This window comes from Streptomyces kebangsaanensis (assembly GCF_001906585.1).
Taxonomy (GTDB): domain Bacteria; phylum Actinomycetota; class Actinomycetes; order Streptomycetales; family Streptomycetaceae; genus Streptomyces; species Streptomyces kebangsaanensis.
The window spans coordinates 37910-80855 of sequence record NZ_JUJA01000137.1 but is presented as its reverse complement, the minus strand read 5'-3'; the positions used below and the strand labels follow the sequence as shown (position 1 = coordinate 80855).

The 42946-nt window shown below is 69.5% G+C and carries 32 protein-coding genes and 5 pseudogenes; 29 read left to right on the top strand and 8 right to left on the bottom strand.

Features of this window, described 5'->3' with window-relative positions; all coding sequences use genetic code 11:
• From RH94_RS20180 to RH94_RS20085, 21 genes and pseudogenes are all read left to right on the top strand, one after another.
• Nucleotides 1–1768 (top strand): acetyl/propionyl/methylcrotonyl-CoA carboxylase subunit alpha (locus RH94_RS20180; protein ID WP_073948926.1); only part of this gene is annotated, 1768 nt, incomplete at its 5' end.
• A gap of 93 nt (nucleotides 1769–1861) precedes the next feature.
• Nucleotides 1862–2791 (top strand): MBL fold metallo-hydrolase, encoded by a 930-nt coding sequence (locus RH94_RS20175; protein ID WP_073948919.1) that lies wholly within the window; start codon nucleotides 1862–1864, stop codon nucleotides 2789–2791.
• 46 nt (nucleotides 2792–2837) lie between these two features.
• Nucleotides 2838–3959, top strand: a complete 1122-nt coding sequence (locus tag RH94_RS20170; protein WP_073948918.1) for an acyl-CoA dehydrogenase family protein — start codon at nucleotides 2838–2840, stop codon at nucleotides 3957–3959.
• 94 nt (nucleotides 3960–4053) lie between these two features.
• Entirely contained in the window at nucleotides 4054–5118 is a 1065-nt protein-coding gene (locus RH94_RS20165; protein WP_073948917.1) for an LLM class flavin-dependent oxidoreductase, read from the top strand.
• A gap of 19 nt (nucleotides 5119–5137) precedes the next feature.
• Nucleotides 5138–6091, top strand: coding sequence for a 3-hydroxyacyl-CoA dehydrogenase NAD-binding domain-containing protein (locus tag RH94_RS20160; protein WP_073948916.1), 954 nt, complete (start codon nucleotides 5138–5140; stop codon nucleotides 6089–6091).
• Nucleotides 6088–6828 (top strand): SDR family NAD(P)-dependent oxidoreductase, encoded by a 741-nt coding sequence (locus RH94_RS20155; RefSeq protein ID WP_073948915.1) that lies wholly within the window; start codon nucleotides 6088–6090, stop codon nucleotides 6826–6828. The genes RH94_RS20160 and RH94_RS20155 overlap by 4 nt, the downstream gene beginning before the upstream one ends.
• Before the next feature lie 103 nt (nucleotides 6829–6931).
• Complete coding sequence (locus RH94_RS20150; RefSeq protein ID WP_073948914.1) at nucleotides 6932–7561, top strand: hypothetical protein; 630 nt, start codon at nucleotides 6932–6934, stop codon at nucleotides 7559–7561.
• A gap of 55 nt (nucleotides 7562–7616) precedes the next feature.
• The gene (locus tag RH94_RS20145) at nucleotides 7617–8081 is read left to right on the top strand and encodes a nuclear transport factor 2 family protein (RefSeq protein WP_073948913.1); all 465 of its coding nucleotides are present in this window, start codon (nucleotides 7617–7619) and stop codon (nucleotides 8079–8081) included.
• A gap of 178 nt (nucleotides 8082–8259) precedes the next feature.
• Nucleotides 8260–9171, top strand: a complete 912-nt coding sequence (locus RH94_RS20140; RefSeq protein WP_073948912.1) for an NADP-dependent oxidoreductase — start codon at nucleotides 8260–8262, stop codon at nucleotides 9169–9171.
• Nucleotides 9172–9385: 214 nt separating this feature from the next.
• A complete protein-coding gene (locus RH94_RS20135) occupies nucleotides 9386–10678 on the top strand; it encodes an MFS transporter (RefSeq protein WP_079189116.1) in 1293 nt (430 codons plus the stop codon).
• Between the two features lie 519 nt (nucleotides 10679–11197).
• A complete protein-coding gene (locus RH94_RS20130) occupies nucleotides 11198–12469 on the top strand; it encodes a beta-ketoacyl-[acyl-carrier-protein] synthase family protein (RefSeq protein ID WP_073948911.1) in 1272 nt (423 codons plus the stop codon).
• The gene (locus RH94_RS20125) at nucleotides 12466–13680 is read left to right on the top strand and encodes a ketosynthase chain-length factor (protein ID WP_073948910.1); all 1215 of its coding nucleotides are present in this window, start codon (nucleotides 12466–12468) and stop codon (nucleotides 13678–13680) included. The genes RH94_RS20130 and RH94_RS20125 overlap by 4 nt, the downstream gene beginning before the upstream one ends.
• A gap of 39 nt (nucleotides 13681–13719) precedes the next feature.
• The gene (gene fabG / locus RH94_RS20120) at nucleotides 13720–14499 is read left to right on the top strand and encodes a 3-oxoacyl-ACP reductase FabG (RefSeq protein WP_073948909.1); all 780 of its coding nucleotides are present in this window, start codon (nucleotides 13720–13722) and stop codon (nucleotides 14497–14499) included.
• 29 nt (nucleotides 14500–14528) lie between these two features.
• Nucleotides 14529–15473: an aromatase/cyclase gene (locus RH94_RS20115; RefSeq protein ID WP_073948908.1), complete on the top strand. Its 945-nt coding sequence runs from the start codon at nucleotides 14529–14531 to the stop codon at nucleotides 15471–15473.
• 97 nt (nucleotides 15474–15570) lie between these two features.
• Nucleotides 15571–16155, top strand: coding sequence for an NADPH-dependent FMN reductase (locus tag RH94_RS20110; protein WP_073948907.1), 585 nt, complete (start codon nucleotides 15571–15573; stop codon nucleotides 16153–16155).
• Nucleotides 16156–16208: 53 nt separating this feature from the next.
• Entirely contained in the window at nucleotides 16209–16475 is a 267-nt protein-coding gene (locus RH94_RS20105) for an acyl carrier protein (protein WP_073948906.1), read from the top strand.
• A gap of 224 nt (nucleotides 16476–16699) precedes the next feature.
• Entirely contained in the window at nucleotides 16700–18274 is a 1575-nt protein-coding gene (locus tag RH94_RS20100) for an acyl-CoA carboxylase subunit beta (protein WP_073948905.1), read from the top strand.
• 66 nt (nucleotides 18275–18340) lie between these two features.
• The gene (locus RH94_RS40805; protein WP_158073074.1) at nucleotides 18341–18481 is read left to right on the top strand and encodes a hypothetical protein; all 141 of its coding nucleotides are present in this window, start codon (nucleotides 18341–18343) and stop codon (nucleotides 18479–18481) included.
• Nucleotides 18482–18629: 148 nt separating this feature from the next.
• The gene (locus RH94_RS20095) at nucleotides 18630–19529 is read left to right on the top strand and encodes an alpha/beta hydrolase (RefSeq protein WP_079189115.1); all 900 of its coding nucleotides are present in this window, start codon (nucleotides 18630–18632) and stop codon (nucleotides 19527–19529) included.
• A gap of 23 nt (nucleotides 19530–19552) precedes the next feature.
• Nucleotides 19553–19804, top strand: a pseudogene (locus tag RH94_RS43980) (MFS transporter); the annotation flags it as partial.
• A 133-nt stretch (nucleotides 19805–19937) separates the two neighbouring features.
• Nucleotides 19938–20372, top strand: a complete 435-nt coding sequence (locus RH94_RS20085) for a transposase (protein WP_107428772.1) — start codon at nucleotides 19938–19940, stop codon at nucleotides 20370–20372.
• Nucleotides 20373–20711: 339 nt separating this feature from the next.
• On the opposite strand, the gene RH94_RS20080 is transcribed toward RH94_RS20085, so the two are convergent.
• Nucleotides 20712–21617: a response regulator transcription factor gene (locus tag RH94_RS20080; RefSeq protein WP_324614293.1), complete on the bottom strand. Its 906-nt coding sequence runs from the start codon at nucleotides 21615–21617 to the stop codon at nucleotides 20712–20714.
• 194 nt (nucleotides 21618–21811) lie between these two features.
• Nucleotides 21812–21982: pseudogene (locus RH94_RS46725) on the bottom strand (IS3 family transposase); the annotation flags it as partial.
• A 14-nt stretch (nucleotides 21983–21996) separates the two neighbouring features.
• Here RH94_RS46725 and RH94_RS20070 point away from each other — a divergent pair.
• From RH94_RS20070 to RH94_RS20060, 3 genes and pseudogenes are all read left to right on the top strand, one after another.
• The gene (locus RH94_RS20070) at nucleotides 21997–22767 is read left to right on the top strand and encodes a transposase (RefSeq protein WP_073948902.1); all 771 of its coding nucleotides are present in this window, start codon (nucleotides 21997–21999) and stop codon (nucleotides 22765–22767) included.
• Between the two features lie 6 nt (nucleotides 22768–22773).
• A pseudogene (locus tag RH94_RS43975) lies at nucleotides 22774–22970 on the top strand (IS30 family transposase); the annotation flags it as partial.
• Nucleotides 22971–23254: 284 nt separating this feature from the next.
• Nucleotides 23255–23536 (top strand): annotated as a pseudogene (locus RH94_RS20060) (IS630 family transposase); the annotation flags it as partial.
• On the opposite strand, the gene RH94_RS20055 reads toward RH94_RS20060, so the two are convergent.
• Nucleotides 23536–24966 carry an eCIS core domain-containing protein gene (locus tag RH94_RS20055; RefSeq protein ID WP_234425900.1) on the bottom strand — a complete coding sequence of 477 codons (1431 nt, stop codon included), beginning with the start codon at nucleotides 24964–24966 and terminating at the stop codon, nucleotides 23536–23538. The pseudogene RH94_RS20060 and the gene RH94_RS20055 overlap by 1 nt on opposite strands.
• Before the next feature lie 1572 nt (nucleotides 24967–26538).
• Between RH94_RS20055 and RH94_RS20050 the strand changes: the two genes are divergently transcribed.
• Nucleotides 26539–27939: an alkaline phosphatase PhoX gene (locus RH94_RS20050; protein WP_073948900.1), complete on the top strand. Its 1401-nt coding sequence runs from the start codon at nucleotides 26539–26541 to the stop codon at nucleotides 27937–27939.
• 253 nt (nucleotides 27940–28192) lie between these two features.
• On the opposite strand, the gene RH94_RS20045 is transcribed toward RH94_RS20050, so the two are convergent.
• The 3 genes from RH94_RS20045 to RH94_RS20035 form a co-directional block, all read right to left on the bottom strand.
• The gene (locus tag RH94_RS20045) at nucleotides 28193–31201 is read right to left on the bottom strand and encodes a family 16 glycoside hydrolase (RefSeq protein WP_073948899.1); all 3009 of its coding nucleotides are present in this window, start codon (nucleotides 31199–31201) and stop codon (nucleotides 28193–28195) included.
• Between the two features lie 363 nt (nucleotides 31202–31564).
• Nucleotides 31565–33211 carry a hypothetical protein gene (locus RH94_RS20040; protein WP_073948898.1) on the bottom strand — a complete coding sequence of 549 codons (1647 nt, stop codon included), beginning with the start codon at nucleotides 33209–33211 and terminating at the stop codon, nucleotides 31565–31567.
• 52 nt (nucleotides 33212–33263) lie between these two features.
• Nucleotides 33264–38801: a hypothetical protein gene (locus RH94_RS20035; RefSeq protein WP_073948897.1), complete on the bottom strand. Its 5538-nt coding sequence runs from the start codon at nucleotides 38799–38801 to the stop codon at nucleotides 33264–33266.
• Nucleotides 38802–39015: 214 nt separating this feature from the next.
• Between RH94_RS20035 and RH94_RS20030 the strand changes: the two are divergent.
• The 4 genes and pseudogenes from RH94_RS20030 to RH94_RS20015 all read left to right on the top strand — a co-directional run.
• Nucleotides 39016–39372: pseudogene (locus RH94_RS20030) on the top strand (TetR/AcrR family transcriptional regulator C-terminal domain-containing protein); the annotation flags it as partial.
• 467 nt (nucleotides 39373–39839) lie between these two features.
• The gene (locus RH94_RS20025) at nucleotides 39840–40643 is read left to right on the top strand and encodes an alpha/beta fold hydrolase (RefSeq protein ID WP_073948923.1); all 804 of its coding nucleotides are present in this window, start codon (nucleotides 39840–39842) and stop codon (nucleotides 40641–40643) included.
• On the top strand, nucleotides 40643–41974 hold the full coding sequence (locus RH94_RS20020) for a PP2C family protein-serine/threonine phosphatase (RefSeq protein ID WP_073948896.1): 1332 nt from the start codon (nucleotides 40643–40645) through the stop codon (nucleotides 41972–41974). Before RH94_RS20025 ends, RH94_RS20020 begins: the two co-directional genes overlap by 1 nt.
• Nucleotides 41971–42306: an STAS domain-containing protein gene (locus RH94_RS20015; protein WP_073948895.1), complete on the top strand. Its 336-nt coding sequence runs from the start codon at nucleotides 41971–41973 to the stop codon at nucleotides 42304–42306. Before RH94_RS20020 ends, RH94_RS20015 begins: the two co-directional genes overlap by 4 nt.
• 37 nt (nucleotides 42307–42343) lie before the next feature.
• Here the strand turns inward: RH94_RS20015 and RH94_RS20010 are convergent, their stop codons facing one another.
• A complete protein-coding gene (locus RH94_RS20010; protein ID WP_073948894.1) occupies nucleotides 42344–42640 on the bottom strand; it encodes an antibiotic biosynthesis monooxygenase in 297 nt (98 codons plus the stop codon).
• A gap of 48 nt (nucleotides 42641–42688) precedes the next feature.
• Nucleotides 42689–42922, bottom strand: coding sequence for a hypothetical protein (locus RH94_RS20005; RefSeq protein ID WP_073948893.1), 234 nt, complete (start codon nucleotides 42920–42922; stop codon nucleotides 42689–42691).
• Nucleotides 42923–42946: the final 24 nt, after the last annotated feature.

Sequence of the window (42946 nt, the reverse complement as noted above, 5' to 3'; positions counted from 1 at the left end):
CAAGGTGCTCATCGCCAACCGTGGCGAAATCGCTGTCCGCGTGGCCCGGGCCTGCCGGGACGCCGGGATCGCGAGCGTGGCCGTCTACGCCGACCCGGACCGGGACGCTCTGCATGTCCGCGCCGCGGATGAGGCGTTCGCCCTGGGCGGTGACACCCCGGCCACCAGCTACCTGGACATCGACAAGGTCCTGAAGGCCGCCAAGGAATCCGGCGCGGACGCCATCCACCCCGGCTACGGCTTCCTCTCGGAGAACGCCGACTTCGCCCAGGCCGTCCTCGACGCCGGCCTGACCTGGATCGGCCCGCCCCCGCAGGCCATCCGCGACCTGGGCGACAAGGTCGCCGCCCGGCACATCGCCCAGCGCGCCGGCGCCCCCCTGGTCGCCGGCACCCCCGACCCCGTCGCCGGCGCCGACGAGGTCGTCGCCTTCGCCAAGCAGCACGGCCTGCCCATCGCCATCAAGGCCGCCTTCGGCGGCGGCGGCCGCGGCCTGAAGGTCGCCCGCACCCTGGAGGAGGTCCCCGAGCTGTACGACTCCGCCGTCCGCGAGGCCACCGCCGCCTTCGGCCGCGGCGAGTGCTTCGTCGAGCGCTACCTCGACCGCCCCCGCCACGTCGAGACCCAGTGCCTGGCCGACACCCACGGCAACGTCGTCGTCGTCTCCACCCGCGACTGCTCCCTGCAGCGCCGCCACCAAAAACTCGTCGAGGAGGCCCCCGCCCCCTTCCTCACCGACGAGCAGACCGCCGAGCTCTACCGCGCCTCCAAGGCCATCATGAAGGAGGCCGGCTACGTCGGCGCCGGCACCGTGGAATTCCTCGTCGGCCAGGACGGCACCATCTCCTTCCTCGAGGTCAACACCCGCCTGCAGGTCGAACACCCGGTCACCGAGGAGGTCGCCGGCCTCGACCTGGTCCGCGAGATGTTCCGCATCGCCGACGGCGAGCCGCTCGGCTACGACGACCCGCCGCTGCGCGGCCACTCCTTCGAGTTCCGCATCAACGGCGAGGACCCCGGCCGAGGCTTCCTGCCCGCCCCCGGCACCGTCACCCGCTTCGACGCGCCCACCGGCCCCGGCGTGCGCCTGGACGCCGGCGTGGAGTCCGGCTCCGTCATCGGCCCCGCCTGGGACTCCCTGCTCGCCAAGCTCATCGTCACCGGCCGCACCCGCGCCGAGGCCCTCCAGCGCGCCGCCCGCGCCCTGGACGAATTCCAGGTCGAGGGCATGGCCACCGCCCTGCCCTTCCACCGCGCGGTGGTGACCGACCCCGCCTTCGCCCCCGAACTCACCGGCAGCACCGAGCCGTTCACCGTCCACACCCGCTGGATCGAGACCGAGTTCACCAACGACATCAAGCCGTTCGCCGCCGCCGTGGACGGCGAGGCCGAGGAGGAGAGCAACCGCGAGACCGTCGTCGTCGAGGTCGGCGGCAAGCGCCTGGAGGTCTCCCTGCCCGCCTCCCTGGGCATGTCCCTGGCCCGCACCGGCCTGGCCGCCGGCGCCAAGCCCAAGCGCCGCGCCGCGAAGAAGACCGGCCCCGCCGCCTCCGGCGACACCCTCGCCTCCCCCATGCAGGGCACCATCGTCAAGGTCGCCGTCGAGGAGGGCCAGCAGGTCACCGAGGGCGACCTCGTCGTCGTCCTGGAGGCCATGAAGATGGAACAGCCCCTCAACGCCCACAGGAGCGGCACCGTCAAGGGCCTCACCGCCCAGGTCGGCGCCTCCCTCACCTCCGGCGCCCCCATCTGCGACATCAAGGACTGACACGCATGTTCCTTCACCGGTGAGCCACCGGCCCTGGACTCCCCTGCCCGCGACCTCGAACGGCCGACGACGGAATGAATCAGGAGTGCGCACATGAGAACAGCATGCGAGAGCCCCCACGCGCCGGTCTTTCACGTCCAAGAGGTCGCGGAACACGTTTTCGCCTACGTCCAGCCCGACGGCGGATGGTGCCTGAACAACGCGGGGATCATCGCCCCCTCGGGCCACACAGCCCTCATCGACACCGCCGCCACCCAGGTTCGGGCGCGCGCGCTCAAGGAGGCGGTGAGCCGGATCAGCCGGACGCCTCCTCGGTACCTCGTCAACACCCACCCGCACGGTGACCACACCTTCGGCAACAGCCAGTTCACGGACACCGCCGTAGCCATCGCCCATGAGCGCACCCGCGCCGAGATGGACGTGGCCGGACTTCACCTCACTGGGCTGTGGCCGGACGTCCACTGGGGCGAGATCGCGGTGGAGCTCCCCGCCCTGACGTTCCGCGACCGGATGACGCTGCATGTCGGTGACGTCCGGGCCGAACTCATGCACCTGGGTGTCGCCCACACCACCAACGACACCCTGATCTGGCTTCCGGAACAGAGGGTCCTGTTCACCGGGGATGTCGTCATGTCGGGCGTGACTCCCTTCTGTCTGACTGGCTCGGTCTCCGGCTCCATAGAGGTGATCGAGGAACTGCGGACGCTGGGGGCCGAGACGGTGGTGTCCGGGCACGGCCCCGTCGCCGGACCGGAAATCCTCGATGAGACGTACGGATATCTGCGTCTGGTGCAGCAAATCGCGGCCGATGGCCTCTCCGCCGGCCTGAGCCCTCTGGACGCCGCGCGTGAAGCCGACCTGGGGCCCTACGGCGATCTGCTCGACGCGGAGCGGCTGGTGCCGAATCTGCACCGCGCCTACGCGGAGGCGCGGGGGGAGGCCCCTGGCAGCCGACTCGACGTCGAGCAGCTCTTCGCGTCGATGGTCGAGTACCACGGGCGTTTGCCGAAGTGCGCGGCCTGAACAGCCGCCGCCCGTTGCCCATTCCCGCAGTGACAGGAAGGAACCCATGGCATCCCAGCAGATGTCCAGTGCCCACCAGCTACACGTTCTGGCGGAGAAGGCTGCTGAGACGGCGCTGCTCCACGCTGCCGGGGCGGACTTCGCGCGCGCACTGCCGTCACCCGTCGTCGACGCGATCCTGGAAGCGGGCTTCGCACGTCACTTCGTTCCCACGGAGTGGGGCGGTACCGCCGGAACCGTCACGGATCTGCTGCGCGCCGCCGCGACGCTCGGTGCGGGCTGCGCCTCTGCTGCCTGGTGCGCTTCCGTCATCGCCGGGGCCGCCCGGATGGGGGCCTACATGCCTGCGGCGGGACAGCGGGAGATATGGGCGGACGGACCCGACACCGTGATCGTTGGTGCTCTCATGCCCCGCGGGACGGCGACTTGGCACGGCGACGGCTGGAGGGTGTCCGGACAGTGGGACTTCACCAGTGCCGTGGGCATCTCCGACTGGGCGCTGGTCTGTGCCCAGGTTCCAGGAGAGGACGGGGCAGAGCCGTGGTTCTTCGCGTTACCGCGCGCGGACTACCTGATCGCCGACACCTGGCACCCCGTGGGCATGCGTGGGACCGGCAGCAACACCCTCATAGCTGAGGAAGCGTACGTTCCCCGCCACCGGGGCTTCCCGCGCGAGACCATGCTCAAGGGCGCCGGCACGACCTCGGCAGCACGATGCCACACCGTCCCGCTGCGCGTGCTCAGCGGACTGTTGTTCGCCGGGCCTGCCCTGGGAGCGGCTCGCGCAGCGCTGGAGGCCTGGTGCGCCCGTGTGAGCGGCCGCGCGGCCCAGGACCCCGGCGCGCGACTCGTTGCCGCGCGGGCGACGGCCGGCATCGACATGGCTGAACTGCTGCTTCGCCGTGCGGCCCGGGTGGCGGACGCGGCCTCGGTGAGCACCACCGAAGAACTGCGCAACCCGGCCGACTGCGCCCTGGCGTTGGAACTGCTGGTGGATGAGGTGGAGCGGCTCTACCGCACGGTCGGCAGCGCGGGCCAGCTGCCGCCCGATCCGCTCCAGCGGATCTGGCGTGATGTGCACGGCATCGCCGGCCATGTCGCCCTCCGATTCGATCCCGCGGGCTCCGCCTACGGGGGACACCTCCTCAACAGCGCGTCCCGCGCGTGACCACTCTTGTCCCGCCCGCCGACGTGACACCCCGGCCTGCTTCCCGCCCGCAGGCCCGTACGAGCACACCTTCACGACACGACAAGGAGCCAGGATGAAGTTCGGCATCGTTTTCTTTCCCACCGTGGGGCCAGGGGACAAGTCCGCCGAGCAGTACTTCGACGAGTGCTTGCGCCTCGTCGACCTCGCGGAAGAGCTGGAACTGCTCCACGTGAAGATGGTGGAACACTACTTCTTCGCTTACGGCGGCTACAGCCCCGACCCCACCACCTTCCTGGCCGCTGCGGCCGGCCGTACCAAGAACCTGCGGGTGGGAACCAGCGCCACCATTCCCGCCTTCCAGCACCCGGTGAAGCTGGCCGGCAAGCTCGCCATGCTCGACAACATCTCCAAGGGACGGCTCGACGCCGCTCTGGGCCGGGCCTTCCTGCCCGACGAGTTCAAGGCGTTCGGCGTGCCGATGGACGAGAGCCAGGACCGCTTCAGGGAGGGTGTCCAGGCCATCAAGAGGCTGTGGACCGAGGAGGATGTCGTCTTCGAGGGGCGGTTCCACCGGTTCGGTCCCGTCACCTTGCTCCCGCGCCCCGTACAGCAGCCGCACCCTCCGGTGTTCGTCACCACGGCCCGCAGCTCCGAGTCCTGCGCAGCGGCCGGACGGGACGGTCACCACCTCCAGACCGTGCCCAACGTCATGTCCACCGAGGAACTGCAGAACAGGCTGGACGTCTTCCGCTCCGAGCGGGTCGCGGCCGGATACGCCCCGGGCAGCGAGCAGATCCACTTCAGCTACCCGTGTGTCGTCGCCGACGACGGTGAGACGGCACGCCGCATGGGGCGCTACGACGACGACCGCAACACGGCGGCCATCCACGAGGCCGTAGCAGCCTGGGGAACCACCACCAGCTCGGCCTATCCGGGCTACGAGAAGCTCTTCGAGGCCACTCGACAGTCGCACTTCGAGGAGAAGCTGGCCGCGCGAAAGCTCCTCATCGGCTCCCCCGACCAGGTGCGCGCCGACCTGGAGCAGATCGCCGAGTGGTTCGGCGACGACATCGTCATCAGCCTCGGTGTCCACTCCGGCCATCTCTCCTTCGAGGAAGCCGCCACCACCATGCGGCTGATGGCCGAGGAGGTCATCCCCAAGCTCTTCCACCGCTGACCCCGCAACAGGGAGCACCATGACACAGCAGCGACGTACCGTGACCGTCATCGGCGCGGGCACCATCGGACTGGGCTGGATCACCCTCTTCCTCGGCCACGGGATGCGGGTCCGGGTCAACAGCCGGCGTCCCGAAGCGCCCTCGGCCGTCCGCCGGGGCATCGAACTGTTCGCCCCCCACCTGCCTGAGGGCACTGGCGACCCCGACACCTTCGACTCCCTCCTCTCCTTCGAACCGGACCTGGAACGAGCGGTGGCCGGTGCCGACGTCATCGTGGAGAACATCCCGGAGAGCCTGGAACTCAAACGTGAACTCTTCGCCCGGATCGGCAAGGCGGCCCCGGCCGACGCACTGATCCTCTCCTCGACCTCCACCTTCGGCCCCGACGACCTCGGAACGCTCATGGCGGACCCTTCCCGTCTCGTGGTGGGTCACCCTTTCAACCCGCCCCACGTGGTGCCGCTGGTCGAGATCGTCGCAGGCGAGGCGACCGCCCCCGCCGCCGTCGAGGAGGCGGTCGCGTTCTACCGCGAGGCGGGCAGGGCTCCCGTCGTGCTGCGCCGGCCGATCATCGCCTTCGCTGCCAACCGCCTGCAGTCGGCCCTCCTCAGGGAGAGCATCCACCTGGTACGGGAGGGCGTGGTCACCGTCCAGGAGCTGGACGAGGTGGTGACCAAGTCCATCGGGCTGCGCTGGGCCACGACCGGCCCGTTCCTCGCCTTCCACCTGGGCGGCGGTGAAGGAGGCCTGCGCCAGTGGCTGAGCACGCTGGGCTCCGGGCTGGAACAGGGCTGGGAACTGCTTGGCCGACCTCCCATGGACGAGGAGACCATCGCGACTCTCATCGCCCAGGCCGATGACGCCTACGGCAACCGGTCCTACGCCGAACTGGTCCGTGCCCGGGACACCCGGCAGAACGCCGTGCTCCGGACCCTGACAGCGGTGAACTCCGGACAGGAGCAGGCCGTATGACGAGGCTCAGCGGCAAGACCGCCGTCGTCACGGGGGGCACCCGAGGACTCGGCTCACGCATCGCCCAGCTGTTTCTGCGGGAAGGCGCCGATGTCGTCGTGGCTTCCCGGGACCGGGGCGACTGGTGTCCGGGACCGGGGGTGGACGGCGCCCGTGTCGCCTTCCATCCGGTCGACGTTCGTGACCCCGTCTCCACCCGGGACCTCATGAGCGCCGCCGCCGACCGCTTCGGCACGGTCGACATCGTGGTGGCGAACGCCGGCGTGAGCCGCCCCGGAGCAGTGGAGAAAATCGCCCCCGCGCACTGGGCGGAGGTGGTCGACACCAATGTCACCGGTGTCTTCAACTGTGCTCAGGCCGCCATCCCGCATCTCCGGCTGAGCAGGGCGGGCCGGCTGATCACCGTCTCTTCGGTGCTGGGCAGCCGGTTCGCACCCGGCGCCGCCGCATACGGCGCCAGCAAGGCGGCGGTGGAGGCGTTCACCAAGGTCGTCGCGGTCGAGCTCGCGGCGGACGGCATCACCGCCAACTGCCTCTCGCCGGGCTTCATCGACGAGGGCATGGGCGTACAGCTGAGGCAGAACGAGGCGATCTGGGAGAAGTACCGGACCAAACTCGCCTCCGGCCGCATGGGCCGGGGCGACGAGGTGGCGTCGGCGGCGGTGTTCCTCGCCGGTGACGACAGCTCGTATGTGAACGGCCACGTCCTCGAGGTCAACGGCGGCCTCTTCTGGTGACCGCTGGCGGCGGTTTGCGGCCTTTCCGCAACGCCCCGGCCCGTACCCATGGGCCATCGATCCGCACATCCCGTCCTCAACCACCACCCAGAGGAGTACAAGCATGAAGAAGACCACCCGCTGGAAGGCCCGCACGACGGTCGCCGCGCTCTGCGCCCTCGTGGCCTCCCCGGTGCTGGCAGCCCCGGCGTCCGCGGCCGAGTCCCCCGTCGGCTATCTCTGCCAGGCATACCGGGAAGGTGCCTGGCTTTCCTACAGCAGCACCCGGATCTGGGACGTCAAGGCCCCGGCCAGAGTCCCTTCCGGTGCGCAGTTCGACATCTCCTACAGCCTGTCGCCGTTCACCCTCAACCCCGACTATCAGCAGGAGGTCCGCGAGGTCATGATTGCTGTCACCCTCCCCGAGGGCAGCGAGCCGGTGGACGTCGAACTCTCCGGCGGCAGCAACCTCGGAGGCTCGGAACAGACCGTCGAGGTGGAGGACGGCACGCTGTACCTCACCGCCAGTGGGCCCTTCTTCGGCGGCCAGACCTTCCAGCTCCCGGAGATCACGGCCACGGTGAAGGCGACCGGCTCGGGCGTGCTGACCACCGAGGCCGCCGGTACGGGCTTCGAAGATCCCGGCCTGGCCCTGCGGTCGCTAGACCCCAGTACCTCTGAGTTCAACTCCACCCAGTGCTATCCGGACCCCGCCGCGCCGGTGGTGCTGTCGAAGACGATCGTCCGGCCTTGAACAGTCTCCGGAAGGTTTTGTACCGATCTCGTATCAGCAGAGAGGTGAGATGTCGATGAGCGTTTCCACCGAACCCGCCGTACCGGCGGCAGGCGGTTTCGTGACAGCGGAGCTGTACACACAGATGCAGCAGTTCTACGCATGGCAGATGGGACTGATCGACGACCGCAAGGCAGAGGAGTGGGCCGCCACCTTCGCCGAGGACGCGGTGTTCGAGGAGGCCAGCCGGATGGAACCCCTGCGGGGCCGGGCGGCCATCGCTGCCTCCTGCCGGCAGCGGGCCGACCGGTTGGAGGCGGAGCAGACCGACTTCCGGCACTGGCTCGGAATGCTCGATGTGCACCTCCAGCCGGACGGCACCCTGCGCACACGCACCTACGCCCTGGCGATGCGCACTCGGCTCGGCGGACCGCTGGAAATCTTCGCCAGTGTCGTCTGCCGCGATCATCTGGTACCCGAGGGCAAGGGGTGGCTGGTGCAGCACCGCAGCCTCCAGCACGACGGATCCGGGCTGCGGTAGCGCCCACTAAGGCTCCTGGCATCCCGTGCCGACGTCGGGACGCGGGCCGGGGGGAGCGGCCACGCTCCCCCCGGCCCTACTCGCTCCTTGACCTCAACTGCGCTTGAGGTAACAGAGTTGATTTGAGCCCCCGTCGCCGGACCTGACGACGGGGAACGCGACGAAAGGGTTGTCAGCCATGCGAGCAGCGGCGTTTTCCTCCTTCGGGGGCCCCGAAGCGCTGGAGACGGTCTCCGTTCCGGCACCGCAGGCCGGACCGGGGGAGGTCAGGGTCAGGGTCCGGGCCGCGGGGGTTCAGCCCATCGACTGCGCGGTCCGCTCGGGCCGCCGTGCTCCCGGCTTCACGATTGAGTTCCCGCACATCACAGGGGGAGAGTTCGCAGGGGTCGTCGACCAGGCTGGTGACGGAGTGGTGGGTGTCGACGTGGGTGCCGAGGTGCTGGGCTTCCGTACGCAGCGCACCTACGCCGAGTACGTGGTGGTGCCGACCGAGCAGGTGGTCGCCAAGCCTGCCTCCATGCCCTGGGAGGTCGCGGGAGGACTCTCCGGAGCCGGGCAGGCGGCACACACGGCGGTAGAGGTCCTGCGGGTCGGTGAGGGCGACACCTTCCTCGTCAACGGCGCCGCCGGCGGGGTGGGCACAGTCGCGGTGCAGCTCGCCCGCTCCCTGGGCGCCACCGTCATCGGCACGGCGAGCGAGGCGAATCACGATTACCTGCGCGAGTTGGGCGCGATCCCCGTCACGTACGGGGAAGGACTGGTCGACCGGGTCCGGGAGCTGGCGCCGCAGGGGGTGGACGCGGCGCTGGACGCGGCGAGCGCGGACGGCCTGCGGGCCGCGGTGGAACTGGTCAAGGACAAAGACCGGGTCGGCACGATCACCTCCGTCGAGGCGTACGAACAGCTCGGCGCACGCTGGATCGGAAGTCAGCGCTCCGCGAAGCGGCTGGACGCCCTGGTGTCCCTCTACGTGCAGGGGACGCTGCGGATCCATGTGCGGGCCACCTACCCACTGGAGCAGGCGGCGCAGGCGCACCGCGACGTCGAGTCGGGTCACGGCAGGGGCAAGGTCGTCCTGTTGGTCGGCTGAGCACGTCAACCGCCCTGGACGCGCGGCGCCCGGCATCTCGCCCTCCTTGAGCGCGCCCCTCCGCCGGGAAGCATCTCCCGGCGGAGTCCCGCCCGCCTGGCCCACCGTGCCGGCATCCGTCGGAAAACGAGGTACTCCGCATGGACCATCCGCCCCGTCACCCATCACCCGGCCTCCCCGCTCGCCGGAGTCGGCCCGCTCGCCACGCCGCGTCATGACCGGCCGGACCACGCCACCCGACGGCGGAACGGCGGCCACGTCCGCGTCAGGGCCGTCGGCCCCGGACACTCGGCGACCGGAGGAGCCGGGCCGTACCGGCGCGCTGGTCACCCTGCTGCTGGCCTCCACGCTGGGGGTCATGGCGGGCTCCGTCATCTCGCCCGTGGTGGAGGTGATGCGTGGGGCACTCGGGGTCAGCGGCACTGCGGCCGGCCTCGTCGTGACCGCCCACGCGCTGGCCGTAGCCGTCGTCAGCCCGTTGGCGGGGCGGCTGATCGACCGCCGGGGAGTGCGGACACCGCTGGCCTGCGGTCTCGTCCTCTACGGACTGGGCGGGGCCACGGGCCTGTTCGCCACTTCCTACCCTGTCCTGATAGTCGGCAGGCTGGTCTTCGGTGTCGGGGCAGCCGCCGTCTTCACCGGCACCACTGTCGCGTTGCTGCAGTTGTTCCAGGGACGCCGACGAGACCGTGTCATGGGCTGGCGTTCGGCTGCCAACAGCGTCGGCGGTGTCACCTGGCCGCTGCTGGGCGGCGCGCTCGGCGGAATCTCCTGGCACGGCCCCTTCGCGGTGTACCTGGTCGGGCTGCCACTCGGGCTGCTGGCCGTGCTGGTGCTGCCCCAGGGCCGGAACAACCACGGAACCAGTGAGGGCGGGCTCGTCACCCTGGTGCGGCGCAGTCCCGCACTCCTCGGCTTCTACGCTCTCCAGGCCGCCTCGTCGGTCTTCCTGTACGCCATGGTGATCTTCCTGCCGCAGCGGCTTGCCGCACTGGACATCCACGAACCGCTCATGGTGTCGCTGTACTCCGTGGTGATCACCAGCGCTGTCGGCAGTCTGGTGGGGCTGGTCTACGCGCAGCTGCGCGCCCGGCTGAGCTATCCGGCTCTGCTGCGCATCGCTGCCCTCGCCTGGGCAGGTGCCTTCACCGTCCTCGGTGTGGCGAACCAGCCGGCACTGCTACTGGCCGGCCCCGCACTGCTCGGCGTCGGCCAGGGGCTGTCGCTGCCCTCGCTCACCATACTGATCAACGAGAACGCGCCCGGTGCTCTACGGGGCCGTGCGGCCTCGCTGGCCGGAACCGTCATATTCGGCGGCCAGTTCCTCTCTCCTCTGCTGCTGGGGCCGTTGATCGGGGCCACGTCGAGCACGACGGGGTTCCTGGTGGCGGCGAGCCTGGCCGCACTCATCGGACTGGTCCTGCTCGCTGTCAGGATGCCCTCCCCGGGAGACGGAACAACGCCCCCGGCCGGCGCCCCGGCGACACCGGACAGCACACGGGCCTGAGCTCGCGCTCCCGGTTTCCTGCCGGAAACTCATCCAACGGAAACCGAACAAAAAACTCTGCGGCTGGAAGAAAACGAGGGTTTTCTTCCAGCCGCAGAGTTTTTTGTGTGCTGTCACAACTTCATGACAATCCGTGACTCAAGTTAACCAAGCTCTGCACTTTCTCGCATTGAAGTGGGAAGCGTACGCGCGCAAGAATGTTCGCAGATCACGGTCATGGACACGCTCCGCGTAAGGATGAATGCAAGGGCTGTTTCGTAACTCGACGAGGAGGTCGGCGGAGCCTCACTGCCGGATCGGATTGTCTGGTTCTGAGGTGACCCACAGTAACGGCGGCAAGTCGCCGAACCGCCCCGAACCGATTGCCGCTCGGATCGCTCCAGAGTTACGGGACAGTCTTTAGGTGAGTTCAGTTGTGAAGGAAGAAGGACGTATGCGCATTCCTTGGTCCATGGAGAGCGGGGGCGGAAGGCTGCGTCGCCGTCCGGGTGACCGCTCCGTCCGCCCGGAGGTGACCGCATGAGTGGCCGACGCGTGGTCATCACGGGCATGGAAGTGCTGGCACCCGGAGGAGTCGGCGTCGAGAACTTCTGGAACCTCATCAGCGAAGGCCGCACCGCGACACGCGGTATCACCTTCTTCGACCCCAAGCCCTTCCGTTCGAAAGTGGCGGCCGAGGTCGACTTCGACCCGTGGAAGCATGGCCTTGGGCCCCAGGAGATCCGGCGGATGGACCGGGCCGCGCAGTTCGCCGTGGTCGCGGCACGGGGCGCCGTCGCCGACAGCGGGATCGCCCTGGGCGACCTCGACCCCCACCGCGTCGGCGTCACGGTGGGCAGTGCGGTGGGCGCCACCATGGGCCTGGACGAAGAGTACCGGGTGGTCAGCGACGGAGGCCGGCTCGAACTCGTGGACCACGCCTACGCGGCCCCCCACCTGTACGGCTACATGGTGCCCAGCTCCTTCGTCGCCGAAGTGGCCTGGGCGGTGGGCGCGGAAGGGCCCAGCACCATGGTGTCCACCGGCTGCACTTCCGGGATCGATTCCGTGGGACACGCCGCCGAACTGATCCGGGAGGGTTCCGCCGACGTCATGGTCGCGGGCTCTTCGGACGCTCCGATCTCTCCCATCACCATGGCTTGTTTCGACGCGATCAAGGCGACCACCCCGCGCAGTGACGAGCCTGAAAGCGCTTCCCGGCCGTTCGACGGAACCCGCAACGGATTCGTGCTCGGAGAAGGGTCCGCCGTGTTTGTCCTGGAGGAATTGGAAAACGCCAGGCACAGAGGAGCGCACATTTACGCGGAGATCGCCGGTTATGCCACACGCAGTAACGCGTATCACATGACCGGGCTCCGTCCGGACGGAGCGGAAATGGCCGAGGCCGTCCGGGTGGCGCTGGACGAGGCCCGGATGCCGGCCGAGGCCATCGACTACATCAACGCCCATGGCTCGGGAACCAAGCAGAACGATCGGCACGAGACGGCGGCGTTCAAGAAGAGCCTGGGAGACCACGCGTACCGGACCCCGGTGAGTTCGATCAAGTCGATGGTCGGGCACTCGCTCGGCGCGATCGGCTCCATCGAGATCGCGGCCTCGGCCCTGGCGATGGAGCACAACGTCGTGCCACCGACCGCGAATCTCCGTACTCCGGACCCCGAATGTGATCTCGACTACGTACCGCTTGAGGCCCGGGATCAGATCACGGACGCCGTTCTGACGGTCGGCAGTGGCTTCGGCGGCTTCCAGAGCGCGATGGTTCTCGCCCGACCCGAGAGGAGGTCCGTATGACGGCCACGGTGTTGGTGACCGGACTGGGGGTCGCGGCACCCAACGGACTCGGCACGCAGGACTACTGGGAAGCCGTCTGCGGCGGCAAGAGCGGCATAGGGCGAATCACCCGGTTCGATCCGGCTCCCTACCCGTCCCGTCTGGCCGGTGAGGTGCCGGGCTTCGTGGCTGAGGACCACCTGCCCGGCCGGCTGCTTCCGCAGACCGACCGGATGACCCGGCTGGCCCTGGCCGCCGCCGACTGGGCGCTGGCCGACGCCGGAATACGCCCGCAGGAGCAGCCCGCCTTCGACATGGGTGTGGTCACGGCGAGTTCCTCGGGCGGATTCGAGTTCGGGCAGAACGAGTTGCGCAAGCTTTGGGCTCAGGGAAGCAGGTATGTGAGCGCTTACCAGTCCTTCGCCTGGTTCTACGCCGTCAACAGCGGCCAGATCTCCATCCGCAACGGCATGAAGGGCCCCAGCGGTGTCGTCGTCAGCGATCAGGCAGGCGGCCTCGACGCGGTGGCACAGGCCCGGCGGCAGATACGCAAGGGCACGCCGCTGGTCGTCTCCGGAGCCATCGACGCCTCGCTCTGCCCGTGGGGCTGGGTGGCCCAGCTCGCCGGCGGACGGCTGAGCCGCAGCGAGGAACCCGCCCGCGCCTATCTGCCCTTCGACGCCGAGGCGGCGGGACACGTCCCTGGGGAGGGCGGCGCGATCCTGGTCCTGGAGGACGCCGCAGCAGCGCGGGAACGCGGTGCGAAAGCGTACGGACGCGTCGCCGGCTACGGGGCGACCATGGATCCGAAGCCGGGGAGCGGACGCGCACCGGGACTGGGCAAGGCCATTGAGCTGGCTCTCGCGGACGCGGGTATGTCCCCCTCCGAGGTGGATGTGGTTTTTGCCGACGCGGCGGCCGTACCAGAGCACGACCAGACGGAGGCGGCAGCGATCAACACCGTCTTCGGCTTTCGGGGGGTTCCGGTCACAGCGCCGAAGACGATGACCGGACGCCTCTCCTCCGGTGCCGCTCCCCTGGACCTGGCATCGGCGTTCCTCGCGATCGGCAACGGCCTGATACCGCCCACCATCAATGTCGAACCGATGACCGCCTACGGCCTCGACCTGGTCACCGACCGACCGCGCGCCGTCGATGTGCGCACTGCTCTCGTCCTGGCCCGCGGACACGGAGGGTTCAACTCCGCGATGGTCGTCACCGCCGCCGACTGAACGACGCCGGCTCACCACCACTCACGAGAACGGACACACATGCCTGCCCAGAGTCTTGTACTGATCACCGGGGCGACCAGCGGCATCGGTCTCGCCGTCGCCCGGCTCTTCGCCACCCGGGGAGATCAGGTGTTCATCGGCGCCCGCAGCCAGGAAGGGGTGGCCGGGACGGTCAAGCAGCTCCGCGCGGAGGGCTGGTCGGCCGATGGCCTGACGCTCGACGTGCGCTCCGATGACAGTGTGAACGAGTTCGTCCGGACCGCGGTTGCCCGTTACGGCAGCGTGGACGTCCTCGTGAACAACGCGGGTCGGAGCGGAGGAGGGGTCACCGCCGACATCACCGACGAACTGTGGCACGACGTGATCGACACCAATCTCCACAGCGTCTTCCGGACGACCCGTGAAGTGCTCAACACCGGCCGGATGCGGCACAAGAACCGGGGCCGGATCATCAACATCGCCTCCACGGCCGGCAAGCAGGGCGTGGTGCTCGGCGCCCCGTACTCGGCCTCCAAGCACGGAGTGGTCGGCTTCACCAAAGCGCTCGGCAACGAGCTGGCCCCCACCGGCATCACCGTGAACGCCGTGTGTCCTGGATATGTCGAGACCCCCATGGCGCAGCGGGTGCGGGAAGGCTATGCCACGGCGTGGCAGACCGATGAGGAGACAGTGCTCGCCAAGTTCCAGGCGAAGATCCCGCTCGGCCGCTACTCGACCCCGGAGGAGGTCGCGGGGCTGGTCGGCTATCTGGCCTCGGACACCGCCGCCTCGATCACGGCGCAGGCGCTCAACGTCTGCGGCGGCCTCGGCAACTTCTGAACCACCCGGACCGAGACCAAGGAGCATGTATGAGCGAGCCCGGTACACGAGAGGTGGAGCACACGATCACCGTCGCGGCCCCGGCACAGGCCGTCTACCGGCTGATCGCCGAGGTCGGCAACTGGCCTCGGATCTTCCCGCCCACCCTGTACGTCGACCAGGTGGAGCAGTCGGGGAACAGCGAGCGCATCCGGATCTGGGCCACAGCCAACGGCGAGGCGAAGAACTGGACCTCACGTCGCGTCCTCGACCCCGAGAACCTGCGGGTCGGCTTCCGACAGGAGGTCTCCGCACCGCCGGTCGCGGCCATGGGCGGAGAGTGGATCATCGAACCGCTGTCCCCGGCCGAGTCCCGGGTACGGCTGCTGCACGACTACCGCGCGGTGGGGGACGACCCCGAGTCCCTGGCGTGGATCGACCGGGCCGTGGACCGGAACTCCCGCTCTGAGCTGTCCGCCCTCAAGACGAATGTGGAACTGGCGCACGCACCGGAGGACGTTACCTTCTCATTCGAGGACACGGTGCGGATCGACGGCTCGGCCAAGGACGTCTACGACTTCATCAACGAAGCCCAGCTGTGGTCCGAGAGGCTGCCGCACGTGGCCACGGTACGCCTCACCGAGGACGAGCCCGGACTGCAGGTTCTGGAGATGGATACCAGGGCCAAGGACGGCTCCACCCACACCACGAAGTCCTACCGGGTCTGCTTCCCGCACCACAGGATCGCGTACAAGCAGGTCACCCTGCCTGCGCTGATGACCCTGCACACCGGTGTCTGGACCTTCCGGGAGGACACCGATGGGGTGGCGGCCACCTCCCAGCACACCGTTGTGCTGAACACCGCGAACATCACCGCCGTCCTCGGTGGGTCGGCCACCGTCGACGATGCACGAGAGTACGTGCGCACCGCGCTGAGCACCAACAGTCTCGCCACCCTCAACCACGCCAAGGCGTACGCGGAGAGCAGGCGCTGACCCCGTCCGGGGTGGCACCGGAAACCCCGGTGCCACCCCGGATACCACTGACACCGGTCACCGGCATCCGGCCATTGCCCTTCCCGAAAGGCCAGCCATGTCACAAGGACGCGTCCGCCTCGCCGTGCTGTCCGGCAGCCCGCCCAGCAGCCGTACCGGTCCCGCCGTCGTACGGTGGTTTCGCAGGGAAGCCGAAGCCTTCGGCCAGTTCGACATCGACGTCCTCGATCTCGCCGCCGATCCGCTCCCCGTCGTGATCACCCGGCCACCGGATACCGACGCGGCCCGCCGTCTGGCGGCGGTGAGCCCCTGTCTGGCGGCGGCGCATGCCTTCGTCGTGGTGACGGCGGAGTACAACCACGCCTATCCGGCGGTCCTGAAATCTGCCATCGACTGGCACACGACCGAGTGGCACGCCAAGCCGGTCGGATTCGTGTCGTACGGGGGCCGGTCCGGGGGACTGCGGGCCGTGGAACAGCTGAGGCTGGTCTTCTCCGAACTGCACGCCGTCACGATCCGGGACGGCGTCAGTTTCCCTGACGTCTGGGAGCAGTTCGACGAGCACGGCGAACCGTGCGACCCCCAGGGCTGCAACCACGCGGCGAAGATCATGCTCGAGCAGCTCCTCTGGTGGGCCCAGTCCCTCGGCGAAGCCAGGAACCGGCGCCCCTACACCACCTAGACACCACCCGCTACGGCCCGGAAACCAACCACCCCTCGAAGGGACACATGCACATGAGCGGTTCCGTCTTCACCCTGGACGACCTTCGGCGCATCCTCCTCGAAAGCGCGGGCGCCGAGGAAGGCACCGATCTCGGCGACGACATCCTCGACAAGAAGTTCGGGGATCTCGGCTATGAGTCCCTCGCGCTGCTCGAAACCGGCGGCCGGATCGAGCGGGGGTGGAACATCACGCTGGACGACTCCGTGCTGGACGACTCCACTACGCCCCGGGCCCTCATCGAGGCCGTCAACGCGCACCTGGCCGCGCAGGCCGCCTGAACCACCGTCGAGGGCCTGCTTCGTCCCGTCCGTATGAGCGCCGACGAATCCTGCACACGAGCGGGCCGGCTCCGCGCCGCGTTCCCGCGCCGCGGGAACGCGGCGCACGCACACTTCTCCCAAAGCCGCAGCGCCACCTTTCGCCGTCGCCGGTGCGGACATCAGGCCGCGGACCGGGACCTTACCGTGGGTGCGCAACCGACCATGGCATCCCGAGGAGGCCCATGACCGTCATCGATGACACCGCTGCACCGCACACGCGGCGACTGGCGGAACTCGCCGCGCGCAAGGAGGCCGCACGACAGGGCCCCGACACCGAGGCCACCCGAAAGCAGCACGCCCGGGGCAAGCTGACGCCGCACGAGCGCATTGAACTGCTCCTGGACAAGGGCTCGTTCACCGAAGTGGAGCCGCTGCGCCGACACCGGGCGAGAGGGTTCGGCCTCAAGGCCAAGAGGCCCTGTGGCGACGGCGTGATCACGGGTTGGGGCACGGCCGAAGGTCGTACCGTCTTTGTCTACGCCCACGACTTCCGGGTCTTCGGCGGAGCCCTCGGAGAGGCGCACGCGGAGAAGATCCACAAGATCATGGACATGGCCATGGCGGTGGGGGCACCGCTGGTGTCGCTCAACGACGGCGCCGGGGCTCGCATCCAGGAAGGCGTGTCCGCGCTCGCCGGTTACGGTGGCATTTTCCGGCGCAACACAAAGACGTCCGGAGTGATCCCGCAGATCAGTGTGATGCTGGGCCCCTGCGCGGGGGGAGCGGCGTACTCGCCGGCCCTCACCGACTTCGTCTTCATGGTTCGGGACACGTCCCAGATGTTCATCACCGGACCGGACGTGGTGAGGACGGTAACCGGAGAGGACATCAACCAGAACGGCTTGGGCGGTGCCGACGTCCACGCGACGGTCTCCGGGGTGTGCCACGGCGCCTACGACGACGAGGAGACCTGCCTGACGGATGTGCGCTATCTGCTCTCATTGCTGCCGTCCAACAACCGGGAGCTGCCGCCGTCCGCCCACACCGGTGATCCCGCCACCCGCTCTACCGAGGCACTGCTGGACCTCGTCCCCGTCGATCCCGGCCGCAGCTACGACGTACGAGCAGTCATCAAGGAGATCGTCGATGACGGTGAGTTCTTCGACGTCCACCCGGACTGGGCGCGGAACATCGTATGCGTCCTGGCACGGTTCGGCGGGGAGGTAGCCGGAATCGTCGCCAACCAGTCCGCGTCGTCAGCCGGCGTACTCGACATCGACGCCAGTGAGAAGGCTGCGCGCTTCGTGCAGTTCTGCGACGCCTTCAGTATTCCGTTGGTCACCATGGTGGATGTGCCGGGCTTCCTGCCCGGTGTCACCCAGGAGCACAACGGCATCATCCGGCGCGGAGCGAAACTCCTGCACGCCTGCTGCAACGCGACCGTTCCCCGGATCTCCCTGGTGCTGCGCAAGGCGTACGGCGGGGCGTACATCGTCATGGACTCCCGTTCCATCGGCGCGGACCTGGCTCTGGCCTGGCCGGGCAACGAGATCGCCGTCATGGGCGCGGAGGGCGCGGCCAACGTCATCTTCCGCAAGGAGATCACGACCGCCGAGGATCCCGAGGAGATACGGGCCCGCAGAATCCAGGAGTACCGGGACGAGTTGATGCACCCGTACTACGCAGCCGAGCGTGGTCTCGTCGACGACGTCATCGACCCTTCCGAGACCCGGCAGGTCATCGTTCGCTCGCTGGCCATGCTGCGCGACAAACAGTCCGACTTGCCGATCCGCAAACACGGCAATCTGCCGCAGTGAGTCAACGGCGAAGACTTCATGAACCGCCGGCCATCCCATAGCCTCTTCCATCCTGAGGAGATTTCGGTGAACCACGAGGGAGACCCTGAGAAAGAGACCGGGGAAAACGGGAACCACGACAGCCGTATTCCGCTGGTTCCCACAGGCGCTCTGGACGACGAGGACGAATTCGTCTTCGAGCCGCACATCGTACGGGGTCTCGACTGACGTGAATACAGAAGGGCGATGGCATAGAGGCCTTCGCGCAAGGAAGTCACATAATTCCACGATGCGGCGGAATTCACCGGACCGGCGTTCTGACGGTCCGCCGCACACCGGTACTCCTGCCGGCCCGTCCGACGAGGGAGCTGTCACCATGTCCCTGCCCGGCCCTCCGAATGCCGCGCCGGTATCCGGCGACGAGCACGCGGTCCACGAGATCACCCTGGAGGCTGGCGGCATCACCCTCTCCGGACTGCTCGCGCAGCCGAAGTCCCGGCCTCGCGCCCTGCTGGTCGCCCTCCACGGAGGGGGTATGCGGGCCGGGTACTTTCACGGCCGGGCTGACCCCGCCACTTCACTGCTCTCTCTGGCGGCCTCTTGTGGGTACGCCGCCCTTGCGCTGGACCGCCCCGGTTACGGCCGTTCGGCCGCGCAACTACCCGAGGGCATGGGGCTGGCGGAGCAGGCAGAGTGCCTGCTTGCCGCGGTGACGACGTACCGGCTGAGCCGTTCCTGCGATGCGGGTGTCCTCCTCGTCGGACACTCCCTGGGCGGGAAGGCAGCACTGTGCACAGCGGCACGCTGGACGGAAGGCGGGCTGCTGGGGGTGGATGTTTCCGGCATCGGCGACCGGTGGGCCGTGTCCCCGCAGGAACTGACCATGGGTGACGGCCGCCATCCCCACCGGATGCACTGGGGTCCGCTGGCGCTCTATCCACCCGGAACCTTTCAGCTCGCCGGCGCGCTGGTCACCTCCGTCCCGGAGCGGGAGGCCCGCGAGATATCCCGCTGGCCGGATGTGTATCCCCGTGTGGCTCGGGACGTCCGGGTACCGGTGCGCTTCACCTTCGCCGAACACGAGCGGTGGTGGCGCAGCGACCCGCGGACCGTAAAGGTCATGATGGCCCGGCTGAACTCACCGCTGACCCGGACCGAGCACCTGGCGGACGCGGGGCACAACATCAGCCTGGGGAGGACAGCCCGCACCTATCATCTGCGGGTTCTCGTCTTCCTGGAGGAGTGCCTGGCGCTCGCGGAGGCGGGGGCACCGTGATGCGTACGGGGCTCCTGCGGAACATGACCGCCTCGCTGTGGGTACGCAACTTCCGGCTCTTCGCGCTGGGCCAGCTCGCTTCGGTCGCCGGCACCTGGATGATGTTCACCGCCCAGGACTGGCTCGTGCTGCGGATGACCGGCGAATCCGCAACAGCGCTGGGCGTGGTCACGGCCGCCCAGTTCACGCCTGTCCTGCTACTGACGCTGGTGGGCGGCGGAATGGCCGACCGCCTGGACAAGAGGCGGCTGCTCATGGCGGCTGGATCTGCTTCGAGGACGAGGCCGGCCGCTGCTGCTGGCCAGGGGCGCACTCCCCCAGGCTCCGCCCGGGGGTGCCCCCAGGGGCCGACGCGGACACACCCCGCTGGTGAGGGTGTCCGGCCGCCGGAGTTCGGGCCGGATCTCCATGGCGGGACTGATCGCGATGCGGCCCGGGTCGCGGACCCGGCTGTGCTACCGCCTGCGGGTCCACCGCGGCGGCAAGGGTGAGTGGTGCAGCCTGTCGGAGAACGGCTGCATCCACTTGGTCGACAGCGCGCATCGGCTGGTGAAGGCTCCGATCGTCCTGGTCTGGGCTCGGTTGGGCACCCACACCTCGAAGGTGATGCAGCAACTGGTTGCCGTGCGGACCTGGTTGACGGACTTCTTGCTGTTCGCGTATGCGCCGGAGTTGAATCCGGTGGAGGGTGTGTGGTCGCAGTGCAAGAGAAGCCTGGCCAACCTCACCGCCGGAACGGTGGGCCGGCTCGCGTCCTTGGTCCGCAATCGGCTCAAGAGCCTGCAGTACCGGCCCACGACACTCGACGGCTTCCTGGCCGAGACCGGACTGTCACCACCGTGACCTCAAAGCGCCGAAGTCAGTACACCCTCATTTTCCAAGGAACGGCTCCCTTCGGCGCGCTGCTCACCGGCTGGCTGGCCGAACGGTCGGGGGCCCGTGGCGCCCTGTCTGTCTCGGGAGCCGTCTGCTTGGCCGCAGTGCTGGCCGCCTGGGTCTTCTCGCGCGCCCGGAGCGGTCGGGAAGTACCGACGACTGTCCCGACGCGGGTCGCGCCGGGACAGCGGTGATCGAGAGGCCGAGAGCGAGACGTCGCCCCAGGAATGTCGGAAGTGGCTCACGGAGGCGTGGAAAGTCGTGGCGTACCCGTCCACCCGGCGGACTCGGGGGCCGGCCGGCCGATCAGTCGGGACGCTGTGAGCCGTTTTCCAGTTTGAAGCCGACGCCTCGAACCGTGATGATCCAGCTTCCCGAGCCGAGCTTCCGGCGCAGGCTACTGACATGGGTGTCGATGGTGCGGCTGCGCCGGACGTCGATGTCCTGCCAGACCTGCTGGAGGATCTGGCGTCGGGACACCACGGTTCCGGGCTGGGAGGCCAGGAGCAGCAGCAGCTCGAACTCCTTGAGCGTGACCGGTACGGTACGCCCGTGAAGAAGGACCGAGCGGGTCTCCCGTTCAATGGTGAGCGGCCCCAGCCGCATATGGGGACTCGCGGGTCGGTGGGGCCGCGCTCGCCGCATCACGGCTGAGATACGGGCCAGCAACTCTGGCGCCCCGTACGGCTTGACGACGTAGTCATCGACTCCGGCCTGGAATCCCAGTACCCGGTCCAGCTCACTGTCCCGGAAGGTGACAGCGAAGACGGGGGTGTCACAGACCACCCGGATGGCCCGGCACACCTCCAGCCCGTCCACGTCCGGCAGTTCCAGGTCGAGCAGGACGGCATCGTGTCGGTGGTGCTCCTTGAGTGCTGATGCCCCGTCGGCGACTACGTGTGGGTTGTGCCCATTGCGTCGTAAAATCTGAGTGAGCGGCTGCGACCACCGCTCGTCGGGCTCTACGAGCAGGAAGCGCCAGGACTCCATCTGCGGGAGAACATTCCGGCCGCCCTGGTTCTGGAAAGAGACGGGGGGAGTAAGCGGTAGGACTGCGGGCTGGGGCAAGTGCTCCTCCTGTGGGCAACCCGGGCCTTCCCGGGTGAAAAGCTGCTTGAGGCGAACGGTGGCGTAGGTGTCATTGCTCTCTTCGCGTCGGCGGTAAAGGCTGTCCTTGCCGTGGCAAGACGCGCGATACACCCTCAGCTTCACACATACTGAATGGCATGTGGTGACGTATAGCACCAAGGTTGACCCACCCGTCGGCGCCGCATGATGCATGGCGCATGGCGCATGATGATTGTGCCTCTTGAATCTGGCATGGTGCGTCAATGGCCACTTGGCGATTGATCCGCCCCGACTCGAATGGGTCTGTCCCGAGTTGCGTGGAGTCGAGGTAGCTGATTTCAGCCTACAGGTGTTGTACGCAGTTCGTACTCCACCGGGCTGGGCATCTTCAAGGCGGAATTCCTACGCTGACGGTTGTGGAAGATCTCCAAGTACTCGAACAGGGCCGTGGACAACCCCAGCCGGGTGCGCCATCGTCGGCGGTTGAGCAGTTCCACTTGGACCCGGGCCCAGAAGGATTCCGTTGACCTGGGCCATCGAGGACGGCCGTGGCTTCGCTCGCGGCCTGGCCGATGGACTGCTGCTGGCCGGCCACGAAGTGGTCTGGGTCCCCACCCGGCTGATGACCGCTCACCACAAGCTGCACGCCGCCACCGGCTCCAAGTCCGACCCCGACGACGCCACCGCGGTCGCGCGTGCCGCCATCGCCACCGCTCGACCACACCCCGGTGACCTCACCCGTACTCCCGGCCTCGCCTCACTGACGACGCTCCTGGACACCTCGCGGACAAGCCCTCACGTCCACCGCGTACTGGCCGAGACGCTCGGCGAGATAGACGGTCTGAACCGGCGGATCCGCGACCTTGAGGCCACGATCAAAGAGCTTGTCAGCCCTCTGGCGCCCGCGCTGCTGGAGATCACCGGGATCAGCCATGTCTCCGCGGCGGTCCTCCTCGCCGAGATCGGCGACATCACCCGCTTCGCCAGCTCGGCCAAGCTCGCTCGCTACACCGGATGCGCTCCGATCCCCGTCTACTCCTCCGACAGGGAACGCCACCGACTGCACCGCGGCGGCAACCGCCGGCTGAACAGCCTGCTCTACACCACAGCGATCGTCCAGCAGCGGTTCCACCCCGGCGCGCGGGAGCTACTGGCCCGCCACACGCCGACGAAGGACGTCCGAGGAGCTCGACGCGTACTCAAACGCCATCTGATCGATGTCATCCATCGCGCGATGGTCCAAGACCGAGCCTCCCGGCAACACCACATCACGCAGCATGAGCTCGTTGCTTGACGTAGAAGCGTCAACGGCCTGCTGCGGCAGTACTTCCCCAAGGGCACGGACCTGTCCCGATGGGAGGCCGACGAACTCGAGGCCGTTGCACTCGCACTCACTACAACAGGCTCCGCAAGAAACTCGGTTGGAAGACACCCGCCGAAGCCTTGAACGAGCATCTGCTACCGGTCCAGGAAGCCGGTGTTGCGACGACCGATTGAATCCGGGGCTATGGACTTCAAGAATCAAGAACGGCTTGTGGCCCGACATCCACATGACCCCTTCCGGGGGCGTTCAGAGCCACCTCCCTCTCTGTCAGCCTTGGGTGAGACGTCCCGCTTCGCCGGGTTAGCCTGAGAGGGCACGACAGGAGAACCACCCCCTCATGACCAGCAGCAAGTCCGCTGGATCCGACCCGGCTCCCCGGCTGAAGCGCCGCACTTTCAGCCCCGAGTACAAGCTGCGGATCGTGGCCGAGTACGACGCCGCCCCGCAGAACGAGAAGGGCGCGGTCCTGCGGCGCGAGCGGCTGCGGCAGATCCTGCACGACAACGGGATCTCCTTCCAGCGCACTCGCACCTGGAAGGAGTCCAGCGACCCGGACAAGGACGCCAAACTCGATCGCATCGAGCACGTGACCAGCCACTTCCTGGACCGGTGCTTTGCGTTCGACCAGTTCGGCCCGCTGTCCATCCGTCCCTGCCACGGGTCCGGCTGGGCACGGAAGAAGAAGCCGGACCGGCTGCCGGCCACCTATCACCGCATCCACGGCATCCGGTACTTCCACTAGCGGTGGACGACGCCCTTGGTGGGACCGCCGGTGTATCTCGCCTTCACCATGGCTTCCGCCTCCTCCACGGACTTTCCTGCGGCCTTGAGTTCCTTGGCGTACTGCGCCTTGAGCAGGGAGCTGCCCTCGGCCGCCGAGTTGACGCTCCACGGCGTCCGGCACGCGTAGATCAGCAAGGACTCGTAGCGGGCCAGCTTCGGTGTCCGTTCGATGATGGTGGCCAGCGCGGGGGTGTCGGCGGCGCGCGCGCCAGCGTGCTCCTCCGCCACGTTACCGGCCCAGTGGTAGTCCAGCAGGACGGCCACGTCACAGTGCTCGACCAGCGAGATCACGCGGTCGATCTGCTGTTTGAGTTCGAACGCGGAGTGGGGTTGCACGTATTCGCCCGGCGCGGACGTGGTGAGCTTGATGTCGGACGTGTCCAGCGCACCCGGCAGGGATTTCCAGTCCTCCACGGTGCCCACCGTACGGTCCAGGCTCTGCTCTTCCCGTACGGCGAACGCGTACTTCCGCGCCGTGTCGATGGTGATCGGATGACGGTCTTCGTAGCCGTGGGAGAACCACGAGAGCATCTTGGGGTAGGAGGGGGACTGACCGCGGCGCTTGAGCAGAGCGATGGTCCCTCGGCCCATGCCCTCGATATCGAAGGCCACCGTTTCGAGAAGGGGGAGCTCCGGCTTCGGGTCCTGAGCCTCCCACTTGGCAGCGGCGGCTGCGACAGTGTCCTGGGCCTCCTCCGGGTACCGATCCCGCGCCTGCTGCTCTTGCCGGGCCATGTGCTCTGCCAGGGACTCCGGGGTCACCTCGGCGGCTTTGAGCAGGTCCACAGCCTCCTGCACGCTCAAGGTCCTGACGAGCTTGTGTCGTTCCTTCGCCAGAGCGCCGAGCGTCTGCCACACAAAAGTCTTCTGCTCGGACGTCAAGCGGGCGCCCGGGCCGGCCCACGCCTGCCAGAACGGCGGGTCGGTGAGTTTCACCCGCTGAACCGTGCCGGTTCCGGCCGGCGCCGGTGCGTGATGGTGCGGCGAGGCCGGTACGCGCTGGACGTCCGGTGCGCCGTGCCCGAGTCTCGTCGCGGTGCTCTCGGCGTCGCGTTCCAGGGCGTCCTCGGGGTGGCTGACGCCGGAGGGGACCCCACCGGCCCGCTGCTGCCGGACGTGCTGGAGTTCATGGCGCACGGTGTGGGCGTCCATGTCTGCGGCGCTGCGGAAGACGATGTGGTTGGTCTTCGTGGTGTAGGCCTTGGCACCCACCGCCTCGGCGGAGCCGCGGTCGACGTGCACGCGCACGTCACTGAAATCCTCACCGCCGAACGCCTGCTCCATGGCGTGCTGGACGTCCGCCCGCAGGGGGCTGCCCGCTGCCCGGGTCACGGCCTCGACCTTGGTCATCGCCGACTGCTCGTCGGCCGCCTGGTCGGCCACCATCCTGGCCACGGCGGCATTGCCGAGGGTCCGTTGCAGCTCCTGCAACGCGGCGGGCCGCAGTGGCCGCCGGGGTGAGGGGGCCGGCGCCGGACGCGCGTTTCCGGCTGGTTTGGCCATACGCTGGGCGGATCCGGCGGAGTTCGTCTGTTCCGGTTGCCTGTGGGTGTGCATGGTCCCCTCTTCGTCATCCGAGACGTCATCCCTGCTTACCCGCGGTCCGCCCCCGGGTACAAGGTGCGGGCAGGACGTTGCCAGGGCAAGCCAGTTGCCCTCGGACGAGCGAGGTACCCTGTGCCGTGGTTCGCCCAGCTGCCCGACCTGACGCCGGTTCGCTTCGGAGTACGACACGGAGGCTGGAACGACGTGTCGTCCATCTCATCGCTGTGGTCCACACTGGAGCGCCGGCTACTCCCGGTCTTCGCGGACTACAGGTCGCGGCTCGCCGTCACGGGCGTGCCAGACGCCGAGGCCATGATGATCAGCGCCCGGCGCACCCGCACCGACTCATGCCGGCCCCGCCGAACAATCTGCTGCAGCCGCTGACCCTCGTGATCAGTCAACCGCCGTGCCCTGACCGGCTCTGCCATCCACGACCTCACCCTCGACGGCGATCACGTCGCCACCAACGATGAGGCCCCCACCCCCACACCGCCAGCACCCGCCAGGCCGAACCCCCACCCGGCGAACGTTCGTGGACAACGCACCAGCCCTGTCCGGAACATCCACCCTGGGTCCAGATGACGTTGCGGCACCGAGGCCGAACGCCGTTGACCGTCCTCACGGAATGTGTGCCTGATCCGGTTCTGGCCCACTTTCCGTGGAGGGCTGACTGAGTGTGACGTCGGCGGTGTGTGGTGGGGTGGCCGAACTCTGTCGTTGACCTGCTGGGAAACCGCCGTGCTGCCCGGAACGGCTTGTGGCCCGAGAACCACACGGACTGTACGCCGCTGCCCGGGGCCTGGCCAGACACTCACATGTCGCCGGCCCAGGGAGACGCAGGCCCGTCTTGACCTGGTCGGTGAGGGCTGATTGCCCGCGGACGTGGAGGAGCTGGGGCGCGTCACGGATGAGCCGGCGGCCAGGGCGGAGACCGAGCGGGAGCAGGCCCTTCGGGCGATCGACGGGCCGCCGCGTCGACGGCAGCGGGAGCAGTCGTTGGAGTGTCGGCCACTGCCTCGTACACATGGTTCGGGCGTGAGCGTGCGAGTGAGGGTGAACGCGGCGCCGCGTTGAACCGCGCACGGTCCGCCGGGCAACGTGGACCGGGACAGCGGTACGCCTTGTGACCTGTTCCCCATGACGCGTCATGAGAAGTATGGGATGCGCGTCACGGGCGATGTCCTGACGCTGAAATGGCACTCGTGCTGAGGGCGGGTCAGCCTCATTGCTCCGCCGACCAGGTGGCCCGACGGCTACAGGGAGCGGGCCCGCGGTGTCGGCCGTGCCACCGAGCCGCGCGCCCGCGCCCCGGCCGGGCTGCTGACCGTGCCGCACGCGTGGTTCCCGAGGCCGGTGTCGGGTGGTAGACACGGCGGGGTCACAGTTCCTGTCCGCCAGCAGGAAGGCTGCCCCATGCCCGAAACCAGGTCCGACGGCACGCCCGGTAACAGCCGTTGGGCGAATCGACGCCAAGTACTCGCCCGCTCCGGCGCCGTGGGGGTGGGCATCGCGTTCACCGGAGTGCTCTCGGAGCTCTTCGCGGGTACGGCGAGCGCGCTCGGCCGCTCCGGCCACGGCCCCCTCGTTCCCGATCCGAACGGCCTGCTCGACCTGCCGAAAGGTTTCCGCTACCGGGTGCTCTCCCGCGAGGGCGACCAACTCCGCTCCGGGGAGGGGGCCGTTCCCAGCAACCACGACGGCATGTCCGCCTTCGCGGGCAGAGGCGGCCGCGTGCACCTCGTACGCAACCACGAGAACCGTCCTACGGCGCGGATTGCCGTCCCGGCCGTCAAGGGCATCACCTACGACCCCGCCGGCAAGGGCGGGTGCACGGCCCTGACCCTGGACGGCCGCGGCAGCGTCGTGTCCGAGCGGGTCGCGATCGCCGGTACGGCCGTCAACTGCGCGGGTGGGCCGACCCCTTGGGACACCTGGCTGACCTGCGAGGAGACCGAGGAGAAAGCCGGCACCAGCGGCTACACCAAGGACCACGGCTTCGTCTTCGAGGTCGATCCGGTCGATCCCCACCGCACCGGGGCCGTACCGCTCACCGCCATGGGCCGCTTCCAGCACGAAGCGATCGCGATCGACCCCCGGCGGGGCGTCGTCTACGAGACCGAGGACGCCTTCCAGCGGCCCTTCGGTCTCTTCTACCGGTTCCTGCCCAACAAGCCGCTCGGCGGCATCGGTTCGCTGCGCGCGGGCGGCCGACTGCAGGCGATGCGCGTCCCCGGCCTACCGGACCTCTCCTCCATCCAGGAGACGGGCGCCTCCTTCGACGGTGTCGAGTGGGTGGACGTCCCCGACCCGCTCGCCGTCCAGACCCCCATCCGGCTGCAGGACTTCGGGCCGAAGGGCATCACGCACGCCCAGAAGCTGGAGGGCTGCTACTGGGGCGGGATGTGCGTGTACTTCGTGTCCTCCTTCGCGCACAGGGCGGAGGGCTCCGCCGCGGACCACTTCGGGCAGGTCTGGCGCTACGACCCCACAAGACGCCGCCTCACGCTCGTTGTCGTCTTCGGTCCGGACACGGACGTACAACTGCCCGGCGAGTCGCCGGACAACATCTGCCTCGCCCCTGGCGGCGGTCTCATGGTCTGCGAGGACGGCGACGGCGCGCAGCACGTGTTCGGCGTGACCCGCCGCGGCGAGGTGTACGCCATGGCCCGCAACCGCCAGAACACCGGCACGCCCGAGGCTCCGGAGTGGGGCGAGTTCGCGGGCGTCACGTTCGCACCGGACGGAAGGACGATGTACGTCAACTGCTACAGCCCCGGCACGACCTTCGCGGTGACAGGACCGTTCCACCGGTAGTACCGCCTGGGCGGGCGCGGGCGCGGGCACGGGCGCGGACGAGACGGACGGCCTCTGTCTCATCCCGTACCGGTGAAGCCCGGTTCCGGCGACGGACAGGGCGGACCGGCCGTGACTCGGCACGCACCCCGGGGGTGTTGACCACGAGCGGTGTGACACCCACTGGTCCCGATCAGGGCGACGACCTCCGATGTCCATGTCCGGACGCCGGGTCCGGGCGCAGAGGGACTCTTCGCCCGGACCCGGTCGAGGGTCATGTCAGTGGTGCTATCCGGATGTTGCGGAACCTGACTTTGTTCCCGTGGTCCTGCAACCGGATCGCTCCCGCGGCGGGGCCTTCCGCTCTGCCCGACGCGGTCGGTCCGTCGAGGGCCACGTCGTCGTGGACCTTCTTGCCGTTCCACACCACCGTGACGCGGGCGTCGGCGGTCTTACGGCCGTCGTCGTCGTAGCGAGCCGAGTGGAAGACGATGTCATAGGTCTGCCAGGTCCCGGGCGCTGTCGCCGCGTTCGTGTCGGGCGCCCGTTTCAGGTAGATCGCCCCGGCCTCGTCGGCGGCCGGCGAGGTGTCACCGTAGGAGTCGAGGATCTGGAGCTCGTAGCGGTCCTGGAGGAAGATGCCGCTGTTTCCGCGGTCCTGTCCGGTGACATCGGGGGGAAGCAGTGGGACGCGGAACTCCACATGCAGAGTGAAGTCCTGGTACGCGTCCGTGGTGCGGATGTCCCCGCAGCACACCTCCATCGACTTCTCGTCGGTGAGGGGCCACTGCGGGCGTCTCCCGTCCGTGTGCTGCCACTGGGTCTGCGAGGCGGCCGTCCCGTCGAAGAGGGTGATCCGGGCCTTGTGCGGATGGACGGTGATCAGGTCGAGGTTGACATGTCCGGTGTCGCCGGGGTCGTACCGGTAGGCGATCGTGTTGTGTCCGGCACGCAGCACCAGCTTCTCGGTCCGTGTCGACCAGGAGTCCCAGTCGCCCGTGGAGGCGAGCTTCGTCTGCCGCACCTTCTTCCCGTTGGCGTACAGGGAAAGGGTCTTGGTGCCCCGGAACGGGTTCGGCCCGTTGGCATAGCGCAGGTTGACGTCGTAGGCGCCGGCCTTCGGGACCGTCACGTCGAAGGTCGTGGCGACCTTGCCCTCGGTGGCGTAACGGTCGACGAAACCGCTGCCGGAATAGCCCACGTGGTCGGTGTTGATGCCGGCGGTGCCGGTGAGGCGTGCCTCTTCGGCCTCGTACCGTGTGGCGGGGGGCGGCTGCTTGCCGGGCATCCGATTGAGGGTGTACCAGGCTTCGGTGCTCCACAGCGGTTCACCGGAGGCCGAGGTGAAGGGACGCGGGGAACGGACGTGGACCACGCGGCCCGGCTTCAGACCGTCCAGCCGGAGCTTGACGGTACGGCCGTCCTTCGAAAGCGTCGCCGAACGCACGGGAAGCGGTTCCTCGGCGATCTTCCGGCCTCCGTAGTCCGCGGTCGGCGTGTAACGCCACTGCTCGGCACGGTAGTGAGCGGCGAGCTGTTCGGCGGTGGCGGCGGAGACGGGCTGGGTGTAGGTCAGGTCGAAACCACCGGGCACGGCACGCATCGACTGAATGTCGAAGGTGTTCTTGCCGTTCGGTGCCAGCTTCTGCAGGCCGAACCTGAGTTTGCCCTCCTGGCCCCAGTTGCCGTCGGCGCCCAGGCCGCCGACGTAGATCGCGCCGTCGGGGCCCAGGGTGATGCGGTTGACGCCGGCTTCGAGCCCCTGGGTGTAGCGGAAGACGGCTCCCTGGTACTGGCCCTCCACCTTCTCCAGACAGGCGCGCTGCAGGCCGCCGTAGGTGACGTCGCCCAGCAGCATCTGGCCGGCGAAGCCGCCCTTCTTCAGGTACAGCGGAGTGGAGGGCGAGTTGGCGATCTCGTTCTGCGGCAGCCACAGCACCGGCTCGGTGACGGGGGAGTTGTCGAAGGGGCCCGACGGCTCGGTGTAATGGTTGAAGAAGCGGTCCTGTTTGATCTGCACGAGCTTCGACGCGGGAAGCCATCCGCCCTGGTTGTCGGTGGCGAAGATGCCGCCGCCGGGGCCCCAGCCGATGCCGTTGGGGGTCCGCAGACCGCCTGCGACCGGACTGATGCTCCCCGTCTTCCTGCTGACCTTGTACGTGACTCCGCGGCCGGGCGCGGGCTGCGGAGTGGTGGTCGCGCCGCCGAGGTTGATGGCGACGGAGAGGTTCACGTAGAAGTAGCCGTCCCGGTAGAGCAGACCGAAGGCGAACTCGTGGAAGTTCCGGCCGTACGGCCAGGTGGCGACCGTGCGGTACTCGTCGGTCACCTCGTCGCCGTCCTTGTCGACCAACCGGGTCAGCTCGTGCTTCTGCGAGACGTACAGCGAACCGTCCACGTACTTGATGCCCATGGGCTCGCGGAGTCCGCTCGCCACCTTCTTCACAGTGACCTTGTCCCGGCTCGTCCGGCCGGTCACGTGGTCCAGCAGGTACACCTCTCCGGCAACGTTGTCGCTGCCGCCCCACGTACTGATCGCGAGACGTCCGTCGGGCAGCCAGTCCATGCCGCTGACCTGCGGCTCGAAGCCCTCCGGGCGCAGGTCGGTGAGGGTCAGGTCGGGGCGTACGGAGGTCAGGGGCAGGCCGTCGCCGGGGGAGTCGCCGCTCGCCTCGCACTCCTTGCGGCCTGGTGAGGTGACCCGGACGACACCGGCGTCGGTGCTCAGTGCCTCGCGGGGCACGACCGTGAAGCCGCTTTCACCCGGCGGTTTCCAGGCCAGCCGGAGTTGCTGCTCGCCGTCCCGCTCGAAGTGGTCGATGCGCAACGGATGCAGCCCGGCGGCGAGATGAACCGTGCCGTCCTTCGGCTCGCTCCCGTGCAGCCCGTCGTGATCGATCACCGTGTCGCCGTCGATGGCCAGCCGTGAACCGTCGTCACTGGTGAGACGGAACGAATAGGAGCCGTCGCGCGGCACGTTCAGGTAACCGGACGTCTCGGTGACGAAGTTGTCGGCGAACCCGCCGAAGTCGGCGGCCGTGGACCAGTCGACGGTCGGCATCAGTTTGTCGTGGTTGGGGGTCTGGCCCGGTTTCAGGGTGCACAGCTTGCTCAGCGGCGTCTGCACGTCGAACACACGGAGCGTGACTCCCGGCTCCTGAGGGGGGACGTCCGCGGGAGCGGCGGAAGCCGACGGAGCGGAACACAGGCCGCCGGCCAGGACGCCCCCGACCAACAGGGGGATGAAGTGTCTTCGGGCGCGCGGAAACAGACGATGGGACATTGGTCCTCCACGAACTGGGGACCGGACCGTGCCGGATATCGCTCCGGTCTGCTGCGGTGGCGCTGCACTTGCGCCGCCAAGGTAGAAGACTTCCGCTTGACATGTCCATACTTTGTCATCGGAGAGTTCAAAGTCCGGGGCCGTACACGGTCGTGGCTGGGCTGTCTCGACTCGTGCGAGTGTCTGAGGGACCACTCGGCCATTGCCGGAGGCAGCGTCCAAGGTGCGGCGCATGTCCGCCTCATCGACCTGGCTCGACGCCGAGACACCCCTGTCGCCGGTGTCCCCCTTCAACGCGCCAGGGGAGGGGTCTGCCAATCGAGTGTGGTGTGACTCTCGCCGACCTCGCGCTCGGCCACGTTCTCACTGCTCAACGACGTCCGGGAGAGCGAGCGGGACACCTCGGGTGCCAGGAGCGGGCGGCCGCGGGCCGGGCAGGGTGAGGGGACGCGGGCGGGCCGCATCGATGCCGTCGAGACGGGCGAGCGCCCTGCACACCTCGTCGACATCCTGCCGGCCGAGGCACTGGTGGTGGGCCAGATGGTTGCGGGCTTTGTGCAGAGCCTCGCACAGCGACGCGAGCAGATCGGTGGGGGAGCCGGAGAAGAGCTTCATGAGAAAGCTCAGTTCGGAGAGCTCCATCAGGGACGCGGAGGAGGGCACGCGGTAGTCCTTTCCCTGGCCACGCAGCCGATGGCGGGCGCGGTCGCGCAGGCCCTGCACACTCATCCGGTTCAGCCGTAGATAGGCGTCCTGCAGCTGGCTACGGCCCGAGGCCAGCAGCGGGTAGATGACGCGCAGTTGCGCCCGCCATACCGCGGTGCGCAGGTCTTCGGTCAGCCGGTGTTCCGCCGGGCCGCCGCCAGAGGAGCGCAACCGGTCGGTGATCCGGACGTGCAGCCGCCCCTCCCAGGCTTCGACGGCGCCGTCGGCCCAGGCGTCCCGGAGGCTCTGCCCGGGAGCGGGGGTGACAGGTTCGAGGTGGCAGTCGGCGGCCGGGGCGCCCACAGGACCTTCCGGAGGACAGCACAGAGCGTCCCGTATCGACTTGACCACGGCCCCGTCGCTCTCCCAGACGCCCAGATCGGGAACGGCGAGCAGGGCGGGCAGCAGGGAGAGGTCCGGGCCGGCCAGTTCGGCCGCGGCTTCTCTGCGCAGCTGTGTCCGCACGGCGCGGGTGTAGGCCTCTTCAGCCGGTGAGACCGGTGGGGCGGACGGGATCGCCTGCTTGTCGCTGGTCGCCTGCATGCCGCTGGTCGGCGGCCCGTCGCTGCCGGTGGCGTCGCGCTCGGCCGGGAGCGCGAGGGAGGGCCGGGCCGCCTCGGTGTGAGCGGCGGCGGTCAGACCGTCGAGCCGTCCCAGGACGCCCCACCACCAGTGGATCCGCGCCGTGTCCGCATCCGAACGGGCGGGGAGGTCCGCGGGAATGTCCCGGTACCGAGCGGCGAGCAGCAGGCGCGGGGTGCACTCGGCAGGCGGCGGCTCCGCCCGCACCTGATGGGTGAGCCGCTGGTACAACGCCACCAGGCCGTCGAGATCGGGTTCGAGCCAGGAGCGCGCGCTGACGAACCAGCGGGCTCCCGTCCGGCCCCCGGTGAGCAGCGTCTCCAGTACGCGCTCCAGGGGGTCCTCGTCCTCCGCCGGCACCCGTGCCTCCAGGGCGTGCTGGAGACGTGCGCCGAACGACGGGACCGCAGCGAGGTCACGGGAGCCGCCCGGAGCGGGCGGGCCCCAGATGCTGCGGCGCGGTGGGCGGTTCCCGGCCCGCGGCCCGGGGACCGCCGTCTCCGTGAGCTCGGCGTGCACGTTCTCGACGCGGGCGCCGGCCGTGCCGGCGACCACCTCGGCGAAGAGCCGGTCCGCGGTGCCGTTCTCGACCAGATGGTCGGGAAAGATCCACAGGCAGCTGCGACCGTGGTGCAGGTCACGGGCGACGGCGCCCATGTGATCCCGGACACCGGGCAGCCCGGCCGTCAGCGGATGGACGGCGGTCGCACCGTGCCCCGGCACCGCCGTCCGTGCGTCTTCCGGATCCGCGGGCGCCGCACGCGGATCCGGCGCGTCACCCTGCGGCATCACCGGCGCCCGTGGTGTGCAGGGTGTGAAGTGCCGTGCAGACGGCGGAGTCCAGCAGGAGCCCTCCGTCCTTGACCGTGTCGAGGACCTGCAGGGCGCTCAGTTCTCGCTGCAGGCGCTCGGCGGCCTCCAACGGAGGGCCCTCCTCGGGGGTGATGCGTTCGGCGAGGAGCTCGGCGACGTCCGTCAGCGGCAGTCCCTCGCTCCGGTCGTCGAGGGAGGCGTACTCGACCCAGTCGCGCAGGACCTCCACCTGGCGTTCGGTGAAACCGACGGCTTCGATGAAGGCCCGGGCCAGCAGCGGATCCGTCAGACGGTCGCGTCCCCAAGCGCAGGCGTCGGTCCGCTGCATGGAGTGCGAGGCCGCCCGAGCGACCACGTCCTCCACCAACTCCGGCCAGCCTCCGGTGGCGGCGATGAGCCGGTTGCGCTGATCGGGCGTGTCGTAGACGCATTCGGGCCATGCCCGCAGTGACTCGATCGTCCAGCGCTCCATGCGCACCACCTGGTCGCTCTCGGAACACAGGTCGTCCTGACGGTTGGAACGCAGCAGGACGGACCGCAGCCGTTCGGCCAGCTCACGCCGCGCGAGGCGGGCCTCCACCTCGGCGCACTCGGCTTCGTCGGCGCCGAGCAGGTCGACCACCAGCAGGGACGGCTTGCGGGTCTCCGCACCCGGAGCGGAGTTACGGGTGATCCACTCGCCCAGCTCGTCGGGCCGCACGCATTCCACGTGAGCGGTACTGTCATGCGCCCGCTCTTCGGCGGTGCCGCGGCGGGTCCTGATCTCGCTGACCTGGTCGGCCGCGAGTTTGGCACGCAGGGCGTCGACCAGCCGGGCGCTGCCGAGCGCCGGGCTGCCGAACACGGTGACGGGGCCCGTGCCCTGGGTCAGTACGGCGATCCGGCCGTCGGTGAGCGGGCTGAACCGGCGCAACCCGTCGGTTTCCAGCTCCAGCGTGCGCCGGGCCTGGAGCGGGTTGTACTCGTAGGGGGCGTCGAACTCGGCGGTCTTGAGCTCACGCTCGATGTCGTCCACGGTCCACAGCAGGTTCACCATGTTCGGGCTGCGCATGGTGTAGCCGCGGCCTTCGGGCCCCTCCGGGGACTCGACCAGGATGCCGAGGCCCACCATTTCCCGGAGGTAGCCGGCCGTCACCTGCTCGGTGTGCTCGGGGAACCCCGGCTCCCACACGGCGGCGGCCTCGTCGTGGATGGTCCGGGCCGAGTAGGTGGCTGCGTAGCTGTCCTGGATGGCCATCCGGGCGGTCACCAGGCTGAGCACCCGGTAACGGTCCTCCAGGTTGACGGTGATCCGCAGCTTGTCGCGCAGTCCGTCCAGGACGGCCCGAGCGGTGATCACCTGTTCCACGTCCTCCTCGGTGATGAGCACGGGCGGGTGTGACTCGGTGCGCTCCAGCCGCTGGCGCAGCGTGGTGACGAGCGTGCGGCACACGAGCTGGATCAGCGGCGGGTAGTAGTTGGTCGCCGCCAGCAGTCGCCAGACGAGGTTGCGCTCCTCCTCCGACGGCCCGAAGACGAAGCCGAGCGCAGCGAGCGGCTCGACGACCAGGGACCGCGCGGAGTCCGGATCGAGGGGGCCGATGAGCACGTCCACGCCGCCCTGCACGGTGGGGGTGTTGGACATGGTGCCGAACCGCTGCACCTGGTGCAGGCCGGCGAAGACCGGCTTGAACCGGCCGGCCGTGTCGTCGCGGAGTTGACGCAGCGCGCGCAGCACCACGAAGTCGGAGGTGCCGCCGCGGGTGGCCACCTTGTTGGAGTCCGCCGTCAGGAAGGGATCGGCCTCGTCCGCCAGCAGCAGCACCCGGCGCACGCTGTTGGCGTCGAGCCAGTTCTTGACGGAACGGGCGATGACCTCTGGCCCGGCGTTGCGACCGAGGCGGGAGGTCTCGCGGGCGAAGCCGGGATGCCGGGCGAGCGCCGTGCGCAGCTGCTGCCAGATACGGTCGGGCCCCTGGGACTCGCCGATGCCCAGGCCCCGCAGGTCCATGTAGACGGCGATCTCGTGCTCCCTGCCCTGCCACTCCGCCTCGATCCGGCGCAGCAGGGCGGACTTGCCCAGCTGTCGGCCTCCGTACAGGAACATCCCGCCGCGGGGGTCGAGGACGGTCGCCTCCTCCGCGGTACGCCCGTAGAACATCTCCCGGGGGACGACCCCGGCGTCCTGGTAGGGGTTGGTGCGGTTCCAGGGCAGGGTGACGCGCTGAAAACGCTGGAAGGAGCCGTATGCCCGTGCGGCCATCCAGCCGATGACGGCGTGGTCGACGACGAGCGTGGGCGTGACGTGCTGGGCCAGCGCGCCGGCGAACCGGAAGCGCTGGGCCAGTGTGAAGGTCTGGGGACAGAGCAGCAGGGTGGGCCTGAGCTGGTCCTGTCCGGTGAGCAGGTCGGCGGGGCTCTGACCGGTGAGGGGCCGGGTGGCGAGCAGGACTTGGAACACGCCTCCCGATCCGGAGCCGAATTCCGGCACGTGGGAGGCGACCCGGTTCATGTCGCAGGAGACCTCGTAGCGCAGGACTCCCTGGAGCCCGCTGGCGCCCTGGTCGGCGCGTACGCTGTGCGCGTTCAGGCCCAGCAGCCGCAGCACGCTCTTGAGGTCGGTGCTGCGCTGCCGGGTGGCCCCGGACCGCCGGTCGTGGATTCTCTCCCAGGCCTCCAGGGCGACCTCGGCCTCCGCGCTCTGGCGGTCACGCCGGGACGCGCGCCGTGCCAGGTAGCGCGCGTCCGCGTTCTCCTTGGCCATGCGGGAGGTGTCCGTGTTGAGCAGGTTGACGAAGCCGCGCAGATCCTCGGCGACCAGGTCGCGTTCCTGCGGGAGCCGGTTCTTCTGCTCCGCCTCGGTGATCAGCTCCGAGGCTGTCGCCCAGTCCTTGCGTTCCAGCAGCCGGCGGACCCGCTGCTTGTCCTCCTTGCCCAGCCGGGTCCTGTCCAGCCGGTCCTCCAGCGCGGCCTGGTGGGCCTTGATCCGTTCCACCGACGGCCGGCGCAGTTCGTCCGCCTGGCGCAGCAGTGCGCCGTAGTCGACGGCGGTTCCGGAGGCCCTCAGCGCCTGGTGCCGACTGGACAGCGCGTCCAGGCTGGCGCGGATCCGCTCGTCGTCGGCGTGGGTGAGGTTCTGCCGTCGCGCGGTCTCGAAGTCCGCGATCGCGATCTCGATCCGGTGGCCGAGCTTCTTGCTCCACAGGACGCACTGCTCCTGGAGGCGGTCCGTGAGTTCCGGGGGGAACGGGTCCTGCGGGCCCAGCAACGCCGGCTCGGCGTCGAGCAGTTTCCGCGCCAGGTCCAGGCGCCCGTCGGCGGCGTACGCTTCGAACGCTTCCTCCGCGGAGGGCGGACCGTCCAGCAGCCGTACGACCGCCGGGTACGCCGCGGGGTCCGCGTGCGCCGGTACGCCGTCCGCGTTCCTGGGCAGTTCGGGTGCGAGGAGCAGCCAGGAGACGTCCGGCTCGGTGGTGCACCGGCTGCCGTCCCCTGCCGGGCGTACGGGCTCCTGGCCACCGCTGTCGTGCGAAGGGTGCTGGATCCAGGCGGCCAGCAGTCCGACGGCCGCCTCCTCGACGCAGAGGGGTTCCCGCGTCGCGATCTGCCCCGCGAGCCGGAACAGGTCGGTGTGCGGGGTGGTCCGCGACGGCTGCGAGGCCGCCGCCTCGATCTCGGTGACTGCGGCACGCAGCAGCGCGGCGACCTCCCGCACCGAGTCCTGCAGCGCGACCAGCGCCTTCGCCTCGATCGGCTTACGGGCCTGGCTGCTGGACCGGTAGCGCCGGTCGGTTTCCTCGATGACGCTGTCGACCTGCCGGGGCTTGGCCAGTCCCGCGGCGGCCTTCCTGATGGCTTCGACGCATTCCGCGCCGTCGTCCAGCGCGCCCCAGTCCACCACCGCCCGGACGCCGGTGCCGAGCACCGTCTTCTGGTCGAGCAGGTGGTGCAACACATTGGTGGCGCGGGGGTAGGGGGTGCTCCGTACGGCGAAGTCCTCGATCAGCGCCTGCGCCCGTTCGCCCAGCTCCGCGCGTCTGGCCAGAACGGAGTCCGCCCCGCCGGGTTCCTCCGTCGTGAGGAGCGGACGACCGCTGCCCAACGCCTCGCACGCCTTGTGCACGAACTGCTGCCACGGCTCGTCGAGCGCGACCCGCTGCAGCAGGTCGCGGCGCAGGTCGGTGCCCCACCCCTGGGCGAGGGAGCACCTCAGGTGGGCGACGAGCGCGGTCGCGCACGCCGGGCCGTCGGGGAGGACCAGGTCTCCGTCGTCGGTGCTGGTCAGCTGCGCTTCGAAGACAGACTGCACCTGCCACGGCTCCTGCTCCGCCGTGAAGGCCGCCGCCAGATAGGCCAGGGTCTGCGCCCGCCCCTCCGGCTCGTCGGAACAGTGGGTCAGCCAGTACGCCCTGTCGAGTTGCCCTGCCCGGACCAGTCGTGTCATCCGGTCTTCCCGCCACGGGCGGCGGTCGTGCTCGGGCTCCTCCCCGGCCGCTTTCCCCTCCGTCGTGTCCGCGTCCGCCGCTCCTCCGGTTCTGCGCTTGCGCAGGAGGGCGTTACGGGGCCGGCGCGGGGCATCGTCCGGGCCGCCCTCCGCCGTGCGGCCGATGGGAAGAGGATCGGGCTCCGGGGCGGGCGCGGGCACCGGCGCCGGGACAGGGAACGGGCTGGAACCCGGCCCGCCCTGTCCCGCACCGGTGACCGGGACGGAAGCGAACGAGCTCGAGATCTTCGGGGCACTCGTGAGCTCGGACGGCACCCCGCTGAGGACGTAACTGCCGCTCACGTGCGTGGGCAGGGCCGCCGGAGTTCTGCGCTGGCCTTCCTTCGGCCGGGTTTCGCCGCCGGGGCGGGAGGGTGCGCCGCCCTCCACGGGGCGCGCGGTCCCCGCAGCTGGTGCGTCCTCCCCGGCGTGCGGGACTTCCTCCGCGACACCGGAGGACTTCCCGGGCTCTTCCTCCGCCGGCCGGGTACCGCCGCCGGATCCGTCGGTGCCCGCGTCCTGCGTCCCAGGAGGCTCCGGCAGCGCCGCACTCGCGCAGTCCCGGTCCGCGGGATCCAGGTCCGAGAGAGCCTCCAAGCGGGCGAGATCCGCGCGCAACTCCGCGATCAACGTGCTCAGTACGATGCGGCTCCGGTCGAACCTGGCCTCTTCGAGCTGTGCCGTGAGATCGGCGATCTCCGCACGGATGGCTTCCGCTTCGGCATCCACGCGACGGCCGAGGGCCGCGTCCAGCCCGGCGAGGGACCCCGCGGCGGAGCCGGCCGGGAGTGCCGGACCGCCCAGAGCCGCGATGGCTTGATCCAGTTCACGGAATCCCGCGCGGAACGCCTGCAGGGCTTCGTCCACCCGCTGGTCGGGCATCGTGCCGGCCCGGACGACGGCGGCGGTTCGCTCCAGGAGCCCGGCCAGTTCGCCCGCGTCGGCCGTGAGCCGGGTGAGTCGGCGCTGCAGTTCCTCGAGTCCGTCCAGGGTTTGTACGGACTCCTTCTCCACGCCGTCCCCGGTGTGCCGGTCCATTGCCGTACCCCCCGCCTCCCGGCCGACGGGCAGTCCGTGAAGCCGGGTTCCCCTGTGCTCGCCCACGCCGACATCCGCCCGTGATGCGTGCGCCGCAGGTTACCCAACAGCCGTGCCATTCGCCAGGAATCTGCACATGTCCTGCTCCGGGCCCGAAGCGGGGCTCAGTACTCCAGCCGTAGATCGTGATCTTGCTGGTGGGTGTGACTGGGCGTCGCGCTCCCGGCCCGGCCCGGCGACCCTGCGCCACCACGACGCCGTCATCGGGGCGCTGCGCGCCGGAGGGTTCTCCGTCGCGATGGCCGCGCACGCCTTCTCACTGATCGACAGCTATCTGTACGGCTTCGTGCTCCAGGAGCTGAACCTGCCGTTCAGCGGCGCGGAGGAGGTGGACGAGGTCGCGGGCGCCATCCTGCGCGAGATGCCGGCCGACGCCTGCCCCCACCTCGCCGAGCTGGCCACCGAACACGTCCTCAAACCCGGCTACGACTACGCCGACGAGTTCGCCTTCGGCCTCACCCTCGTCCTCGACGCCCTGAGTCCGGACGGGACCGCGCGCGCCTGGGCCTGACGGGAGGGCCGGAACGGGAGACGCGGTGCGCACGTGTCGGGCGACGTGATCGTCGTGCAGCGCGTACGAGTCCCGGCCGCTGCGGTGTTCCAGGCCCATGCACCGTTCCGCGATCAGGTGGTGACCGTTGGGCTGCGGGAGGGTGGTGCCGACGTAGCGCACTTCTGCGCCGTCCCTGACCTGCGAACGCTGCCCGTGTGGAGTTGCCGGAGCAGGCATCGGTGCCGGGCCGGCCGGAACCGGGATTCCGGCCGGCGGGCGCTCGCGAAGGATGTGGGCCGGCACGTACACCGAGGTCCGCTGTGGCCTTGATCCGGTAGGTGAGGAGTGACCGCTCGCGAGTGAGCCGTGACGCGCGGCGGACGTCCTCGGGGCCGTGCCCGGAGGACGAACGCGGGCCGGCCGTGCGGCCGTGCCCGGTGACCCGCCTTCTCGAACTGTTCGGGCCGGGTGGGAGGATGGCCGGCATGGATGTCCGCCGGAGGAACAATGTGACGGTCACCGGTCCAGCCGACGCGCCGGTGCTGGTATTGGCACATGGCTTCGGCTGTGACCAGAACATGTGGCGCCTGGTCGTGCCGGCACTGGCCGAGCGGTACCGGGTGGTGCTGTTCGACTACGTCGGCTCCGGCGGTTCGGACCTGTCCGCCTGGAGCCAGGAGCGGTACTCCTCGCTCGACGGATACGCCCAGGACGTGACCGAGGTCTGCGAGGCGCTGGACCTCGAGCGGGCGGTGTTCGTGGGGCACTCGGTCAGCGCCATGACCGGGGTGCTGGCAGCGCGGGCCGCACCGGAGCGGATCGGCGCGCTGGTGATGGTGGCCCCCTCGCCCCGCTACATCGACGACGAGGGCTACCGCGGGGGTTTCACCGCGGAGGACATCGACGAGCTGCTGGCCTCCTTGGAGGCGAACTACCTGGGCTGGTCGTCCGCCATGGCACCGTTGATCATGGGCAATCCGGACCGGCCCGAACTGGGGAAGGAACTGACCAACAGCTTCTGCGCCACCGACCCCGACATCGCCCGCGTCTTCGCCCGCACCACCTTCCTGTCCGACAGCCGGGACGACCTGAAGGACGTGACCGTGCCGACCCTGGTGCTGGAGTGCGCCCAGGACGTCATCGCGCCCCGTGAGGTCGGCGCCCACGTCCACGCCGCGATCCCCTCCTCCCACCTGGTCACCCTCGACGCCACCGGGCACTGCCCCCAGCTCAGCGCCCCGGAAGCCACCGCGCAGGCGATCCTCGGCTTCCTTGAGAGCAGGCTGTGATGTGCCGCACGGGCGGCGTGCCCGAGCCGTCCGGGACGGGTGACGAGGCGGCCATGGACGCGGCCTTCACCGCCCTGCTGGAGGACAGCGCCGAAGAGCTGTACGAGTCGGCGCCCTGCGGGTACCTGTCGACCCTGATGGACGGCACCATCGCCAGGATCAACGCCACACTGCTGAACTGGCTGGGCCTGAAGCGCGAGGCCGTGGTGGGGCACAGGCACTTCGTCGACCTGCTGACCGTCGGCGGCAAGCTGTACCACGAGACACACTTCGCGCCACTGCTGCGCATGCAGGGCGAACTGCGCGGCATCGCCCTGGAGATGAAGACCTCACACGGCGGCCGACTGCCGGTGCTGGTCTCCTCCGTGATCAAGCACGGCAGCGAAGGCGAGCCCCTGCTGATTCGCACCACCGTCTTCGACGCCTCCGACCGGCGCGCCTACGAGGAGGAGCTCCTGCGCCGCCGCCAGGACGCCGAACGGGCACATGCCGAGGCCGAACGGGCACGCGCGGAGGCGGAGCAGGCCCGCAGGCAGGCCGAGACCGACCGGGAGCGGCTGGCCGACGCGCTCGCCGTTCTGCAGAAGTCCCTCCTGCCCGACAGCCTGCCGGCCCTGCCCGGGCTGGAGACGGCCGTCTACTACCACACGGCCTCCCCCGACCAGCTCGGCGGCGACTTCTACGACCTGTTCCCCATCGACGGCGACCGGTGGGCCTTCTTCCTCGGCGACGTGTGCGGCAAAGGCCCCCAGGCCGCCGCCCTCACCTCGCTGACCCGCTACACGCTGCGCGCCGCCGCCCATCACGACCCCGAACCCGACGCCGCGCTGAGCACGCTGAACGCCGTCCTGCACGAGCGGTACACGGCCGGCGGCGACCCCCGTTACTGCACCTGCCTCTTCGGCATCCTGGAACCCGGCACCGACGGCCGCACAACGGTCCGCCTCGGCTCCGGGGGCCATCCCCCGGCACTCCTCCTGCGGGCCGACGGCCGGGCCGAGTTCCTGCCCACCCCGGGGGGTCTGCTGGTCGGCGTCCTGCCCACCGCTCCCTTCGCGACCGCCACGACCGCCCTGGCCCCCGGCGACACCCTCCTGCTCTACACCGACGGCCTCACCGAGGCCCGCACCGGTCCGGCCCGCGACGACCTGTACGGCGAAGAGGCGCTGCTCGCCTTCGCCGCCGCCCACGCCCCCGCCGCCCCCCACGCGGTGATCACCGCGCTGACCGAACTGCTGGAAGGCTTCGGCGACGGCCCCGACGACGACACCGCCCTGCTCGCCCTCGGCGTCCCCGCTCCTGCCGACCCGGCAACGAATGACCCACGATGACCCCGCTGAACATCACCCACAGCGACACCGCCGCCGGACCCGTCCTCCACGTGACCGGCGAACTCGACCACGCCCGGGCCACAGCCCTGCGGCAGCGGACCGAGCGGCTTGCCCTGCGGCCGGGCCAGTGCCTGACCCTCGATCTGTCCGGTCTGGAGTTCTGCGACTCCACCGGCATCACCGCCCTGCTCGCCGCACGCCAGCACGCCCTCGCCGCCCACGCCGACATCGTCCTGGCCGCCGTCCCTCCCGCCCTCCTGCGCGTCCTCACCATCGTCGGCCTCGACCAGGTCTTCACCCTGCGCCCCAGCGGGAAACCGCCCGTCGCCTGACCCGCCCGCCGGCTGCTCGCCCGGCCCGCCCGAGGCGCTACCGCTGGGGGACGGCGAGCTCACGGCCGCGGTAGAAACCCTCCCGCTCCTCGACGACGTACGGGGCCATGGCCGCACGCCGCTGCGCCTCCGGCCCGGAGCCCCGCCACGCGTCGCACGCCTCCCGGGAGGCCCAGAACGACACCCCGGTGACCTCCTGCCCGTCGTCGGACCAGTACGCGTAGGAACGGAGCAGGCCCTGCGGGTAGGGAGCCGGGCGCCACGCCCTCTCGAACTCCTCCAGCGCGCCCGGCCGAAGACGGCGTGTCGTCACCCAGACGAAGTGCTCCTCCATCACAGCCTCCTCCGCAAGCCGGTTCGACCAGTACCGCGGTCCGACGTGTCAGGCGTGGTCGACCAGTTGGGCGTGGCCCTTCTGCCGCGCGCAGTGGGCGCAGCAGAAGAACTGTCCGTCCGCCTGCAGCCCGTGGCCCAGGATCCGGCAGCTGCAGTTGTCGCAGATCGGAGCCAGACGCTGGGCCGCGCACTCCAGGCTGTCGAAGACGTGCGTCTCCCCGGCGGCCCGCACTTCGAAGGCCATCTCGTAGTCGTTGCCGCAGACTTCGCACGTCGTCATGGGCCCTTCCTCCGTTCGCGTCTC

Excerpts from the sequence above, each read along its gene's own strand:
- RH94_RS20175 (WP_073948919.1), top strand. The coding sequence starts at position 1,862 with ATGAGAACAGCATGCGAGAGCCCCCACGCGCCGGTCTTTCACGTCCAA.
- RH94_RS20170 (WP_073948918.1), top strand. The coding sequence starts at position 2,838 with ATGGCATCCCAGCAGATGTCCAGTGCCCACCAGCTACACGTTCTGGCG.
- RH94_RS20165 (WP_073948917.1), top strand. The coding sequence starts at position 4,054 with ATGAAGTTCGGCATCGTTTTCTTTCCCACCGTGGGGCCAGGGGACAAG.
- RH94_RS20160 (WP_073948916.1), top strand. The coding sequence starts at position 5,138 with ATGACACAGCAGCGACGTACCGTGACCGTCATCGGCGCGGGCACCATC.
- RH94_RS20155 (WP_073948915.1), top strand. The coding sequence starts at position 6,088 with ATGACGAGGCTCAGCGGCAAGACCGCCGTCGTCACGGGGGGCACCCGA.
- RH94_RS20150 (WP_073948914.1), top strand. The coding sequence starts at position 6,932 with ATGAAGAAGACCACCCGCTGGAAGGCCCGCACGACGGTCGCCGCGCTC.
- RH94_RS20145 (WP_073948913.1), top strand. The coding sequence starts at position 7,617 with ATGAGCGTTTCCACCGAACCCGCCGTACCGGCGGCAGGCGGTTTCGTG.
- RH94_RS20140 (WP_073948912.1), top strand. The coding sequence starts at position 8,260 with ATGCGAGCAGCGGCGTTTTCCTCCTTCGGGGGCCCCGAAGCGCTGGAG.
- RH94_RS20135 (WP_079189116.1), top strand. The coding sequence starts at position 9,386 with ATGACCGGCCGGACCACGCCACCCGACGGCGGAACGGCGGCCACGTCC.
- RH94_RS20130 (WP_073948911.1), top strand. The coding sequence starts at position 11,198 with ATGAGTGGCCGACGCGTGGTCATCACGGGCATGGAAGTGCTGGCACCC.
- RH94_RS20125 (WP_073948910.1), top strand. The coding sequence starts at position 12,466 with ATGACGGCCACGGTGTTGGTGACCGGACTGGGGGTCGCGGCACCCAAC.
- fabG (WP_073948909.1), top strand. The coding sequence starts at position 13,720 with ATGCCTGCCCAGAGTCTTGTACTGATCACCGGGGCGACCAGCGGCATC.
- RH94_RS20115 (WP_073948908.1), top strand. The coding sequence starts at position 14,529 with ATGAGCGAGCCCGGTACACGAGAGGTGGAGCACACGATCACCGTCGCG.
- RH94_RS20110 (WP_073948907.1), top strand. The coding sequence starts at position 15,571 with ATGTCACAAGGACGCGTCCGCCTCGCCGTGCTGTCCGGCAGCCCGCCC.
- RH94_RS20105 (WP_073948906.1), top strand. The coding sequence starts at position 16,209 with ATGAGCGGTTCCGTCTTCACCCTGGACGACCTTCGGCGCATCCTCCTC.
- RH94_RS20100 (WP_073948905.1), top strand. The coding sequence starts at position 16,700 with ATGACCGTCATCGATGACACCGCTGCACCGCACACGCGGCGACTGGCG.
- RH94_RS20095 (WP_079189115.1), top strand. The coding sequence starts at position 18,630 with ATGTCCCTGCCCGGCCCTCCGAATGCCGCGCCGGTATCCGGCGACGAG.
- RH94_RS20085 (WP_107428772.1), top strand. The coding sequence starts at position 19,938 with ATGGCGGGACTGATCGCGATGCGGCCCGGGTCGCGGACCCGGCTGTGC.
- RH94_RS20055 (WP_234425900.1), bottom strand. The coding sequence starts at position 24,966 with ATGGTGGCCGACCAGGCGGCCGACGAGCAGTCGGCGATGACCAAGGTC.
- RH94_RS20050 (WP_073948900.1), top strand. The coding sequence starts at position 26,539 with ATGCCCGAAACCAGGTCCGACGGCACGCCCGGTAACAGCCGTTGGGCG.
- RH94_RS20045 (WP_073948899.1), bottom strand. The coding sequence starts at position 31,201 with ATGTCCCATCGTCTGTTTCCGCGCGCCCGAAGACACTTCATCCCCCTG.
- RH94_RS20035 (WP_073948897.1), bottom strand. The coding sequence starts at position 38,801 with ATGGACCGGCACACCGGGGACGGCGTGGAGAAGGAGTCCGTACAAACC.
- RH94_RS20025 (WP_073948923.1), top strand. The coding sequence starts at position 39,840 with ATGGATGTCCGCCGGAGGAACAATGTGACGGTCACCGGTCCAGCCGAC.
- RH94_RS20020 (WP_073948896.1), top strand. The coding sequence starts at position 40,643 with ATGTGCCGCACGGGCGGCGTGCCCGAGCCGTCCGGGACGGGTGACGAG.
- RH94_RS20015 (WP_073948895.1), top strand. The coding sequence starts at position 41,971 with ATGACCCCGCTGAACATCACCCACAGCGACACCGCCGCCGGACCCGTC.
- RH94_RS20010 (WP_073948894.1), bottom strand. The coding sequence starts at position 42,640 with ATGGAGGAGCACTTCGTCTGGGTGACGACACGCCGTCTTCGGCCGGGC.
- RH94_RS20005 (WP_073948893.1), bottom strand. The coding sequence starts at position 42,922 with ATGACGACGTGCGAAGTCTGCGGCAACGACTACGAGATGGCCTTCGAA.